The sequence below is a fragment of the Nitrospira sp. Nam80 genome, assembly GCF_965152575.1.
The window spans coordinates 3,342,843-3,398,002 of sequence record NZ_OZ224216.1; the positions used below are offsets into that span (position 1 = coordinate 3,342,843).

At 55.6% G+C, this 55,160-nt stretch carries 67 protein-coding genes, 4 tRNA genes and 1 pseudogene (2 of these 72 cut by a window edge); 6 read left to right on the plus strand and 66 right to left on the minus strand.

Annotated features, from left to right (window positions below; all coding sequences use genetic code 11):
* From ACWGXE_RS15645 to ACWGXE_RS15945, 61 genes and pseudogenes are all read right to left on the minus strand, one after another.
* A protein-coding gene (locus ACWGXE_RS15645; RefSeq protein WP_447598843.1) for a type 4a pilus biogenesis protein PilO crosses the window boundary here: on the minus strand, window positions 1-460 show its 5' portion. It extends 158 nt beyond the left edge of the window; 460 of the gene's 618 nt are visible here — the first part of the coding sequence; its start codon is at window positions 458-460; the stop codon falls past the left edge of the window.
* 3 nt (window positions 461-463) lie between these two features.
* Window positions 464-1,018, minus strand: coding sequence for a PilN domain-containing protein (locus tag ACWGXE_RS15650; RefSeq protein ID WP_447598844.1), 555 nt, complete (start codon window positions 1,016-1,018; stop codon window positions 464-466).
* Window positions 1,015-2,124, minus strand: coding sequence for a type IV pilus assembly protein PilM (gene pilM / locus ACWGXE_RS15655; RefSeq protein ID WP_447598845.1), 1,110 nt, complete (start codon window positions 2,122-2,124; stop codon window positions 1,015-1,017). The genes ACWGXE_RS15650 and pilM overlap by 4 nt, the downstream gene beginning before the upstream one ends.
* A 14-nt stretch (window positions 2,125-2,138) precedes the next feature.
* Entirely contained in the window at window positions 2,139-2,351 is a 213-nt protein-coding gene (locus ACWGXE_RS15660) for a MerR family transcriptional regulator (protein ID WP_447598846.1), read from the minus strand.
* A gap of 129 nt (window positions 2,352-2,480) precedes the next feature.
* The gene (rapZ, locus tag ACWGXE_RS15665; RefSeq protein WP_447598847.1) at window positions 2,481-3,347 is read right to left on the minus strand and encodes an RNase adapter RapZ; all 867 of its coding nucleotides are present in this window, start codon (window positions 3,345-3,347) and stop codon (window positions 2,481-2,483) included.
* On the minus strand, window positions 3,334-3,885 hold the full coding sequence (hpf, locus tag ACWGXE_RS15670) for a ribosome hibernation-promoting factor, HPF/YfiA family (RefSeq protein WP_447598848.1): 552 nt from the start codon (window positions 3,883-3,885) through the stop codon (window positions 3,334-3,336). The genes rapZ and hpf overlap by 14 nt, the downstream gene beginning before the upstream one ends.
* Window positions 3,886-3,975: 90 nt before the next feature.
* Window positions 3,976-5,490 (minus strand): RNA polymerase factor sigma-54, encoded by a 1,515-nt coding sequence (gene rpoN / locus ACWGXE_RS15675; RefSeq protein WP_447598850.1) that lies wholly within the window; start codon window positions 5,488-5,490, stop codon window positions 3,976-3,978.
* Window positions 5,491-5,512: 22 nt separating this feature from the next.
* Window positions 5,513-6,265: an LPS export ABC transporter ATP-binding protein gene (lptB, locus tag ACWGXE_RS15680; protein WP_447598852.1), complete on the minus strand. Its 753-nt coding sequence runs from the start codon at window positions 6,263-6,265 to the stop codon at window positions 5,513-5,515.
* Window positions 6,266-6,294: 29 nt separating this feature from the next.
* Window positions 6,295-6,891, minus strand: a complete 597-nt coding sequence (locus tag ACWGXE_RS15685) for an LptA/OstA family protein (RefSeq protein WP_447598854.1) — start codon at window positions 6,889-6,891, stop codon at window positions 6,295-6,297.
* A complete protein-coding gene (lptC, locus tag ACWGXE_RS15690; RefSeq protein WP_447598856.1) occupies window positions 6,866-7,438 on the minus strand; it encodes an LPS export ABC transporter periplasmic protein LptC in 573 nt (190 codons plus the stop codon). Before lptC ends, ACWGXE_RS15685 begins: the two co-directional genes overlap by 26 nt.
* Window positions 7,439-7,652: 214 nt before the next feature.
* Complete coding sequence (gene rplQ, locus ACWGXE_RS15695; protein ID WP_447598858.1) at window positions 7,653-8,099, minus strand: 50S ribosomal protein L17; 447 nt, start codon at window positions 8,097-8,099, stop codon at window positions 7,653-7,655.
* A 17-nt stretch (window positions 8,100-8,116) separates the two neighbouring features.
* Window positions 8,117-9,118, minus strand: a complete 1,002-nt coding sequence (locus ACWGXE_RS15700) for a DNA-directed RNA polymerase subunit alpha (protein ID WP_447598860.1) — start codon at window positions 9,116-9,118, stop codon at window positions 8,117-8,119.
* 66 nt (window positions 9,119-9,184) lie between these two features.
* Window positions 9,185-9,811 (minus strand): 30S ribosomal protein S4, encoded by a 627-nt coding sequence (rpsD, locus tag ACWGXE_RS15705; RefSeq protein WP_447598862.1) that lies wholly within the window; start codon window positions 9,809-9,811, stop codon window positions 9,185-9,187.
* Between the two features lie 83 nt (window positions 9,812-9,894).
* Window positions 9,895-10,278: a 30S ribosomal protein S11 gene (gene rpsK, locus ACWGXE_RS15710; protein WP_447598864.1), complete on the minus strand. Its 384-nt coding sequence runs from the start codon at window positions 10,276-10,278 to the stop codon at window positions 9,895-9,897.
* A 39-nt stretch (window positions 10,279-10,317) separates the two neighbouring features.
* Entirely contained in the window at window positions 10,318-10,704 is a 387-nt protein-coding gene (rpsM, locus tag ACWGXE_RS15715) for a 30S ribosomal protein S13 (protein ID WP_447598866.1), read from the minus strand.
* A 60-nt stretch (window positions 10,705-10,764) separates the two neighbouring features.
* Window positions 10,765-10,878 (minus strand): 50S ribosomal protein L36, encoded by a 114-nt coding sequence (gene rpmJ / locus ACWGXE_RS15720; protein WP_080878354.1) that lies wholly within the window; start codon window positions 10,876-10,878, stop codon window positions 10,765-10,767.
* Window positions 10,879-10,894: 16 nt separating this feature from the next.
* Window positions 10,895-11,113: a translation initiation factor IF-1 gene (infA, locus tag ACWGXE_RS15725; RefSeq protein ID WP_447598869.1), complete on the minus strand. Its 219-nt coding sequence runs from the start codon at window positions 11,111-11,113 to the stop codon at window positions 10,895-10,897.
* A gap of 23 nt (window positions 11,114-11,136) precedes the next feature.
* A complete protein-coding gene (map, locus tag ACWGXE_RS15730) occupies window positions 11,137-11,886 on the minus strand; it encodes a type I methionyl aminopeptidase (protein WP_447598871.1) in 750 nt (249 codons plus the stop codon).
* Window positions 11,883-12,539, minus strand: a complete 657-nt coding sequence (locus ACWGXE_RS15735; RefSeq protein ID WP_447598873.1) for an adenylate kinase — start codon at window positions 12,537-12,539, stop codon at window positions 11,883-11,885. The genes map and ACWGXE_RS15735 overlap by 4 nt, the downstream gene beginning before the upstream one ends.
* A 5-nt stretch (window positions 12,540-12,544) precedes the next feature.
* Window positions 12,545-13,858 (minus strand): preprotein translocase subunit SecY, encoded by a 1,314-nt coding sequence (secY, locus tag ACWGXE_RS15740; RefSeq protein WP_447598875.1) that lies wholly within the window; start codon window positions 13,856-13,858, stop codon window positions 12,545-12,547.
* The gene (rplO, locus tag ACWGXE_RS15745) at window positions 13,851-14,300 is read right to left on the minus strand and encodes a 50S ribosomal protein L15 (RefSeq protein ID WP_447598876.1); all 450 of its coding nucleotides are present in this window, start codon (window positions 14,298-14,300) and stop codon (window positions 13,851-13,853) included. Before rplO ends, secY begins: the two co-directional genes overlap by 8 nt.
* Window positions 14,297-14,503, minus strand: a complete 207-nt coding sequence (rpmD, locus tag ACWGXE_RS15750; protein ID WP_447598878.1) for a 50S ribosomal protein L30 — start codon at window positions 14,501-14,503, stop codon at window positions 14,297-14,299. Before rpmD ends, rplO begins: the two co-directional genes overlap by 4 nt.
* Window positions 14,500-15,015, minus strand: a complete 516-nt coding sequence (gene rpsE / locus ACWGXE_RS15755; protein ID WP_447598880.1) for a 30S ribosomal protein S5 — start codon at window positions 15,013-15,015, stop codon at window positions 14,500-14,502. The genes rpmD and rpsE overlap by 4 nt, the downstream gene beginning before the upstream one ends.
* Before the next feature lie 95 nt (window positions 15,016-15,110).
* Window positions 15,111-15,476 carry a 50S ribosomal protein L18 gene (rplR, locus tag ACWGXE_RS15760; protein ID WP_447598882.1) on the minus strand — a complete coding sequence of 122 codons (366 nt, stop codon included), beginning with the start codon at window positions 15,474-15,476 and terminating at the stop codon, window positions 15,111-15,113.
* Between the two features lie 9 nt (window positions 15,477-15,485).
* Window positions 15,486-16,022 carry a 50S ribosomal protein L6 gene (gene rplF / locus ACWGXE_RS15765; protein WP_447598884.1) on the minus strand — a complete coding sequence of 179 codons (537 nt, stop codon included), beginning with the start codon at window positions 16,020-16,022 and terminating at the stop codon, window positions 15,486-15,488.
* Window positions 16,023-16,087: 65 nt separating this feature from the next.
* Window positions 16,088-16,483: a 30S ribosomal protein S8 gene (gene rpsH, locus ACWGXE_RS15770; RefSeq protein ID WP_447598886.1), complete on the minus strand. Its 396-nt coding sequence runs from the start codon at window positions 16,481-16,483 to the stop codon at window positions 16,088-16,090.
* A 45-nt stretch (window positions 16,484-16,528) separates the two neighbouring features.
* Entirely contained in the window at window positions 16,529-16,714 is a 186-nt protein-coding gene (locus ACWGXE_RS15775; protein WP_447598888.1) for a type Z 30S ribosomal protein S14, read from the minus strand.
* A gap of 70 nt (window positions 16,715-16,784) precedes the next feature.
* Complete coding sequence (rplE, locus tag ACWGXE_RS15780; protein WP_447603759.1) at window positions 16,785-17,324, minus strand: 50S ribosomal protein L5; 540 nt, start codon at window positions 17,322-17,324, stop codon at window positions 16,785-16,787.
* Between the two features lie 137 nt (window positions 17,325-17,461).
* Window positions 17,462-17,797: a 50S ribosomal protein L24 gene (gene rplX, locus ACWGXE_RS15785; RefSeq protein WP_447598890.1), complete on the minus strand. Its 336-nt coding sequence runs from the start codon at window positions 17,795-17,797 to the stop codon at window positions 17,462-17,464.
* Window positions 17,798-17,813: 16 nt separating this feature from the next.
* Complete coding sequence (rplN, locus tag ACWGXE_RS15790) at window positions 17,814-18,182, minus strand: 50S ribosomal protein L14 (protein ID WP_447598892.1); 369 nt, start codon at window positions 18,180-18,182, stop codon at window positions 17,814-17,816.
* 54 nt (window positions 18,183-18,236) lie between these two features.
* On the minus strand, window positions 18,237-18,506 hold the full coding sequence (gene rpsQ / locus ACWGXE_RS15795; protein ID WP_447598894.1) for a 30S ribosomal protein S17: 270 nt from the start codon (window positions 18,504-18,506) through the stop codon (window positions 18,237-18,239).
* 14 nt (window positions 18,507-18,520) lie between these two features.
* Window positions 18,521-18,742 (minus strand): 50S ribosomal protein L29, encoded by a 222-nt coding sequence (rpmC, locus tag ACWGXE_RS15800; RefSeq protein WP_447598895.1) that lies wholly within the window; start codon window positions 18,740-18,742, stop codon window positions 18,521-18,523.
* 27 nt (window positions 18,743-18,769) lie between these two features.
* Window positions 18,770-19,183, minus strand: coding sequence for a 50S ribosomal protein L16 (rplP, locus tag ACWGXE_RS15805; protein ID WP_447598897.1), 414 nt, complete (start codon window positions 19,181-19,183; stop codon window positions 18,770-18,772).
* Between the two features lie 11 nt (window positions 19,184-19,194).
* A complete protein-coding gene (gene rpsC / locus ACWGXE_RS15810; RefSeq protein WP_447598899.1) occupies window positions 19,195-19,866 on the minus strand; it encodes a 30S ribosomal protein S3 in 672 nt (223 codons plus the stop codon).
* 31 nt (window positions 19,867-19,897) lie between these two features.
* Window positions 19,898-20,251: a 50S ribosomal protein L22 gene (gene rplV, locus ACWGXE_RS15815; protein WP_447598901.1), complete on the minus strand. Its 354-nt coding sequence runs from the start codon at window positions 20,249-20,251 to the stop codon at window positions 19,898-19,900.
* A 65-nt stretch (window positions 20,252-20,316) separates the two neighbouring features.
* Window positions 20,317-20,604, minus strand: a complete 288-nt coding sequence (gene rpsS / locus ACWGXE_RS15820; RefSeq protein WP_447598903.1) for a 30S ribosomal protein S19 — start codon at window positions 20,602-20,604, stop codon at window positions 20,317-20,319.
* Between the two features lie 9 nt (window positions 20,605-20,613).
* The gene (gene rplB / locus ACWGXE_RS15825) at window positions 20,614-21,438 is read right to left on the minus strand and encodes a 50S ribosomal protein L2 (RefSeq protein ID WP_447598905.1); all 825 of its coding nucleotides are present in this window, start codon (window positions 21,436-21,438) and stop codon (window positions 20,614-20,616) included.
* Between the two features lie 30 nt (window positions 21,439-21,468).
* A complete protein-coding gene (locus tag ACWGXE_RS15830) occupies window positions 21,469-21,762 on the minus strand; it encodes a 50S ribosomal protein L23 (protein WP_447598907.1) in 294 nt (97 codons plus the stop codon).
* Window positions 21,759-22,382 (minus strand): 50S ribosomal protein L4, encoded by a 624-nt coding sequence (gene rplD, locus ACWGXE_RS15835; protein WP_447598909.1) that lies wholly within the window; start codon window positions 22,380-22,382, stop codon window positions 21,759-21,761. Before rplD ends, ACWGXE_RS15830 begins: the two co-directional genes overlap by 4 nt.
* A 2-nt stretch (window positions 22,383-22,384) precedes the next feature.
* Window positions 22,385-23,005, minus strand: a complete 621-nt coding sequence (gene rplC, locus ACWGXE_RS15840) for a 50S ribosomal protein L3 (protein ID WP_447598911.1) — start codon at window positions 23,003-23,005, stop codon at window positions 22,385-22,387.
* A gap of 60 nt (window positions 23,006-23,065) precedes the next feature.
* Window positions 23,066-23,377, minus strand: coding sequence for a 30S ribosomal protein S10 (gene rpsJ / locus ACWGXE_RS15845; RefSeq protein WP_447598913.1), 312 nt, complete (start codon window positions 23,375-23,377; stop codon window positions 23,066-23,068).
* A 65-nt stretch (window positions 23,378-23,442) separates the two neighbouring features.
* A complete protein-coding gene (tuf, locus tag ACWGXE_RS15850) occupies window positions 23,443-24,648 on the minus strand; it encodes an elongation factor Tu (protein WP_447598915.1) in 1,206 nt (401 codons plus the stop codon).
* Window positions 24,649-24,684: 36 nt separating this feature from the next.
* The gene (gene fusA / locus ACWGXE_RS15855; RefSeq protein WP_447598917.1) at window positions 24,685-26,766 is read right to left on the minus strand and encodes an elongation factor G; all 2,082 of its coding nucleotides are present in this window, start codon (window positions 26,764-26,766) and stop codon (window positions 24,685-24,687) included.
* Window positions 26,767-26,876: 110 nt separating this feature from the next.
* On the minus strand, window positions 26,877-27,350 hold the full coding sequence (gene rpsG, locus ACWGXE_RS15860) for a 30S ribosomal protein S7 (RefSeq protein WP_447598919.1): 474 nt from the start codon (window positions 27,348-27,350) through the stop codon (window positions 26,877-26,879).
* A 77-nt stretch (window positions 27,351-27,427) separates the two neighbouring features.
* Window positions 27,428-27,799 (minus strand): 30S ribosomal protein S12, encoded by a 372-nt coding sequence (rpsL, locus tag ACWGXE_RS15865; protein WP_447598921.1) that lies wholly within the window; start codon window positions 27,797-27,799, stop codon window positions 27,428-27,430.
* Between the two features lie 110 nt (window positions 27,800-27,909).
* Window positions 27,910-32,094, minus strand: a complete 4,185-nt coding sequence (gene rpoC, locus ACWGXE_RS15870) for a DNA-directed RNA polymerase subunit beta' (RefSeq protein ID WP_447598923.1) — start codon at window positions 32,092-32,094, stop codon at window positions 27,910-27,912.
* A gap of 55 nt (window positions 32,095-32,149) precedes the next feature.
* The gene (gene rpoB / locus ACWGXE_RS15875; protein ID WP_447598925.1) at window positions 32,150-36,112 is read right to left on the minus strand and encodes a DNA-directed RNA polymerase subunit beta; all 3,963 of its coding nucleotides are present in this window, start codon (window positions 36,110-36,112) and stop codon (window positions 32,150-32,152) included.
* An 83-nt stretch (window positions 36,113-36,195) separates the two neighbouring features.
* Entirely contained in the window at window positions 36,196-36,528 is a 333-nt protein-coding gene (rplL, locus tag ACWGXE_RS15880; protein ID WP_447603761.1) for a 50S ribosomal protein L7/L12, read from the minus strand.
* A 96-nt stretch (window positions 36,529-36,624) separates the two neighbouring features.
* Window positions 36,625-37,083 (minus strand): annotated as a pseudogene (rplJ, locus tag ACWGXE_RS15885) (50S ribosomal protein L10); the annotation flags it as partial.
* Window positions 37,084-37,108: 25 nt separating this feature from the next.
* Window positions 37,109-37,801, minus strand: coding sequence for a 50S ribosomal protein L1 (rplA, locus tag ACWGXE_RS15890; protein ID WP_447598927.1), 693 nt, complete (start codon window positions 37,799-37,801; stop codon window positions 37,109-37,111).
* Window positions 37,802-37,841: 40 nt separating this feature from the next.
* A complete protein-coding gene (gene rplK, locus ACWGXE_RS15895; RefSeq protein ID WP_447598929.1) occupies window positions 37,842-38,264 on the minus strand; it encodes a 50S ribosomal protein L11 in 423 nt (140 codons plus the stop codon).
* 95 nt (window positions 38,265-38,359) lie between these two features.
* Window positions 38,360-38,899: a transcription termination/antitermination protein NusG gene (gene nusG / locus ACWGXE_RS15900; RefSeq protein WP_447598931.1), complete on the minus strand. Its 540-nt coding sequence runs from the start codon at window positions 38,897-38,899 to the stop codon at window positions 38,360-38,362.
* Between the two features lie 33 nt (window positions 38,900-38,932).
* Entirely contained in the window at window positions 38,933-39,265 is a 333-nt protein-coding gene (gene secE, locus ACWGXE_RS15905; protein WP_447598933.1) for a preprotein translocase subunit SecE, read from the minus strand.
* Between the two features lie 8 nt (window positions 39,266-39,273).
* Window positions 39,274-39,350: transfer RNA gene (locus ACWGXE_RS15910), tRNA-Trp, on the minus strand.
* 86 nt (window positions 39,351-39,436) lie between these two features.
* Window positions 39,437-39,586: a 50S ribosomal protein L33 gene (gene rpmG / locus ACWGXE_RS15915; RefSeq protein ID WP_447598935.1), complete on the minus strand. Its 150-nt coding sequence runs from the start codon at window positions 39,584-39,586 to the stop codon at window positions 39,437-39,439.
* Window positions 39,587-39,684: 98 nt separating this feature from the next.
* Window positions 39,685-40,890, minus strand: a complete 1,206-nt coding sequence (tuf, locus tag ACWGXE_RS15920; protein WP_447598915.1) for an elongation factor Tu — start codon at window positions 40,888-40,890, stop codon at window positions 39,685-39,687.
* Window positions 40,891-41,168: 278 nt separating this feature from the next.
* Window positions 41,169-41,244: transfer RNA gene (locus ACWGXE_RS15925), tRNA-Thr, on the minus strand.
* A gap of 175 nt (window positions 41,245-41,419) precedes the next feature.
* Window positions 41,420-41,494: transfer RNA gene (locus ACWGXE_RS15930), tRNA-Gly, on the minus strand.
* Between the two features lie 241 nt (window positions 41,495-41,735).
* Window positions 41,736-41,821, minus strand: a tRNA-Tyr gene (locus tag ACWGXE_RS15935).
* Between the two features lie 240 nt (window positions 41,822-42,061).
* Window positions 42,062-43,042 carry a hypothetical protein gene (locus tag ACWGXE_RS15940; protein WP_447598937.1) on the minus strand — a complete coding sequence of 327 codons (981 nt, stop codon included), beginning with the start codon at window positions 43,040-43,042 and terminating at the stop codon, window positions 42,062-42,064.
* Window positions 43,042-45,108, minus strand: a complete 2,067-nt coding sequence (locus ACWGXE_RS15945) for an ATP-dependent helicase (protein WP_447598939.1) — start codon at window positions 45,106-45,108, stop codon at window positions 43,042-43,044. Before ACWGXE_RS15945 ends, ACWGXE_RS15940 begins: the two co-directional genes overlap by 1 nt.
* Window positions 45,109-45,204: 96 nt before the next feature.
* On the opposite strand from ACWGXE_RS15945, the gene ACWGXE_RS15950 reads away from it, so the two are divergent.
* The 4 genes from ACWGXE_RS15950 to ACWGXE_RS15965 all read left to right on the plus strand — a co-directional run bounded on the left by ACWGXE_RS15950 (window position 45,205) and on the right by ACWGXE_RS15965 (window position 50,130).
* Window positions 45,205-46,047, plus strand: a complete 843-nt coding sequence (locus ACWGXE_RS15950; RefSeq protein WP_447598941.1) for a hypothetical protein — start codon at window positions 45,205-45,207, stop codon at window positions 46,045-46,047.
* 75 nt (window positions 46,048-46,122) lie between these two features.
* Window positions 46,123-48,282, plus strand: coding sequence for an alpha-glucan family phosphorylase (gene glgP, locus ACWGXE_RS15955; RefSeq protein WP_447598942.1), 2,160 nt, complete (start codon window positions 46,123-46,125; stop codon window positions 48,280-48,282).
* A gap of 51 nt (window positions 48,283-48,333) precedes the next feature.
* Complete coding sequence (locus ACWGXE_RS15960; RefSeq protein WP_447598944.1) at window positions 48,334-49,686, plus strand: HEAT repeat domain-containing protein; 1,353 nt, start codon at window positions 48,334-48,336, stop codon at window positions 49,684-49,686.
* A 9-nt stretch (window positions 49,687-49,695) separates the two neighbouring features.
* Window positions 49,696-50,130, plus strand: coding sequence for a hypothetical protein (locus ACWGXE_RS15965; RefSeq protein ID WP_447598946.1), 435 nt, complete (start codon window positions 49,696-49,698; stop codon window positions 50,128-50,130).
* A gap of 8 nt (window positions 50,131-50,138) precedes the next feature.
* Here ACWGXE_RS15965 and ACWGXE_RS15970 read toward each other — a convergent pair whose 3' ends face one another.
* From ACWGXE_RS15970 to ACWGXE_RS15990, 5 genes are all read right to left on the minus strand, one after another.
* On the minus strand, window positions 50,139-50,954 hold the full coding sequence (locus tag ACWGXE_RS15970) for a HEAT repeat domain-containing protein (protein WP_447598948.1): 816 nt from the start codon (window positions 50,952-50,954) through the stop codon (window positions 50,139-50,141).
* Window positions 50,955-51,009: 55 nt separating this feature from the next.
* On the minus strand, window positions 51,010-51,222 hold the full coding sequence (locus ACWGXE_RS15975; RefSeq protein ID WP_447598950.1) for a hypothetical protein: 213 nt from the start codon (window positions 51,220-51,222) through the stop codon (window positions 51,010-51,012).
* A gap of 90 nt (window positions 51,223-51,312) precedes the next feature.
* The gene (locus tag ACWGXE_RS15980; protein WP_447598952.1) at window positions 51,313-51,978 is read right to left on the minus strand and encodes a septal ring lytic transglycosylase RlpA family protein; all 666 of its coding nucleotides are present in this window, start codon (window positions 51,976-51,978) and stop codon (window positions 51,313-51,315) included.
* 329 nt (window positions 51,979-52,307) lie between these two features.
* Window positions 52,308-52,967, minus strand: a complete 660-nt coding sequence (locus ACWGXE_RS15985) for a hypothetical protein (RefSeq protein ID WP_447598954.1) — start codon at window positions 52,965-52,967, stop codon at window positions 52,308-52,310.
* 44 nt (window positions 52,968-53,011) lie between these two features.
* A complete protein-coding gene (locus ACWGXE_RS15990) occupies window positions 53,012-53,374 on the minus strand; it encodes a hypothetical protein (RefSeq protein ID WP_447598956.1) in 363 nt (120 codons plus the stop codon).
* Between the two features lie 231 nt (window positions 53,375-53,605).
* Between ACWGXE_RS15990 and ACWGXE_RS15995 the strand changes: the two genes are divergently transcribed.
* Both ACWGXE_RS15995 and ACWGXE_RS16000 read left to right on the plus strand, forming a co-directional pair.
* The gene (locus ACWGXE_RS15995; protein ID WP_447598958.1) at window positions 53,606-54,616 is read left to right on the plus strand and encodes an ABC transporter ATP-binding protein; all 1,011 of its coding nucleotides are present in this window, start codon (window positions 53,606-53,608) and stop codon (window positions 54,614-54,616) included.
* A 7-nt stretch (window positions 54,617-54,623) separates the two neighbouring features.
* Window positions 54,624-55,160: the 5' portion of an ABC transporter permease gene (locus ACWGXE_RS16000; RefSeq protein WP_447598961.1), read on the plus strand. The gene runs 234 nt beyond the window's last position; 537 of the gene's 771 nt are visible here — the first part of the coding sequence; it begins with the start codon at window positions 54,624-54,626; its stop codon lies beyond the right edge, outside the window.

The window sequence follows — 55,160 nt, forward strand, 5'->3', positions numbered from 1 at the left end:
TCCGATCGAAAAACAACGCGGCCGTGTGATATCCGCCTGTCACTTCCACGTTCACCGGCATACGGACGAACAGCTTGGAGGCATCTTCGCTCTGCGCGCCCGGTTTCCATAGTCTGATATCCAAGCCCAGCCGAATCCCCAGATCGGAGACCTGTTTCAGCAACATGACCGCTTCTTCCTCCGGCGGCAACCGTTCCTTCTTTTTCGCCAATTCAATCTCCAATTGCTTGCTGGCGGCCACGAGTTCGTCGAGATGCTTGACCTTGATCGTCAAAGTCTGGATCTCGGTATCGAGTTGGGCGACCTGTCCCTGAACGGCCTCGATCTCCAGCGTCTTCGGGTCAGCAATATAGTAATAGAACGCCACCAGGATGCCGGCCATGAAGAGTCCCAGCAACGCCACCTTCTGAATCGTGGGGATGCCGCGCAAGGAGTCCAGGTTGAGATCGATCAGACTCATGCTCTAACCTTTCATCGACAGGTCCAGCTTGAACTGATAGAGATTCACTTTATTGTCAACGGCGGCGCGGCTTTCTTGCAGACGAATGATCGTGAAGTAATCCGTGCGCCGAAGATTATTCACGAATTCGACGATATCATCATTCGTAATCGCGCGGCCCTCGAGTTCGATACTGTTCCCCTTCACATTCATTTTGAGAAGCCATACCTTCAAAGGCTCCAGACTCTGGCTGACATTATCCAAAGCCCGGACAGGACCGGTCCGCGCTTTTTCTAATTGCTCGATAATGCGATTCTTGTCCTCGAGCTGTTTTTTCTTCGCCTCGAAATCTTGAACCTGCTTGACCTGCTCTTTCAGCACCGCCACTTGTTTTTCTTTGTCTTGTTTTTCAGCCTGTCGGGTCGCCAGTTCCTCATCCAACATGGCGGAATACCACCAGCAGCCGCCCAACGTAACGAGCAATACTCCCACGCCGAGGAATGCTTCGGCTCGGACATCCCATTGCGGCTTCGCTTTCCTCGCCTTGGGGCCGGCGGCTAGAAGATTGATTCTGATCATCGATCCCCCACTGTCCTCAATGCGAGGCCGACTCCAACGGCGGCCAATGGACCCAGCTCGCTCAATTTCTCCGGATCTTGATCGCACATCGATGTGTCGATTTCGGCGAGCGGGTCGGCAATCTCAACATCCAAATGCATGCGATCATGCAGCTGTTGCGGCAGGCCCTTGATTCTCGCTCCGCCGCCGCAGAGCAGCACCCGTGCGATCTCGCCGTCGTCGGACGTCGTCTTGAAATAATCGATCGTTCGCGCGATCTCCGAAGCGACCTCCGAATTGACGCTGTCGATGACCGAACTCACGCCCGCCGGATCGGACTTCGAGGACGGGTCGTTCTTTTTGAGCTGTTCCGCCTCTTCATACGAGACTCCCATCTCCCGCTGCACGGCTTCGGTGTAGCGATTGCCGCCGATCGGTATATCGCGGGTAAACAGCGACACACCTCCCCGTACAATGTTCACGTTCATCACGCTGGCCCCGATGTTCACGAGGGTCGTCGTATCATCCGCCACGTCCGGATAATTGACCCCGTACATATTCTCGATGGCAAAGGCATCGACATCCATGACCATAGGTGCAAGTCCCGCCGCTTTGACCAACTCGGTCAGCTCATTGATCTTGTCCTTCTTGGCCGCAACCAGAATGACGGACATTTCGTTCTGATCATCGACCGGCGATTGCGACGGAGGCAGGACATGGAAATCAAGGTTCACTTCGTTGATATCGAACGGGATGTACTGCTCAGCGGCCAATTTGACTTGGCCTTCCAGTTCGTCATCCGGCATGGGAGGCAAACCGATCTTTTTGATAATGACCGCATGACCAGAGATTGAAATGGCTACCTGTTTGATCTTCGTGCCCGTCTCTTCCACCAATTCTTTGATCGCCGACACCACTCGACCTTCATCCATGACCGTGCCGTCCACGATGACTTCCGGTTCCAATTCCTTTACCCCGAATTTCTGAAGCAGGTAGCGCCCGCGGTTCTCTTTCATCTGGACCAATTTAATAGCGCTTGAGCCGATATCGAGGCCGAGCAGTTGCCGTTTCGCGGAAAACATGGAAAAGACGCTGGTGTCAAGCAAACCTTTCAGGGATCCGAGCATGTTCCTGTTCTCCTCTAGGCGACCTCTTTCCGTCCCTGCATCACCTGCCTGATCTGCTCGACATTGTCCGCCGTGTAGAGCCTCCAGTTTCTCCAGTCCCTGGGAGGCCCCGAAATGAGACCTTGCCGCTCCCACCGGAATAACGTCGCTCGTGAAATATCGAACAAGTCACAGATTTCATTCGTCTTATACAGTTTCTTTCTTGCTGCGGCCTTCACCGTCTTCACGCATAGCCTCAACGGACATTAATTGATTCTTGCCCGCACACAAACTAAGTATAGTTGGTATAGTCTACCTGTCAAGAAACCCGCCAACCGAGGCGAGCCGCAACGGACCGAGACAATACTATGAAAACTTTACGATTTAAGAAGGTCGCGGTGGGTGATCGACACGTCGTGGCCGAGCGAGGCGAAGGTGTCCTGCAATCGCTTGGCGATCGTCACGGAGCGGTGTCGTCCGCCCGTGCATCCGATGCCGATGCTGACGTAACTGCGTTGTTCACGTTCGAAAAGCGGAATCAGAAACTTGAAAAGGCCTTCCAGTTGTTCAAGAAAAGGTGCTGCGAAGGGATCGCGCAACACGTACTCTTGTACCTTGGCATCCTCGCCGGTCAGCGGCTTTAACTCGGGCACAAAAAACGGATTGCGGAGAAATCTCACATCAAACAGCAGGTCGATATCGTACGGAACACCGAATTTATATCCGAACGTGACCAGGGAAATTGTCAGCCTCTTGGCGCGGCTGTCTTGCCGAAATTCCCGGGTGAGAAGATCCCGAAGTTCATGAACGGTAATATCCGACGTATCGATGATCCTGTCGGCATGTTTTCGCAATTCGGCCAGTTGCTCCTTTTCAAACCGGACGCCTTCAAGAACCGGCATGTGCGGCAACAAGGGGTGAGGGCGACGGCTCTCGGAAAATCTTCGAACCAGAATTTCTTCCCGCGCCTCCAAAAACACCAAATGCACGGCATGGCCGGAGGTTTTCAGCTGATCCAGATTTTCCACTAGGTCGGCAAAAAATACCCGCTCGCGGATGTCGATGCCGAGAGCGACATTCTTAATCTCACCGCTTTGCTGGGTGCAGAGTTCCACGAACGTGGGAAGCAATGCCGGTGGGAGGTTGTCGACACAGAAGTACCCGGTGTCCTCAAAACACTTCAAGGCATGGCTCTTTCCCGAACCGGAAAGACCGCTGACAATGACGAGATTAAGTCCTGGCATGCGAGGTGCGGATGCGCTGCTCTTCCGGATCGATCAACGACACTCGGCCGTCCGGGTGGCGCTGAACAACCTGCAGTTTTCCGGAACCCGAGTCCTGATACACGAGCACACCGGTCGATTCACCGTCCAATTCAGCCAACGCCTCGTCCAAGCTCAATTGGCGCAAGACCGGTCTGCTGACATCCAACGCCATGGGGCTGGAGGACCGAGCGACGGGCAGATCCGGTGCTCGACGCTCGTTCCATCGCACCTTATGATTCACGATTCTGTCCTTGACCTTTCGGATCTGGGTTTCCAATCTATCGACTGCCTGGTCGATGGAGGCATACATCTCTTGCGTCGTGGCTTTGGCCTGAAGGCGCCTGCCGTGAAACACGCCGATGGCTTCAGCCGCATGGTGTAACTTTTCCACGCCCAGCAAGACCTGGAGAGTGGTCAACCTGACGCCGTATCGATCCAAGCGCCGCATTTTCGTTTCGATGTATTGTCTCAGGGCGGAGGTAATGACGACGTGCCTACCGGTAATCATCAATCGCATCCCGACCTCGCTGATTTCGGATGGAGAATGGTATTCGTAGATGGGAACCTCGCACTCATCGTCGCCGCGCCCACTGGGTGCATGGTCCCCTTAAAAGAACCGCTTGCGTTGGTTGGCGGACGGTATGTTGTCTTCCGCGCGGTATTTTGCTACGGTCCGGCGCGCAATCATCACCTGTTGTGTGCGCAGCCGAGCGGCGATTTCCTCGTCTTTGAGCGGCTTCTTCGCATCTTCCTCCGCAACCATTTTTCGAATCATTTCACGTACCGTGACCGACGACAGCATATCGGACGGTTGGTCTGCCCGCTGAAGCCCGGCGCTGAAGAAGAATTTCAGCTCCAGCATCCCCTGTGGGCAATACATGTACTTGTTCGCGGTGACCCGGCTGATCGTGGATTCGTGCATGCCGATGTCTTCGGCCACCTGCTTGAGCACCAGCGGCTTGAGATATTGAATGCCCTGTTCAAAAAATGCTTCTTGAAATTTCACGATGCTGGAAACCACCTTCACGATTGTTTTGTTGCGCTGCTCGATACTGCGGATCACCCATTGCGCCGCCCGAAGCTTGTCGTCCAGATAGGCTTTGGTTTCCGCGGAACCTGATTGTCCCGCCCCCATCATCTGCTTGTAATACGGGGTGATACGCATCCGAGGAAGCCCGTCATCGTTGAGCAGGACCTGCCACTCTCCTTCATTTTTGACGACGAACACGTCCGGCACAATCACGTAGTTTTGAGTGTTTGAAAAGGGCCGGCCCGGTTTCGGCTCGAGCGCTTCAATCAATTTGGTTGCTTGAAACACGTCTTCCAATCCGACGTTCAACGCTTTGGCGATCCGCGCATACTGCCTCTTTTCAAGATCCTTCAGATGATGCAAGATAATACCTTCCACAACGGCGCCCTTGACGCCGCCGGGCCTGGCCCCCAGCGAGCCGATGGGACTTCGGTGGAGAAACCCTAATTGCAAGAGAAGGCATTCCGACAAGTCACGCGCGGCGACGCCCGTCGGATCGAATCCTTGGATATCCTTGAGCACCGCCTCGGTCTCCTGGACGGAATAGGGAGTGCCGGATACGAGTTCTTCCAATGAAATCCGAAGATAACCATCATCATCGAGGTTCCCGATGATCAGGCGACCGATTTCCTTGTCCCGCTCGGACAACCCCGAGAGAGATAACTGCCAAAGCAGATGATCCTCAAGGGATGCCGTCTTGGCGACCGTTTGCTCATACGAGGGAAATTCGTCCTGCGAGGAAGAGGAATATTCCGAATCTCCCCGGCGGATATCACTATCGAAATAGTCCTCCCAACTCCCGGCGGATAGCTCTTCGAGATTTTCCGAGCTGTCGCTCGGTCGCTCGTCCTCGGCCGGTGACTCACTGGTCGGGGACGCAAGCGGCAGTTCCTCCTGGTTCTGTTCCTGGGCAGCCTCCTCGGCCTCTTCAACTTCGGCGGCAAGCTCTTCAAGCAGCGGATTCTCCATCAAGTGTTGCTGGAGGCTTTGCTGCAATTCCAGCCGCGAGAGCTGCAGCAGCTTGATCGCCTGCTGTAACTGCGGCGTCATGATAAGCCGTTGGCTGAGCTTGAGATCGAGCCGTAATTTCATATTGCTACGCCTCTGCCTTCCATCACAACCGGAAGCCTTCACCCAAATACACGGCTCGCGCCGTTTCGCTTTTCTCGATTACATCAGGCGGGCCGGCTTCCAAGATCGATCCTTCGTTGATGATGTACGCGCGGTCGGTAATTACCAGGGTTTCGCGGACATTATGATCCGTGATGAGCACGCCGATCTGCCGCTGCTTGAGCCGCGTAATAATCTGCTGAATATCGGCGACGGCAATGGGATCAATTCCGGCAAACGGCTCATCCAACAGCATGAACGAGGGACTTGTGGCCAACGCCCGCGTGATCTCCAGCCGCCGACGCTCCCCTCCGGACAAGGCGTACGCTTTACTCTTTCGGATGTGGACGAGGTCCAATTCTTTCAGCAGCACTTCGATCCGCTCGCTCCGCTCCGCTCCTGAATAGCCGAGCATTTCCAAAATCGCCAAAATATTGTTCTCAACGGAAAGCCGCCGGAATACCGACGACTCCTGGGGAAGATAGCCGATACCCTTTCTGGCCCGCTTGTACATCGGCAGGTCGGTGATCCGTCCCCCATTGAGCGTGATATCCCCTTCATCCGGTTGGCACAGGCCAACCATCATGTCAAAGATCGTGGTCTTTCCAGCTCCATTCGGCCCCAGCAGGCCGACCACTTCGCCCGCCCGTACATCCAATGAGACGCCTTTTACGACTTTGCGCCCGCGAAAACTTTTGGCCAAGCCAGCGGCGGAAAGGCGCTCTTGAATGCAAATCGGCTCGCGCTTCGATTCCATGCGGAAGGCCGTCTCTGTCGACGCCTCAATCACCGCCCGAGCCCCCCTTCGCCTTCGATCGTCACATGAGATCCGCCTTCCACCAGGCTCCGATCTTCTTCGAGGAACATCGTGATTTGTTTTCCTGTGACGCGGGTGCCTTTCTGCCAGGCGACCGGATCACCCGTCAAAACGATTTTTTTATCGTCCTCATAATACACGGCCCGCCGGCATGTGGCCCTGCCGTCCTGCTTCTCGATCTTCACTCGTCCGGTTGCTTCAATCTTGCTGATCGTCCGGTCGGATACGGTCGGGGCCTCTTTACCCGACTTCTGCTTTTTCTCCACCTGTCTTCTCGATTGAACGCCGGTGTCGGCGGCTGATTTGTCCTGCGCATTTCCATTTCCGCCGGGGCGAAACGATACCACCATATGATCGGAGTACACGATCAATTCCCCTTGGGTCAACACGACAGACCCCTCGAATATAGCCTGGTTTTCCAGATTGTTCACGGTCATTGTCTTGGCCGTGATACTGGTCGTGGGATTCGGCATCGTCCCGTCTTTCGGAAGGCTGGCCTCGGCCGAATGAGTGACGGATGCCGTGATGCAAACGGCCAGATTAAGAAGTAGAAGCCACATCCACATGGACATCTTCCAGCACTTGAAATATCTCCGAATCAAGCTTCCCCAGCAAACCGCGACCGGTGATCTGTAATCCATGACCGTCGATCGCAACAGGGTCGGCGGTTTGAATTTCTCTGCGTTTATCAATCCAGTTCAGGTGATTGGTACGAATGACATACCCGCTTTCGGTTTCGATCACAATAGGATTGTCCCGGTTGGCGAGCATGAAGTTCTTCGTTTCGGTATCCAGCGTCCCTTCTTCGCCGGCCAACATCAATTCCTTTCCCTGAACGCCGTAGAGAGTAATGTGCACATCGCTCAAAACGGCCCGCTTTTCGTCTTCATACAGATGCGCCTGCTGGGCCTCCACCCTCCACTGGACGATATCCCCTTTGGTTTGCGTAAACGTAAAGCCTTGAATTCTGGCATCGGACTGCTCGGCATTGCCCGGGTGAATTGACCGGGGGCCGATGGCCGGCTCTGATCTTGTATACAGGAGGTAGCCCAGAAAGCCTGCGAGGATCACGCTGAGCATAAGGAGCGCCCGCCTGAGCCAACGTTCCCACATGGTAAAAAGCTCCTGTTCTTAAGAACTTGCCCATCACGATCCTGTTGGCATGATAGTAGCATGCCAACAGGTCCAAGTAAACTTGCAACCATGATGCAAGCCTATGAACACAGAGATTAGGAGATGTTGATAGGGTTGGAGGACCGCTTGAGAAGCAGAGAACAGAGCGCCTGGCAGCAGCCTCCAGCAGCCTGTCCAGGCTGCTGCCATGGTTCTACGTAGTGGACTCTTTTTCCTGAGAAGCTTTGTCACCGGGCGTGGAGAGCTGACTCCCAGTCTTTTGCTTCCCCTGAGCCGGCTCGGCCGCCTTCGCAACCAACTCAATGGCCACCATTTCCGCTGCGTCCCCGACTCGCCGCCTTGTTCTTACTATTCTGGTGTAGCCCCCGGGCCGATTCCTGAAACGGCCGGCGACATCGGCAAACAATTTGGCCACGACTGTCTTGCTTCTGAGGAAGCTCAAAGCGCGGCGCCGTGCGGGCAATGAGCCGTCCTTCCCGAGGCTGATCATGCGGTCGGTGAAGCCGCGAATCTCTTTGGCTTTCGCCTCGGTGGTCTCGATGCGTTCTCGTTCCAACAGCGAGGTAACCAGGCTTCTGAACAAGGCCCACCGGTGCTTCGTCTGACGGCCGAGTTGTCTTCCCTTTTTCTTGTGGCGCACGGTCGTTCCTTTCGCTCTTACTCGGGTTTGACCCCGCCGTCGCCGGACGGCAACGCTTCCACCTTCATTCCGAGGCTCAATCCCATTTCAGTAAGGATCTCTTTGATCTCATTGAGAGACTTCTTGCCGAAGTTCTTGGTCTTTAACATTTCCGTCTCTGTTTTCTGAACCAGATCCGCGATGGTCTTGATGTTGGCATTCTTCAGACAATTGGCCGCCCGAACGGACAATTCCAGTTCATTCACACTGCGATAAAGATTCTTGTTGACTTCATACGGCGTTTCTTCCACGCCGGATGCGGGCTTGGCATCGGCTCGCTCTTCAGGATTGATGAAGATATCGAGATGCTCACGCAGAATACTGGCCGCATTCGAAAGGGCGTCTCTCGGCGAAATCGTGCCGTCGGTCCAGATCTCCATCGTCAGCTTGTCATAATCCGTCATCCGGCCGACACGAGCATTTTCAACGTTGAAGTTCACGCGCTTGATCGGAGAAAACACCGAATCGATTGCGATAACGCCGATCGGAAGCCCCTCCTCTTTGTTTCGTTCGGCAGGGACATATCCGCGGCCATGCTTGACCATCATCTCCAAGTCCAGCGTCGCATCCTTGTCCAACGTCGCCAGATGGAGATCGGGAGTCAGAATGGTCACATCGCCATCATGCACAATGTCCGCCCCTTTCGCTTCTCCCGGTCCCTTCTTCTTCAGGCGGATCGTTTTCGGTTTGTCGCCCTGCAAAGCCAACCGAAGGCTTTTCACGTTTAGGATGATCGACGTGACGTCTTCCGTCACGCCGGGAATCGTGGAAAATTCGTGCAACACGCCTTCGATTTTTACGGTCGCCACCGCGGCGCCGGTTAGTGAGGATAGCAGCACACGGCGCAAGGAATTGCCGATGGTCGTGCCGAAACCACGCTCAAACGCCTCCGCAGTAAACCGGCCGAATGTTGGGGAAAGAGTGTCCTTATCGACTTCCACCCTCATCGGGGTCTGAAAGTCTTTCATCGCTTTGATCATGATTCCCCCTTCATTGTCACGTTGAACAAGTATGCCAGAGATATCGTTCGGATCTACTCATGTTAGTTATCTGGAATACAGTTCAACCACCATCTGTTCATTGACGGGCAACACAATCTGGTCCTTCGTGGGCAAGGACCGAACCGTGCCTTTGAACGCCCCTTTATCCAATTCAAGCCATTCGGGAATGCCGCGGCCGTCCACCGCCGCCAGTGCGGCCTGAACAGGGACCAATTCGCGGCTGCCGGAACGAACCTCTATGATGTCTCCGGCCTTGACCAAGGCTCCTGGTATACTCAGCTTTCTTCCATTGACCAGCAGATGCCCGTGATTGATGAGTTGGCGGGCCTCCTTGCGCGAGGCGCCGAATCCCAGACGATAGACCACGTTGTCCAAACGGGTCTCCAACAACCGCAGCAACGCTTCACCCGTCACCCCGGCTTGTCGTTCGGCCCTCTCAAAGATGCCTCGAAACTGTCGCTCCTGCACGCCATAGATCCGCCGCAGCTTTTGCTTTTCCCGCAACTGAAGGCTGTAATCCGATATTCTGGGACGAGCCTGCCCGTGTTGCCCCGGGGGATAGCTCCGGCGCTCGATCGCGCATTTCTCGGTCATGCACCGCGAGCCTTTCAAGAATAACTTCTCTCCTTCTCGTCGGCAGAGCCGACAGACAGGACCACGATATTTAGCCACTCTCGATTCCTCCCTTATGCGAAAAAGCGGGACCGAACCAGCGAAGTCTCGGCCTACTTCGGCCAACTGCAAGCCGTCTCTCTTTACACTCTCCTCCGTTTTGGAGGACGACAACCATTATGCGGAATGGGCGTGACGTCGCGAATCAGGTTGATGCGCAGACCGGCTCCCTGTAGCGAGCGGATGGCGGATTCACGACCTGCGCCGGGACCGTTAACATAGACGTCCACCTGCCGCATGCCATTCTCCATGGCTTTTCTTGCGGCGGCTTCTCCGGCCCGCTGTGCGGCAAACGGGGTGCTCTTCCGCGAGCCTTTGAATCCCTGATTGCCGGCGCTGGCCCATACCACGGTATTGCCGCTCATATCCGTGATTGTCACAATCGTGTTATTGAACGATGCCTGGATATGCGCGACACCGCTTTGGATGAGCTTGCGCTCCTTTTTTTTGCCCTTCTTGACGCTCATACGAAATTCTCCCTGATCCGCCGAATCTTGATGTCGATGCTATGCCGCGCCGGCAGGTCTTTTTGGCTTGCTTCCGACCCCGGACCGCCGTCCCTTTCTGGTCCTGGCGTTCGTTCTGGTCCGTTGACCTCGAACAGGCAAACCTTTGCGATGCCGTAAACCCCTGAACGTGCCGGTGTCCATCAAGCGCTTGATGTTCATCGAAACTTCTTTGCGCAGATCGCCTTCGACTTGACAATCATGCTCGATGACTTCCCGCAGCTTCACGATTTTGTCTTCGCTCAAGTCCTTGACCCGGATCGCCCCGTCCACGCCGGCTTTCTTTAGAATTTGCAGCGCAGAGGCCCGCCCGATGCCGTAAATGTACGTTAAACCGACATCGGTTCGCTTGTCTCGCGGCAGATCGACTCCAGCTATACGCGCCATATCAATTCCTCTTTCTTGGCCGCCCTTGCAAAACAGGCAATGCCGCTTTTTCGCACGCCCTTACCCCTGCCGCTGCTTATGGCGTGGGTTCGCACAAAGGACCCGCACCACGCCTCGCCGGCGCACGACTTTACATTTTGCACAAATGGGCTTCACCGATGATTTGACTTTCATGGGTATCTGTCCTCGATCATTTGAACCTATACGTGATTCGCCCTCGAGTCAGATCGTAGGGCGACAATTCCACGGTCACCTTGTCTCCGGGAAGAATCCGAATAAAATGCATGCGCATTTTTCCGGAAATGTGCGCCAATATCTTATGGCCGTTCTCCAATTCCACCCGGAACATGGCATTCGGCAGTGTTTCCGCCACCGTGCCGGTGACTTCTATGACATCTTCTTTTGGCACAAACCGGTCCACTCCTCTGAAATTTACAGGCCGGACAAGACCCTCGCCGGGCCTTTAGCCTGAATGGCAATCGTATGCTCGAAATGCGCGGAGAGGCTCCCGTCCTGCGTGACGGCGGTCCATCGGTCTTCCAAAATACGAACCGCGCTCTTTCCCGCATTGACCATGGGCTCAATTGCGAGCACCATCCCCGGCTGGAGCCGAGGGCCTTGCCCCGCCTTCCCATAATTCGGCACCTGCGGTTCTTCATGCAGTTGCCGCCCAATCCCGTGACCGACGAAATCAGTCACGACCGAAAAACCGGCGCCTTCGACATAGGCTTGCACAGCATGGGATATATCCGAGAGCCGGTTACCGACGACCGCCTGCTCAATTCCCAGCATCAGTGCGCGTTCCGTGGCCTCAATTAAACGCCTGGCCTCCGGGCTGACGGAGCCGACAGGGACGGTGATCGCCGAATCGCCGTAAAACCCGCCTACAATGGCTCCCAGATCCAGCCCGATAATATCTCCGTCCTTCAAACGCCGGGCGGAGGGAATCCCATGCACCACCTGGTCGTTGATCGACGCACAGAGCGTCTTTGGATAGTTTCGATATCCCTTGAAAGCCGGAATCGCACCGCGCGACCGAATCGATTCATCCGCCAGTTTATCCAAGTCGTCCGTCGAGACCCCCGCCTTCACTTCGTTCTTCAAAATCTCCAGCACTTCCGCCACAACCCTCGACGCCTTTGCCATGACTTCCACTTCCTCCGGCGTCTTGAACACAATCATGTCGCTCCATGCTCCGCCAACAGCCGCGTCAACCGTTCGTACACCACGTCCACGGAACCGGACCCATCGAGCGTGGACAGCAACCCCTGCTCGCGGTAATAGGCGATGAGCGGCGCCGTCTGATCTTCATAGACTTTCAGCCGGGCTTCAACAGTTTCCCGCTTGTCGTCGCTTCGTTGAACCAGCGCCTCTCCGCAGCGATCGCAAACCCCTGGTTTCGCGGGCGGAGCAAACTCTACATGAAATACGGCTTGGCACTTCGAACAACTCCGCCTGCCGCTTAAGCGACGTACGATATCCTCCCGCGGCACGTCAAAATTGACGACACGATCAAGCCCCAACCCGCACGTCGACAGTATTTTTCCAAGTTCTTCGGCCTGGACGACGGTTCTCGGAAAGCCGTCCAAAATGAAGCCCTTGGCGCAAACCGGTTGACCGATTTTATCCCGGACAATCCCGATAACGACCGTATCGGGCACCAATTGCCCTTTATCCATGCATTGCTTGGCTTCTAATCCCAGCGGTGTTTTATCTCGAACGGCTTCACGCAGAAGATCCCCGGTTGAAATCTTGGGACGGCGGAAATCCGTGGCCAGCCGGTCTGCCTGCGTCCCCTTACCAACGCCAGGGGCGCCTAAGAACACCACGCGCATGGCTATCACGAACTCCTTCCGCGCAACCGGCCCTTCGCCAGGAAACCCTCATAGTTTCGCATCAACATGTGCGATTCAATCTGCTGCGCCGTATCGAGTCCCACACCGATAACGATCAAGAGCGATGTGCCCCCGAAATAGAACGGCATATTCAGTTTATAGATCATGAATTCCGGGATGACACAGACGATGGCCAGATAAATGGCTCCGGCGAATGTAATGCGCGTCAGAACCGTATAGATATAATCGGAGGTCCGCTGGCCTGGCCTAATCCCAGGAATGAAGCCGCCATACTTCTTCATATTATCCGCCATATCCACCGGGTTCAGCACCACCGCGGTATAGAAAAAGCAGAAAAAAATGATCAGGCCGACGTACAAGAGCGTATACAGAATCGAGCCAGGCGCCAATTGATCTCCGATTGCCTTGACCCACGGCGTTTCAAAAAACCCCGTAATCGTCGCGGGAAACGCAATAATAGAAGAGGCGAAAATCGGCGGAATCACTCCCGCCGTGTTGATCTTCAAAGGGATATGGGTACTCTGCCCGCCGTAGACCCGCCTTCCGATTACGCGTTTTGCATACTGAACCGGCACCTTCCGCCTGCCGCTTTCTAAAAACACGATGGCCGCAACGACGGCCAGCATCACGATGGTCAGAACGGCCAAAAGCAGGAAGCTGATTTGGCCGAGTTTATACAGGTCAAACGTCTGGACCACGGCGCTCGGCAACCGCGCCACGATACCAGCAAAGATGATCAAAGAAATGCCGTTGCCGATGCCTCGCTCGGTAATCTGCTCGCCGAGCCACATCAAAAATCCCGTGCCGGCGCAAAGCGTGATTACCGTCATGAATCGGAACCCCCAGCCGGATGCCAGAACGAATGCGCCGTTATTCATCTGCTCCAGTCCAACGGCGATACCGAAGCCCTGGACGAGCGCAATACCGATGGTGCCGATTCTCGTATATTTGATGATGGTCTTACGCCCGCGCTCACCCTCCTTCGCCAGCTTCGACAAATGGGGTATCACAACCGTCAGTAGCTGCAAGATGATCGACGCGCTGATGTACGGCATAATGCCCAGCGCAAAGATGGTCAATCGGGAAAGCGATCCTCCTGAAAAAATATCCAAAAACCCAAGAAGCGCCCCTCCTTGCTTCTGAAGAAAGTCCGCCAGCGCTTCTCCGTTGATTCCGGGGGTCGGAATATGAGCGCCGACGCGATAGACGACCAGCATCCCGAGGGTAAAGAGAATGCGAGTCCGCAACTCGGGGATTTTGAAGATGTTCTGAAAACTGGTCAGGAGTCGCTCAAACACCGCGAATGACCTCGGCTCTCCCCCCAGCTGCTTGGATTTTCGACTCAGCCGATTTACTGAACTTATGGGCGTGAACAACCATCGGTCGCGCGAGGTCGCCGAGTCCAAGGACTTTTATTAATTGCCCTTTTCGTTTGACGAGGCCTTCCTTAGCCAGAAACTCAGGCGTGATCGCGTCGGTCGTTTCCAACTCCGCCAACGTCTTGATATTTACAATGGCATATTCGGTCCGGAACGGATTCCTGAATCCATACTTCGGCAGGCGGCGGATCAGTGGCATTTGACCACCCTCGAAGCCGGGACGTTTTCCTCCCCCGGACCTCGCGAGCAAGCCTTTATGCCCCTTCGTCGCGGTCTTGCCGTGACCGGACCCGGGACCGCGCCCGATTCGTTTTGGACGACGCTTGGCCCCGCGAGAGGGCGCTAACTCATGCAGCTTCATTGCACGTTCACCTCAAGAAGATATCCCACCTTGCGAATCATCCCTTTCACCTGATCGGTATCGGGCCGCACGACGGTCTGGTGCATGCGACGCAATCCCAACCCCCGAAGAACCAATCGATGCCGAACGGGCGTCCCGATCGGACTCCGCTTCAGTGTGATCCGCAATCCTTTAGTTGTTTCAGTTCTTGTCTGCGCGCTCATCCGACTTGCACCTGTGCATGAAGTGGGTTGTCACGAACCGTCCGACGCAAGTGCATTACTTCGCTCGGGTCTCGCAGCTGGCCGAGACCGTCCAGCGTGGCCCGAACCGTATTAAAGGGATTTCCACGTCCAAGCGTCTTGGCGATGATATTGCGGGCGCCGACTAACTCCACCACGGCGCGGACCGCTCCACCCGCGATGATCCCCGTTCCTTCGGCCGCCGGTTTGAGCAACACATGTTCCGCCCCGAATAATCCATGAACTTCATGGGGAATGGTGCCTTCCTTGAGCGGAACGTGGACCAGATGTTTCTTTGCTTGTTCGACGGCTTTCGAAATGGCGACGGGCACCTCTGCAGCCTTGCCCTTTCCAACGCCGACCCAGCCCTGCCCGTCTCCCACGACGACAAGCGCACAAAAATTAAACCGCTTGCCGCCTTTGACGACTTTGGCAACCCGGTTAATGAATACGACCTTATCCTTGAGGCTGAGTTCGTCAGGATTTACTCGCACGCGATCCGTCTCCTTCTTGCGATAATTTCGAACGACCGTTCGACATCGTGTCGTACAGCATGCGATGTCCGGTGGTCATTTCGCATACCGCTGAGCTAGAATTGCAGTCCACCCTCTCGGGATGCATCGGCCAACGCTTTAATACGGCCGTGATAGAGACGTCCCCCTCGATCAAAGACGACGGCCGCAATCTTCGCAGTCTTGGCTCGCTCGGCAAGCAGCTTACCCACCGCCTTGGCCGCCGCCACGCTGCCGGTCGATTTCAGTGTCGACCGCACGTCGGCATCAAGCGTAGAGGCCGCGGCCAGCGTGTGCCCACGAAGGTCGTCGATGATCTGCGCATAAATATGCGACCGACTGCGGAACACATTGAGTCGGGGTCGATCGCCGGTCCCGAAGATATTTTTTCGAACTCGCCGCTTCCGGCGCTCTAAATGCCGATTTTTTTCTTGAATATTCATGGGCAGTTTCTACTTCCCGGTCTTTCCTTCTTTTTTCCGGAGGACTTCCCCGACGTACCGAATGCCCTTTTGCTTGTAAACATCTGGCGGCTTGATCCCTCTGATATTGGCGGCAACCTGTCCGACCAGACGCTTATCGGTGCCACGTACGGTGAGCATCGTCTGCTTATCGACCTTGACTTCTATGCCGGTCGGAACCGCGTAGGTAACCGGATTGATATACCCGACGTTAAAGCTCAAGACCTTGCCCTGGAGCGCCGCCTTGTAGCCGACGCCGGTAATCTCAAGGGCCTTCTCGTACCCTTTCGTCACACCGACGATCATGTTGCTGAGCTCGGCTCGAGCCAACCCGTGCAGGGCTCTGATTTTCCTATCATCTGTGGCCCGATTGACCTGGACCTGACCATTGTTGACCGCCACTGCGAGCCCATCAGCGACCGGCCAGTCTAATTGACCCATAGGCCCCTTCACGGAGACCTTTTTTCCCGTAACTTTGACTTCTACTCCGCCTGGCACCGCGATTGGTTTACGTCCTATTCTTGACATGACATACCCATAAGCGCTTCACCGACATCGTTGAGAATAACAACCATCACAGAAAGACGATTTTCTTACCACACGGAGCAAAGCACTTCCCCCCCCATGCCGGCCCGCCTGGATTCCGAATCCGTCATAAGCCCCTTGGAAGTAGACAAAATGGCGAGTCCAATCCCGTTGCGCACCTTTGGAATATCGCCGGTTCCGACGTAGACTCGCCGGCCGGGCTTGCTGATCCGCCTCGTGCCTGTAATCATCGGCTGATCTTGATTGACATAGCGCAGCTCGATCTTGAAAGCAGGATGACGATCCATGGAGACCTCTTCGATGCCCAGAATGTACCCCTCCCTCTGAAGGATCTCCAACATTTGTCGCTTCAGCTTGGACGCCGGCACATGAACCGTGTCATGGCGCCTTCTTGCTCCGTTTCCCAACCGAACCAATAGATCCGCAATTGGATCAGTAATCATAGTTTCCTCTTCACTCGATGCACCTGCAGTTTGTCGTGACTTCCGCTACCAGCTTGCCTTCCGAACGCCCGGAATCTCTCCGCGCAAGCTCAACAAGCGGAAACAGATTCTGCACATGCGGAACCGCCTCAGGAATCCCCGCACTCGACCGCAGAGCGGGCAACGATGATACGCCTGCGTGGGGAATTTCGTTTTGGCCGCTGCCTTGTTTCTAAGAGCCAATCGTGACACTAGTTCATCTCCTTGCGCATGGACCTGGCCGTCTTCCTAACCTTCCGGGCTTTTTAGTCGGGAAAGCGTTCTACGCCCTGAACGGCATCCCAAGGTGCTTGAGCAATGCCTTACCCTCATCATTCGTTCGCGCCGTCGTAACGATCGTAATATCCATTCCATGTATGGAAGCCACGCTGTCATACTGAATTTCCGGAAAAATCAGTTGTTCCTTCAAGCCCAGCGTATAGTTCCCTCTCCCGTCGAAGGCTTTCGGCGAGACTCCTCGAAAATCTCTGATCCTGGGCAGAGCGATCGTCACCAAACGGTCAAAAAACTCATACATGCGTCGGTTGCGCAGGGTCACTTTGGCCCCGATCGGCATCCCCTGCCTCAGCTTGAATCCCGCGATCGCTTTCTTCGCCTTCGTCACGATCGGCTTTTGACCGGTGATGACACCGAGCTCCGTGGCTGCGCTTTCAAGCAGCTTGACGTTTTGAATCGCCTCTCCCATGCCGACGTTCAGTACGATACGATCGAGTCGAGGTACCTGCATCGGATTTTGCAGGCTGAATTCCTTCATCAAGGCAGGCACCACGCGGTCTCGATAGAGATCCCGCAACCGCGGCACAAACTTCGATTCGCTGACCGACTCCTCAGTCACGGGAGCCGGAGCCGGGGCTTCTTTTCTTCCGCCTCCACTTCGTTCAGGGGCCTTGCCGCCTTTTCCCTTCTCAACCTTAGCCATCAACCTGCTCCTTACCTTGCCTACTCAACGCCTTCTTTGGATTTCTTGCTGATCCTGGTGCGCCGGCCGTCATCATGTCGCTGGAGGCCGAGCCTCGTGGGCTTTCTGGTGACGGGACAGAGAAACATCACGTTGGAAATGGCGATCGGCGCTTCCCGTTCCAGAATCCCCCCCTGGCGGACCTTCTGATTCGGCTTCGTATGCCGCTTGATCATATTGAGCTTCTCAACCGTAATTTTTCCGTCAGCCAGATCAACGGAGAGCACCTTTCCCGACTTCCCCCGTTCCTTCCCTGCAATAACCACTACGGTATCGCCTTTCCGGATCTTGCTTTTCTTCAATGCCTGTGCCGACACAGTGTCCCCCTCGTACCTACAGAACTTCAGGAGCAAGTGAGATAATCTTCATGAATTTTTTCCAGCGGAGTTCCCGTGCAACCGGGCCGAAAATACGCGTTCCGATCGGCTCTCCCTGCGCATTGATTAAAACGCAGGCATTCCGATCAAACTTGATGTATGACCCGTCGTCCCGGCGGACTTCCTTCGTCGTACGGACGATCACGGCCCGGCTCACATCACCCTTCTTGACGCTCGCCTGAGGAATGGCTTCCTTGACAGTCACCACGACAATATCCCCGAGTGACCCATACCGACGCCTAGACCCCCCGAGCACGTGGAAGCACATCACCTGCTTCGCGCCCGAGTTGTCGGCTACATCCATGTACGAATAATTCTGAATCATGTCTCTTCGCTATCCAAAATGGTGAACCCAACTCCGGTGAGGCCGGCCGGAACCTTACGCCTCCGACTGTCCCTTTTGCATGATCTGAACGACGCGCCAATTCTTGCTTTTGCTGATAGGGCGGGTTTCAATCAATTTCACCCGATCCCCGACCTTGCAGACATTGCCCTCATCGTGGGCCTTGAGCTTCGTTACCCGTCGCAAGACCTTCTTATAGATCGGATGGATCATCGACCGCTCGACCACCACCACGACGGTTTTATTCATTTTGTTGCTGATGACATTTCCGAACCACTCCCGGCGTCTGATCGTCCCTTGTGCCATGCGTCCTCTTTGCGTTAAGCCTTCGGCGTTGAACCTTCGCGCGTCTTTGCCAGCTGCCGCATGACGGTCTTGACTCGCGCAATATCGCGTTTCGTTTTCCTGATATGCATGGGGTTCTCCAGACGGCCGGTGCCCATCTGAAACCGAAAATTAAAGAGCTCCTGTTGGAGTTGCTTTTGTTTTTCAGCCAACTCCTCCGCCGTGAGATGTGAAAGTTCTTTCAAGTCGATTTCCATCGCACTTCGCCGTAACGGCGCCTCCGCTTAAAATTGTCCCCGCGTGACAAACTTGGTCGCGATAGGAAGCTTGTGCGCCGCCAACCGTAACGCCTCTTCCGCCGTCTGCGGCGTCACACCATCCATCTCATACAGAATACGTCCCGGCTTGACCACCGCCACCCAGTATTCGGGATTTCCCTTCCCTTTTCCCATTCGCGTTTCGGCTGGCTTTTTGGTGATCGGCTTATCGGGGAATATCCTGGTCCAGACCTGGCCACCCCGCTTGACGAAGCGGGTGATGGCGATCCGCGCCGCTTCAATCTGCCGGCTGGTCACCCAGCCCGGCTCCAACGCCTTCAGCCCGAATTCACCCAGAGTGATCGCCCCGCCGCGATAGGCCTTGCCTCGCATCCGGCCCTTTTGCATTTTCCTGAACTTGACCTTTTTAGGCGCTAACACGTTTCACCTTCCTACACAATCCGGCGATCGAGCGCGGCATCCGGCCGCAATTGCTGAACAGGCAACAGCTCGCCCTTATAAATCCATGTCTTGACGCCGATCTGGCCCATTGTCGTATGCGCCTCGGCAAACCCAAAGTCGACTTCGGCTCGTAATGTATGCAGAGGCACCCGGCCTTCGCGATACCATTCGGTCCGCGCAATTTCCGCGCCCCCAAGCCTTCCCGCCACCATAATTTTGATGCCTTGTGCGCCGAGGCGAAGAGCCGACTGGACGCTCCGCTTCATGGCGCGTCGAAACGCGACCCGCTTTTCCAATTGCGTTGCGACATTCTCGCTGACCAGCTGGGCATCGAGTTCCGGCTTCTTGATCTCCTTCACCGTAATGTACACCTGCCCCGAATACTCCTTCTCAAGAGCCGCCTTCAGCTTGTCGACCTCCGCGCCCTTGCGGCCGATAATGATGCCCGGCCTGGCCGTATGGATAATGACCCGAGTTTGATCGCCGGACCGCTCAATTTCGACCTTGGCCACCCCGGCATGATACAGGCGCTGCTTCACCGTTTTTCGGATCTTGATATCCTGATGAAGGAGCTTGGCGTACTCCTTATCCGCATACCAGCGTGAACTCCACGTGTAGTTATAGCCGATGCGATACCCAATCGGATGTGTTTTCTGCCCCATAGGCGAATGACCTCAACGAATGAAGAATAAATTACTTCGATTTTCCGGCATCCGGAGAAGCCACCACAATGGTGATATGGCTCGTCCGCTTGTGAATCGAGTTGGCACGTCCCATTGATCGGGCGCGAAAACGCTTGTGGATCGGCCCGCAGTTGACGATAGCCGATGATATCCACATATCTTCACTATCGCCCATCTCTTTCTGTTCCGCATTCGCCACGGCCGATCGCAGAAGTTTTTCGACAACTTTCGCGGCATGCCTTGGAGTATGTTTCAACATAGCGATGGCCTGAGGCACCTGCTGACCACGAATCATATCCACGACGACACGCGCCTTTCGTGGTGCCACCCTGACGAACCGAAGTATGGCCCTAGCCTCTCCCATGCTCATTCCTCATTTCCAATAATGCCGCGAGACGGCTCTCCTCGTCTCAATTCAACAGGTCATCATCACTTCAGCGCGACAGCCTTCTCCGTCTTTGCCTGTCCATGGCCCTTAAAGAACCTGGTGGGCGAAAACTCTCCGAGCTTATGCCCCACCATATTCTCCGTGACAAACACCGGAATGAATTTTTTCCCGTTATGCACCGCGACAGTATGCCCGATCATATCCGGCACCACGGTCGAGCGACGCGACCAGGTCTTGATGATCTTGCGATCCTTCGTTTGATTCATTTGGTCGACTTTTTTCAGCAAATGCGCATCAACGAACGGACCCTTAGATACTGAACGGGGCATGACTCCCTCCTACTTGGGCCGGGAAATAATAAACTTCTCAGTCGATTTGTTTTTGCGCGTCTTGTATCCCTTCGTGGGCAATCCCCACGGGGACACGGGATGAGGATTTCCCTGGCCCGACTTGCCCTCTCCGCCTCCGTGAGGATGGTCGACCGGATTCATGACGACGCCCCGCACATGCGGACGCCACCCTTTCCAGCGGGAGCGGCCGGCTTTCCCTACAACGATATTCTCATGATCCAGATTTCCAACCTGCCCCACCGTCGCCACACAGGAATCCAAAACCTTGCGCATCTCCCCGGACTTCAAGCGAACCTGGACATAGCCGCCGTCTCGCCCCATGACCTGAGCAAAGCCGCCCGCGCTCCGGATCAATTGGCCGCCCTTGCCGGGCTTCAACTCGATATTGTGAATGGTCGTGCCGAGCGGCATGTTCGCCAGTGGGAGAGCATTCCCGGGACGCACCTCGGCGTCCGGTCCGGATTCAACTTGGTCGTTCACCTTCAATCCGACGGGTGCAAGAATATACCGCTTCTCTCCGTCTTTATAATGGAGCAGCGCGATCCTGGCGGACCGATTTGGGTCATACTCTAGTGCGACCACTCTTGCCGGAATAGCGGTCTTGTCCCGCCGAAAGTCAATAACCCGATACAGCCGCTTATGCCCTCCACCACGAAAACGTATGGTTTGACGACCGTCATTGTTCCGCCCACCAGAACGAACATGAAACTCCGTCAGGCCTTTTTCGGGACGCTTCTTCGTCAGGTTTTCGTCGGTTACCGTCGACATCTGCCTTCGTCCCGGGGATGTCGCTTTATAATTCTTCAGTGCCATATTGGTTATTTACCCATCCGGCGCGGAATCCTACGCGCTTTCGTACAGCTCGAGTTTTTCACCCTCTTTCAGCGTGACAAATGCCTTCTTCCAATCGGACCGCTTCCCGGAAAATCGCCCCAATCGTTTGATCTTTCCACGGACGTTCATCACATTGACACGCTCGACCTTTACCTTGAGCAGAAGTTCCACCGCCTGCTTGATCTGTATCTTATTGGCATGCGGATGCACCAGGAACCCCACTGTATTCCCTTGCTCACGAAGCGCCGTGATCTTCTCGGTCAGAAGCGGTTGAATCAGAATTTGATGTAAATCGCCCTTCATGACCAGACCTCTTTGACCCGCTCCAACTCACGCTCCGTAATCACAAGCTGTTGCACGCGAACGATATCGTAGACAGTCAACTGTTCAGGATGCACCACTTTGACCCTCGGCAGATTTCTAGCGGCCTGGACGAGGTCCGTCCGGCTCGCCCCCACAACCAGAATCGCGCTTCCCGTAACGCCCAACTGCCCCAGAATCTTCGCCAACGACTTGGTCTTGGGCTGATCAAGAACAAGATCCGAGAGCACGACGACCGACCCCTCGGCCACTTTCGCGGACAAGGCGCTTTGGAGAGCCGTGCGATATTTCCTCCTGGGAAGATCAATGGCATAACTCCTTGGCTTCGGCCCGAATACAGAGCCGCCGTGGCGCCATACCGGAGATCGCAAGGACCCGGCTCGCGCTCGCCCTGTGTGCTTCTGCTTCCATGGCTTCTTCCCTGAGCCGCTAACTTCTCCTCTTCGCAGGGTCGAAGCGGTCCCCTGGCGTTCGCACGCCCGCTGCATCGTGACCGCCTCGTGAATAAGGCCCGGGTGAGGCTTGCACCCAAAGACCTCCTGTGGCAACGTCACCGAACCCACTTTCTGCTTATTTGCGTCTACGACATCGATTGTTGGCATGATCAACTCTTCTTCGACTTCCGAACGACGACCAACCCGTTCTCTCCCCCTGGGACTGCCCCCCGCACAAATAGAAGATTTTCGTCAGGTCTGGCATCGATAATCTTTAACCGCTGCACCGTCAGCCGCTCGGATCCCATATGCCCCGGCAAGGCCTTATTCTTCCAGACGCGCGAAGGATAGGAGCTGCTTCCAATGGAACCAGGCGCCCGATGAAACATGGAACCGTGCGACTCGGGCCCGCCGGAATAGTTATGGCGGCGCATGACGCCTTGATAGCCCTTACCCTTCGACACCCCAATCACATCGACCCAATCGCCTTTCTTGAACAGATCAGCCTTGATGATCTGGCCCACGGCGATATCGCCCAACTTCTTAAATTCATGCAGATGGCGACTTGCCGGTGCCTGGTGTTTCTTCAAATGACCCAATTCCGCGCGTGAAAGCTTTCGATCTTTCACCTCACCGAACGACAATTGAACCGCCTCATATCCGTCATGCTCGCGTGTCTTGATGGCGACGACTCGGCAAGGACCGGCCTCAATCACCGTTACAGGTTCGAGCACGCTCTCATCGTAAATCTGAGTCATTCCAAGTTTTTTTCCGAGCAATCCATTTGTCATGATGTGCACTCACAAAGCAAAGCGTGAAGCCCTTAGAATGGCGAGCCACTCCGGCTTTAACTACAACTTGATCTCCACATCAACGCCGGCGGCGAGATTCAACTTCATCAACGAATCCATCGTTTCCGGAGTGGGCTCCATGATATCCAGCAGACGCTTATGCGTCCGCACCTCGAACTGCTCGCGGGACTTCTTATCCACGTGGGTGGACCGCAAGACGGTGAATCGCTCGATCTTGGTCGGCAAGGGGATAGGCCCGACGACCTTCGCCCCGCTCCGCTTGACGGTTTCAACAATTTCAGCGACTGATTGATCGAGGACTCGGTAATCAAAACCCCTGAGCCTGATCCTGATTCTTTGATCAACTTTCACGCGATTCTCCAGTCACGCCACCCGCTGCCTTTAACAGAAACAACCGGCGGCGCTTTAACCTTTTCCTACGCCAAGATTTCCGTGACGACGCCGGAGCCGACGGTCTTGCCGCCCTCGCGCACCGCGAAACGCAAGCCCTGATCCATGGCGATCGGGCTGATCAACTCCGCCGTCACCGTCACATTGTCCCCCGGCATCACCATCTCCACCCCCGGATTCAACTGCACCACCCCCGTCACGTCCGTCGTCCGGAAATAGAACTGCGGCCGATACCCGTTGAAAAATGGCGTATGCCGCCCGCCCTCTTCCTTCGTCAACACATAAATCTCCGCCTTGAACTTCGTATGCGGCGTGATGCTCTTCGGCTTCGCCAGCACCATCCCCCGCTCCACGTCCTCTTTCTTCGTCCCCCGCAACAGCACCCCGATGTTGTCCCCCGCCTGCCCCTCATCGAGCACCTTGCGGAACATCTCCACCCCCGTCACCACCGTGCTCTGCGTCGGCTTCAACCCCACGATCTCGATCTCATCGCCCACTTTCACAACACCCCGCTCGCAGCGTCCCGTTACCACCGTCCCCCGGCCGCTGATCGTAAAGACATCCTCGATCGGCATGATAAACGGCTTGTCGATCGCCCGCGCCGGCGTCGGAATGTAACTGTCGATCGCCTCCAACAACTTCAAGATCGACGGGACCCCCAACGGCCCCTGATCCCCTTCCATCGCCTTGAGCGCCGACCCCTGGATGATCGGGATCTTGTCGCCCGGAAACTCATATTTGGTGAGCAATTCCCGCACTTCCAACTCCACCAAATCCAAGAGCTCCTTGTCATCCACCTTATCCGCCTTGTTCAAAAACACCACGATATAGGGCACCCCCACCTGGCGCGCCAACAAAATATGCTCCCGCGTCTGCGGCATCGGCCCGTCCGCCGCACTCACCACCAGAATCGCCCCGTCCATCTGCGCCGCCCCGGTGATCATGTTCTTCACATAGTCCGCGTGCCCCGGGCAGTCCACGTGCGCATAGTGCCGCTGGTCCGTCTCATACTCCACGTGGCTGATTGCAATCGTCATGATTTTCGTCGCGTCCCGGCGGCCCTGGCTCTCAGAGGCCTTCGCCACTTCGTCATAGCTCACAAACTTCGCCATCCCCCGCTCCGCGCAAATCTTCGTCAACGCGCTCGTCAGCGTCGTCTTCCCATGGTCCACATGCCCAATCGTCCCAATGTTCACATGGGGCTTCCGCCGCTCAAATTTCGCCTTCGCCATACGTCACTCCCTCCGTGTTCAGTAGACCGCGGTAGGTCACTCTCCCCGATATTTCGCGACAATCGCTTCGGCAATCTGCTTCGGAACCTGATCGTAGCGATCAAATTCCATACTGTAGGTGGCGCGACCCTGAGTCCGTGATCGGAGATCCGTCGCGTACCCGAACATTTCCATCAGAGGAACCGTCGCCTCAATCGCTTGAGACCCCGCGCGCACCTTCATACCCTGGATCTTCCCGCGCCGGCCGTTCAAATTGCCGATCACATCACCCATGAATTCCTGCGGCACCAAGACTTCCACTTTCATAATAGGCTCGAGCAGCACGGGGTCGGCTTTCTTACAAGCATCAGAGAAACCCATCGACCCGGCGATCTTGAAGGCCATTTCATTGGAATCCACGTCATGGTACGATCCATCAATCAGCGTCACCCGCACATCACGCAAAGGGTATCCGGCGACAACCCCGCTTTCCATCCGTTCCTTCACGCCCTTTTCCACCGCAGGAATGTATTCCTTCGGGATCGCGCCGCCGACGATCTTATTGACAAACTCAAGCCCCTTGCCCGACTCCGAAGGCTCGACGGTCAGCACCACATGACCATATTGACCGCGCCCACCGGTCTGCTTGATGTACTTCGCCTCCGACTCGGCCTTTCTCCTGATCGTTTCCCGAAACGCGACCTCCGGCTTGCCGACATTGGCCTCCACCTTGAACTCTCGCAGGAGACGATCCACGATGATCTCCAAATGCAGCTCACCCATGCCTCGAATAATGGTCTGCAGCGTTTCCTCATCGGTCTGCACACGGAAAGAAGGATCTTCTTGTGCCAACTTTTGCAGCGCGAATCCCATCTTTTCCTGGTCCTGCTTCGTCTTCGGCTCAATCGCCATCGCGATAACCGGTTCAGGAAATTTCATGACCTCGAGCAGCACCGGCTGCTTTTCTTCAGAAAGGGTGTCTCCAGTCGTGGCGCCCTTCAAGCCCACTGCAGCCACGATATCTCCCGCATAGGCTGCGTCGATTTCTTCGCGCTTATTCGCGTGCATCTTCAACAGACGCCCGATCCGATCCTTCGTGCCCTTGGTGACATTCAAGACCGACGTACCGGTCTTGAGGACCCCGGAATAAACCCGAAAATAGGTCAACTGCCCCGCGAACGGGTCCGACATGATCTTAAAGGCCAGCGCTGAAAACGGCTCATCATCAGCCGGACGTCGCAACACTTCCTTGCCTGTATTGGAATCGATTGCTTGCACCGGCGGAATATCGACGGGCGACGGCAAGTAATCCACAACCGCATCCAGAAGTTGCTGCACACCCTTATTCTTAAATGATGAGCCGCACAGGACCGGGGTCACCTTCATAGCGATCGTCGCGGCTCGAACCGCGCGCCTGACTTCTTCCTCGGTCAACTCCTGACCATTCAGATACTTCTCCATTACCTGGTCATCGAATTCAGCGACGGACTCCAACATCTTTTCCCGGTATTCCCTGGCCTGATCGAGCATGTTCGCGGGAATCTCATCGATCTTATATTTCGCCCCGAGCGTCTCGTCGTCGTAAAAGAAACCCTTCATTTTGATCAAATCGACAGATCCGCGGAATTCCGCCTCGCGCCCGATGGGAATCTGAATCGGGACAGGATGCGCACCCAATCGATCGATGAGCGATTGAACACTGGCGAAGAAATCCGCGCCGACGCGGTCCATTTTATTCATAAACGCGATCCGAGGGACCCGATACTTGTCGGCCTGCCGCCACACGGTCTCAGATTGAGGCTCGACACCTTGCACCGAGTCAAACACTGCCACCGCGCCATCCAGCACACGCAACGATCGCTCGACCTCAATGGTAAAGTCCACGTGGCCCGGCGTGTCGATAATATTGATGCGGTGATCCCGCCAGAAACAGGTCGTAGCCGCGGCGGTAATTGTGATGCCCCGCTCGCGCTCCTGCTCCATCCAGTCCATGGTCGCGGCACCCTCGTGCACCTCGCCCATCTTGTGCGTCAGACCCGTGTAGTAGAGAATGCGCTCGGTCGTCGTCGTCTTACCGGCGTCGATATGCGCCATGATGCCGATATTCCGAGTACGCTCTAATGGTGCTTGCCTTGCCACTATGACCTCATAAAAACAATCGTGCCGCAGTCCAAGCCGTCACCAACCGCTGCGATACAGGGGCTTACGCGACAATATCGCAGCACGGCCCAACTGCAGCACGAACAACACTACCAGCGATAATGCGCAAAGGCCTTGTTCGCCTCTGCCATCCGATGCACGTCTTCCCGCTTTTTGACGGAAGCGCCCGTATTGTTCGAGGCGTCCAAGAGCTCGGCAGCCAATTTATCCTGCATGCTCCTCCCGCCGCGCGAACGCGAATATTCAGAGATCCATCTGAGCGCCAGTGAAATCCGGCGGCTGGGGCGTATCTCCACCGGCACCTGATATGAAGCCCCGCCGACTCGCCTGGACTTCACCTCGACCACGGGCTTGACGTTATCGATCGCGGCCCGGAAAATTTTCATCGGATCACCGCCGCCCGTCTTTTCCTGAATCAAATCAAACGCGCCATAACAGATCCGCTCGGCCGTACTCCGCTTCCCGTCCTCCATCAGGATGTTCAGGAACTTACCGATCAGCTTATCGCGGTACTTGGTATCCGGCAGCGCTTCACGATGTCCAAAAAATCTGCCCCGAGGCATGGTGCTCCAATATGCTGGTTGCTATGTTGAGTAATGTCTTGCCGCTTAACGATTCGATCGAACCGCCCGAAACGAATCTACTTGGGTCGCTTGGCGCCATACTTGGATCGGCCCTGCTTCCGATCCGCCACGCCCACCGCATCAAGCGATCCCCGCACGATGTGATACCGAACGCCAGGCAGGTCCTTCACTCTTCCCCCGCGGACCAATACAATGGAATGCTCTTGAAGGTTATGGCCAACACCGGGGATGTACGTAGTAACCTCGATCCCGTTCGTCAAGCGAACCCGCGCCACTTTTCTCAGCGCCGAGTTAGGCTTCTTAGGAGTGGTCGTATAGACACGAAGACAGACACCGCGTTTTTGCGGGCATCGCTTTAGCGCAGGGCTTTTCGTTTTCGATTTGACGAGCGTGCGCCCCTTACGCACCAGTTGATTAATAGTCGGCATGAACAGTTCTCTTTCTGAAAAACGACGGCATCGTCGTGAATTCCTGAGCGAAGCCGTCGGATTATAGAGATGTCGCAGTGTCCTGTCAAGTCTCTATTGACAAGACGCCGCTAATTTCCTGCTTCGTCGCCGGAAGAAGTTTGCTCTCCAGCTTCCCCAACCGCGACCGGTTGCTGAGAAGCGTGCTCGACGGCGGCTTCGGGCTTGGAACTGACAACAAACGTATCTCGATACTCTTCAAATCCCGTCCCCGCCGGAATCAACCGCCCCACAATCACGTTCTCCTTGAGCCCCAGAAGATCGTCTTCACGCCCATTGATCGCCGCTTCGGTCAGAACTCGAGTCGTCTCCTGGAACGACGCGGCCGAAATGAAACTGTCCGTCGTCAACGCGGCTTTGGTGATCCCAAGTAGAACAGGCTTTCCGAGTGCGGGCTTCCCGTCCTTCGCGAGCACCCGCCCGTTCTCTTCTTCAAAGGCCCACTTGCTGACCTGGCTGCCGGGCAAGAACTCGGTGTCGCCCGGATCTTCGATGCGCACTTTTCTCAACATTTGCCTAACGATAATTTCGATGTGCTTGTCGTTGATCGACACGCCCTGCAGGCGATACACGTCCTGCACCTCGTCCACGAGATATTTTTGCAACTCCTTTGGTCCGAGGACATCGAGAATATCATGCGGATTGGCCGAGCCGTCCATGAGGGGCTCTCCCGCGCGGACCCAGTCTCCCTCGTGGACGTTCACGTGCTTACCTTTAGGGATAAAATATTCCTTGACATCACCCATCTTGTTATCGACCATGACTTTTCGCATGCCTTTGACAAATCCCCCGTACGCCACCTCTCCATCGATTTCGCTGATCACGGCCTGTTCTTTCGGCTTCCGAGCCTCAAAGAGCTCGGCCACTCGAGGCAGACCACCGGTGATGTCTTTGGTCTTGGTCGTTTCACGAGGAATCTTCGCCAGCACGTCGCCGGGATGGACCATCGCGCCCTTTTCGACAAGGATGTGCGCACCGACCGGCAACAGATACCGGGCAACCGTCGCAGTGCTGCCTGTAATTTTTGCCGTCTTTCCGCTCTCATCCTTGATGGAGACCCGCGGCCGGAGAGTCGCGCCGGACTGCTCAATGACCACCTTGCGCGAGAGTCCGGTGACTTCATCGAACTCTTCCTTCATCGTGACGCCCTCAAGAATATCGCCATAGGCGACCTTTCCACCAACTTCCGTCAAGATCGTCAAGGAGTACGGATCCCACTCGACCAATTTCTGCCCCACCTCCACGCGGTCGCCGTCTTTCACCTTGATTTTCCCTCCGTATACGACGGGATACTTTTCGCGCTCGCGCCCCGTATCGTCGACGATGGCGATCTTGGCGTTGCGGTTCATGACGACCCATTCGCCTTCCTTGTTGCGAACGGCTATCCCGGCGTTGTGGAGGTCGGCATTCTTCTTCGCGTCGAAACTCATGAATTTCATGTGTCCCGCGTGCTTGGCTTCCAAGACGGTCTGCTCGACCACTTTGCTCGCCGTTCCTCCGATGTGGAACGTCCGCATCGTCAGCTGAGTGCCAGGCTCGCCGATCGATTGAGCCGCAATGACGCCTACAGGTTCACCCCTTTCCACCAGCCGCCCGCGCGCCAGGTCACGACCGTAGCACAGGCGGCAGACACCGCGACGCGATTGGCACGTCAAGACCGAGCGGATCTTCACCCGATCGACGCCGGCCTCAACCACCGCCCGCGCCTGCTCTTCGTCAATCTCCTCATTGAACGACACGATCACTTCCCCGGTGACCGGATCGCGAATATCTTCGGCCGCCAGACGTCCCAACACGCGCTCTTCAAGCGGCTGAATAATTTCTCCGCCTTCGACCAACGCGCTCACGACGATGCCGTCGGTCGTGCCGCAATCCTCTTCGCTCACAATGACATCCTGAGCAATGTCCACGAGCCGGCGTGTCAGATAACCCGAGTTCGCCGTCTTTAATGCCGTATCCGCCAGACCTTTTCGCGCCCCGTGCGTCGAGATGAAATACTGCAACACGGTCAGGCCTTCGCGGAAGTTCGCGGTAATCGGTGTCTCGATAATCTCCCCCGACGGCTTCGCCATGAGACCGCGCATGCCGCCCAGCTGCCGAATCTGCTGTGAGCTTCCTCGTGCGCCGCTATCGGCCATCATGAAAATCGGGTTGAAGGATTCCAGCTTCGCCGGATCGCCCCCGGCGCCCAACTCTTTCATCATTTCATTCGCCACTTGTTCAGTGACATGGGCCCAGATGTCGATGACCTTGTTGTAGCGCTCGCCGTTCGTGATGAGGCCTTCGGCATACTGCTTTTCGATTTCGTTCACTTCTCGCTGCGCCTTCCCGATCAGATCTTCCTTTCGCGTGGGGATATGCATGTTATCGATGCAGATCGACATGCCGGCCCTGGTCGCATACTGGAAGCCGAGATTCTTGATCTTATCCAGGAAGGTCACCGTTTCGCGGTGGCCCGCTTGCCGATACACGGCGTCGATCAACTTCGTCATTTCCTTTTTGGTCATCAACTTGTTGGCGTCGGCAAACGGAATGCTGGGCGGCAGAATTTCCGCCAGCAAGACCCGTCCCGTCGTCGTCTGCAAGAGAGACCCGTTGATGCGGACCTTGATGCGCGCATGTTCGGCGATTTCGCCGGCATCATAGGCGATCCGCACTTCCTCCGGCGACCCGAACACTTTTCCCTCGCCCTTGACGCCCACCCGCTCCTTGGTCAGCCAATAGCATCCCAGCACCATGTCCTGAGAGGGGACGGAAATCGGCTTCCCGTTGGCGGGAGAGAGAATGTTATTGATGGACATCATGAGCACCCGGGCCTCGATCTGCGCTTCCACCGACAGCGGCACGTGAACCGCCATCTGGTCGCCGTCGAAATCCGCGTTGAACGCCGCGCAGACCAGCGGATGCAGCCTGATGGCCTTCCCTTCAACCAGCACGGGATCAAAGGCCTGAATGCCGAGCCGGTGCAGCGTGGGCGCGCGATTCAACAACACCGGATGCTCACGAATGACTTCGTCGAGCACGTCCCAGACTTCGGGACGCTCCTTTTCCACGAGTCGCTTGGCGCTCTTGATCGTCGTCGCGGCGCCGCGCTCTTCCAGCTTGTGAAAGATAAAGGGTTTGAACAATTCCAGCGCCATCTTCTTTGGCAGCCCGCACTGGTGCAGCCGCAATTCCGGACCGACCACGATGACGGTTCGACCCGAATAGTCCACGCGCTTGCCTAGAAGATTCTGCCGGAATCGGCCTTGCTTGCCTTTCAACATATCGCTCAGTGATTTGAGCGGACGCTTGTTGGGCCCACGAATCGCGCGGCCTCGCCGTCCGTTGTCGAACAACGCGTCCACCGCCTCCTGGAGCATCCTCATCTCGTTGCGAATAATGACGCCGGGGGCTTTGAGCTCGATCAAACGTTTGAGACGGTTGTTCCGGTTGATGACCCGCCTATAGAGATCGTTCAGGTCCGAGGTGGCGAATCGGCCGCCGTCCAACGGTACAAGCGGCCGAAGCTCCGGCGGCAGCACGGGGATGACATCCATGATCATCCATTCCGGCTTGTTGCCGGACCGGCGAAACGCCTCGATGACCTTGAGCCGCTTGGCATATTTCTTTTTCTGCGCGGCCGAGGTGGAGGCTTTCGCCTTGACGTGCAGCTCTTCCCAGAGCACGTTGATGTCCTTTTTCCGGAGCAACTCTCGAATCGCCTCGGCCCCGATACCGACTTTGAACGAACCGGAGCCGTACTCCGATTGCAGGGACCGGAGTTTTTCTTCGGACACCAACTCCTGCTCGCTCATATTGGTCGAACCGGGATCGACCATGACATAGCTTTCGAAATACAGAATTTTTTCCAACTGCTTCAGGCTCATGTCGAGCAAGGTTCCGATCCGGCTCGGCACGCCTTTGAGAAACCAGATATGCGCTACCGGAGCAGCCAACTCGATATGCCCCATCCGCTCGCGGCGGACCTTCGATTGGATGACTTCGACGCCGCACTTGTCGCACACGATGCCGCGATGCTTCATGCGCTTATACTTGCCGCAATTGCACTCCCAGTCCTTGATGGGACCGAAGATTTTGGCGCAGAATAAGCCGTCTTTCTCCGGCTTGAACGAGCGGTAGTTGATCGTTTCCGGCTTTTTGACTTCGCCGTAGGACCACGAACGAATTTTTTCCGGTGATGCGATTCGAATCCGCATCGAGTCAAATGACACCGAATCACGCGGCTTCTCGAACAATGTGTATACGCCTTCCAAGGTTTACTCCTCCCGTGATGCTGGAATCATCATACCGGTCGATCCCAGCCTGCGGTTAGTCTTTCGACTTGACCAATTCGACGTCGAGACCCAAACTTTGCAATTCCTTCACGAGCACGTTGAACGATTCGGGCAAGCCCGGTTCTAGGTAGGGCTCCCCTTTCACGATCGCCTCGTACATTCGCGAGCGCCCGGGCACATCGTCGGATTTCACTGTGAGAAACTCCTGCAGCGTGGACGCGGCTCCGTATGCTTGCAAAGCCCAGACTTCCATTTCCCCCAGGCGTTGCCCGCCGAACTGAGCCTTGCCGCCCAGCGGCTGCTGAGTTACGAGCGAATAGGGACCGATTGAGCGCGCATGAATCTTATCGTCCACCAGATGATGCAACTTCAACACATACATGTAGCCCACCGTGACCGGGCTTCCGAACGATTCTCCGGTTCGGCCGTCTACAAGATCCGTCTGTCCGCTGGCGGAGATCTTCGCCTTCTTTAAGAGTTCTTTGATCTCTTTTTCCGAGGCTCCGTCAAAGACAGGACTGGCCACTTTGATGCCGAGAGCTCTGGCAGCCCATCCGAGATGGGTCTCCAGAATCTGCCCCACGTTCATACGGGACGGCACGCCGAGCGGATTCAGCACGATTTCGACCGGTGTTCCATCCGGCAAATACGGCATATCCTCTTCGGGCAATACACGCGACACAACACCTTTATTTCCGTGCCGTCCGGCCATTTTATCGCCGACCTGGATCTTCCGCTTCATGGCGATATAGACCTTAACCAGCTTGATGACCCCGGGCGGCAGTTCATCGCCCCGTTTCAGACGGCCGACTTTTTCATCATATAGGGTCTGAAGAATCTCGATTTGCTCTTTGGCCCGCCGCTCAACATCTTCGAGCTCTTTCTGTTCGTCGGGATCGCTCAAGATGATGTGCCGCACCATGTCGTCTGGCAGCCGCTTGAGAATCTCGGCGGTGAGCTTACCCTTCTTCTTCAAGATCACATCGCCCGTTTCCGGGTCCATGAGATCGCGGCCGACTACCTTGCCCAGAAGCAGCTTCCGCACTTTCTTGGTCTTCTCGTCTTCGATGATCCGCAGCTCTTCCTGGTGATCCCGCTGCAGCTTCATATGATCTTCGCTCTCGATGCTCTTGGACCGCTCATCCTTGTCCATTCCCTTGCGCGAGAAGATTTTCACATCGACCACGATGCCTTCCACGCCGGGCGGAACTGTAAGCGAGGTATCCTTCACATCGCCCGCCTTCTCTCCGAAAATGGCGCGCAACAGCTTTTCTTCGGGCGTGAGCTGAGTCTCTCCCTTCGGCGTCACCTTCCCGACCAAAATATCGCCGGGTTTGACTTCGGCGCCGATACGGATGATGCCGCTCTCGTCAAGATCACGCAGCGCTTCTTCGCCGACATTCGGAATATCCCGCGTAATTTCTTCCTTCCCCAACTTGGTATCACGCGCCTCCACCTCGAACTCTTCGATATGGATGGACGTAAACGCGTCTTCGCGAACCAGCTTTTCGCTCAACAGAATCGCGTCCTCGAAGTTGTATCCGCCCCACGGCATAAACGCGACGAGGACGTTCTTGCCCAACGCCAATTCTCCGTGATCAATGGCCGGGCCGTCCGCGAGCACCTGCCCCTTCTTCACGGGCTCCCCGATTCGAACGACCGGCGTTTGCGTGATACAGGTGTTCTGATTGGAGCGCTGGAATTTGATCAAATCGTAGACGTCCAGACCGGAATCGTTTCGCTTGCGGGTGTCCTTGCTCGAATCCGCACGCACGACGATACGGGTGGCATCGACGCTCTCGACCACGCCGGCGCGCTTGGACTGCACGACATACCCGGAATCCCGAGCCACGACGGCCTCCATCCCCGTTCCCACGAGCGGCGCTTCCGATTTGATCAACGGCACGGCTTGCCGTTGCATGTTTGATCCCATCAGCGCACGGTTCGCATCGTCGTGCTCCAAGAACGGGACCAGGGCAGTCGCGACACTCACGACCTGCTTGGGCGACACGTCCATATACTCGACCTTGTCCGGCGCCGCCGTGATGAAATCCCCGCCGTACCGCGCCGAGACGGTTTCCGACACCAGCTTGCCGGCTCCGTCGACTTTCGAGTTCGCCTGGGCGATGAGATACTTGTCTCCTTCGATGGCCGATAAGTATTCGATCTCGTCCGTGACACGCCCTTTCACGACCTTGCGATACGGCGCCTCAATAAAGCCGAACTCGTTGATACGCGCATAAGTCGCTAGCGACGTAATCAGCCCGATGTTGGGACCTTCCGGCGTTTCAATGGGACAGATACGGCTATAATGAGACGGATGGACGTCGCGAACCTCGAACCCGGCTCTTTCTCTGGTCAACCCGCCCGGCCCCAACGCGGATAGCCGGCGCTTATGCGTAATCTCCGCCAAGGGATTCGTCTGGTCCATGAATTGGGACAATTGGCTGCTGCTGAAAAATTCCTTGACGGCCGCCACCACCGGCTTGGCATTGATGAGGTCGTGAGGCAGCACCGTCTCCATATCCAGCAGATTCATCCGCTCTTTGATGCTGCGCTCCATCCGCACCAATCCCAGACGGAACTGGTTTTCCAGCAACTCGCCTACCGACCGGACTCGGCGATTTCCCAAATGGTCGATATCGTCGATCTCACCTTTGCCGATCTTCAAATTCACCAGATAGCGCACCACTTCGACGATATCCTGAGCGGTCAAGGTCCTCTGTTCGAGGGGATGGTCAATCCCCAATTTTTTGTTGAGCTTCAGACGTCCGACCGGCGACAGATCGTACCGTTTGGCGCTGAGGAAGAGATTGTCGAACAGCGCCTTGGCCGTTTCGACCGAAGGCGTCTCTCCGGGCCTCAAGCGCCGGTAAATCTCTACCATCGCCTCTTCCTTCGATCCCGTCCGTTCCATTTCCAGCGTATCGAGAATGACAGGCGTCGCCGTCCCGGCATCGAGATAAATAACCTTGAACTCCTCGATGTCGCTCTCGAGAATCTTTTCAAGAATGTCGTCAGTGAGCCGTTGATTTCTCTCCGCAAGCATTTGCTTCTTGCCGGAATCCTGCAGTTCGGTCAGGACGGCTCGGCCCACCAACTCCTGCGGGTTGACCGGAATTTCCTTAATTCCCGCCACCTTCAGACGAGCGATAAGCGCCCTGGTCAGCTTGGCGCCTTCCTTGACGATGGCTTCCTTCCCGCCTTTCTCCATGACTTCCGCCGAACTCCGCAAACCGTGGTGGATTTCAGGATCAAGCTTCCTGAACAACTTGCCCTTCGAGACATGGATCTCTTCGACCGGGTAATACATCCGCAACAAGTCGTCGCTGGAGTAGCCGAAAGCCTTGAGCAGAATGGTGGCCGGCATTTTTCTCCGGCGATCGATCCGAACATAGAGAATGTCCCGCGCGTCGAATTCGAAGTCGAGCCAGGAGCCGCGATACGGAATGATTCGCGCCGAATACAGCACTTTTCCGCTCGCATGAGTCCGGCCCTTATCGTGCGTAAACGAGGCGCCGGGAGACCGATGTAACTGGCTGACCACGACCCGCTCGGTCCCGTTGATGATAAACGTGCCGCGCTCGGTCATAAGCGGCAGCTCACCCACGTAGACTTCCTGTTCGCGGACATCGAGCACTTTCTTTTTCGGGCCCTTGTCTTCCTTGTCGAACACAATCAGTCTGACTCGCAGCTTGAGCGGGACGGCGAACGTCATGCCTTGCTCGAGGCATTCCCGCTCGTCGTATTTCGGCGTACCCAAGGAGTAATTCGAGAACTCGAGCGCCGCCGTGTTGTTGTAGTCCGCAATGGGAAACACACTGGCCAAGGCGGCTTGAAGGCCTTGATCCTTGCGCCGCTCCGGGTCCCCTTCCATTTGGAGGAACTCTTCGTATGAACGTTTCTGAATTTCGATGAGATCCGGAATCTCGATACTCGTCCGAATACGAGAAAAATCTTTCCGTTCGACCAACTCACCGATTAATGATTCCGACATCCGCCAGCCCTCCAGGCTCATGGGTTAACGCAAGGCACGACCGCAACAGACCGGCAGAGGCCGGCCGCAACAACCACTGTCGCTTACTTGATCTCTACCTTGGCGCCGCCGTCTTCCAACTTCTTCTTCATGGCGTCCGCTTCTTCCTTGGTCACACCAGTCTTGACCGGCTTCGGCGCGCCTTCCACAAGATCCTTCGCCTCTTTCAAGCCCAAGCTGGTCAATTCACGCACCACCTTGATGACTTGGATCTTCTTGTCGGCGGGCGCGCTGGCCAGCACCACGTCAAACGCCGTCTTCTCCTCGGCAGGCGCCGCCGCGGTCACCCCGAATCGTGTCTCCAGCCCCTTCACCAGCTCGGACAATTCCAATACGCTCATTCCCTCGATCGCCTTGATCAACTCGTCCTGCGAAATCTTTCCTTCTGTTGCCGGCATGTCGCCCTCCCCTTTCTTTTTGTCCTGAATAGCCGCAATGATTCTGACGAACTTACTAAGCACCCCGCTTAACACATACACGAGCCCGCGTGCCGGCCCCTGCATCGCCGACAGGAGCATGGCAATGAGCACTTCCTTTTTGGGCAATTTTGCCACCGCGGCGATTTCAGCCGCCTGCACAACCTTGCCTTCCAATACCCCGACAGTGATCTTGACCTTTTCTTCGCGCTTCTCAACCGCAATGAAGTCGCGCAGCACCTTGGTCGGCAGCACCGGGTCGTCATACCCGATCACCACGCCGAGCGGCCCCTTGAAATGAGCCTTGATACCCGCCAGCGTCGTGCCGTCAACCGCGCGCGCGGCCAGCGTATTTTTCATGACCTTATACTCAGCGTTCGCGGCGCGCAGCTGCTTTCGCAGCTCGGTCACGTGACTCACGGGCAGCCCCGCCGATTCCATCAAAATCGCGAGCCTGGCCCGACTGAATTTCTCGGCAAACTCGGCGACGGCCGTCGCCTTGTCTTCTTTTTTCATACCCGTTCCCTTCTTGACAGAAGCGTCAACTCCACATCTTCGACAAGGCCACCGTATCCAATTTCACGCCGGGCCCCATGGTGCTCGAGATCGTCGCACTCTTTAAATACCGCCCCTTGCATGACGCCGGTTTGGCCTTAATGACGGATTCCAGCACCGCCTGGGCATTGTCATAGAGTTTTTGGGCGTCGAAGGAGACTTTGCCGACCGGCACCTGTACAATCCCGGCTTTCTCAACCTTGAACTCCACGCGCCCCTTGCGTATTTCGCCGACCGCCTTGCCGACCTCGAATGTAACCGTGCCGGTCTTCGGATTCGGCATGAGACCGCGCGGCCCCAGGACCTTGCCCAATTTTCCGACCGATGCCATCAAATCGGGCGTGGAGATCGCGCAATCGAACTCCATCCAGCCGCCCTTGATTTTTTCCATGAGATCGTCGGCTCCGACAAAATCCGCGCCGGCCTGCCGGGCCTCCTGCTCCTTCTCACCCTTCGCAAAGACCAATACCCGAAGCTTCTTTCCGGTGCCGTGCGGCAGCGCCGTCGTGCCACGGACCATCTGATCCGACCTCTTGGGATCAATACCCAGCCGAATCGCCAGATCTACGGATTCATCAAACTTCGCAAAGGCCGCTTTCTTCACCACGTCCACGGCTTCCTGCAGCGGATACAACTTTGGCTCGATCTTCTCCGCCGCGGCTGTCATTTTCTTTCCCATACCGACTCCTTAGGGTTACGGCGCACCATGATGAATGATTCTATTGAACGGTAATCCCCATGCTTCGCGCGGTTCCCGCTATGATCTTGATGGCGCCTTCCAAGTCCGCGGCATTCAAATCCGACATTTTTTTCTGAGCGATCTCTCGAATTTGGGCCTCCGACACCTTTCCGACCTTGTCTTTATGAGGAATTCCCGATCCCTTGATGATACCGGCGGCTTTCTTGAGAAGATCCGACGCCGGCGGCGTCTTGAGAATGAAAGTAAAACTTCGATCCTTGTACACCGTAATGACGACGGGAATAATGCTGTCCCCTTCCTTCTGGGTCTTGGCATTAAATTGTTTGCAAAACTCCATAATATTGACCCCGTGCTGGCCCAAAGACGGCCCAACCGGTGGCGCCGGATTCGCTTTCCCGGCAGGGATCTGGAGTTTAATTTGCGCCGATACTTCCTTGGCCATGACTACTCCTCGCGTAGAATTCTGAGCGCCGAGTTATGAGTTCTGAGCTCCAATCCTGACAACGCACAACTCATAACTCCAAACCCAGAACTTGTTTAGATGCGTTCAACCTGCAAGAATCCTAATTCAACCGGCGTCGATCGCCCGAAAATGCTCACGAAAACTTTGACACGGCTATGGTCACCGTCAACTTCGTCGACCACCCCGTTAAAGCCGAGAAACGGACCGTCCACGATCCGCACGTTGTCCCCCTTGATAAAGCGAATTTGCTCCCGCGGACCGGCAGCGCCTGCATCCACCTGCTTAAGCAAAGAGTCCACCTCGTCGGATGACAATGGAGTCGGCAGCGCGCCGCCCCCGACAAACCCGGTGACTTTCGGCGTCTCCTTAATCATCTGCAATGTCTCATCGGCCAAAGGCGTCTCGAGTTCTACAAGCACATATCCGGGAAAGAACTTTCTTCGAGACGTCCGACGCTTTCCGTCCTTGATTTCAATCACATCCTCGGTCGGCACCAGGACCTGACCCAGCTTTTCAACAAGCCCCATTTGATTGGCGCGCTCCAGAAGACTCGTTTTGACCCGCCCTTCGAAGCCGGCATAGGTATGAATGACATACCAGTTCTTATTCCCCATTATCTCCTCTTCGCTGAATGTCCGGCCTCATGCTTAGATTACCTTTCGCATCAGCCAACCAAGGAATGAGTCCACAACGGATAGGTAGAGGGACATGAGCACACAAAACACAATGACCACGGTGGTCGCCCCAATCGTTTCGCTTTTCGAGGGAAAAGAGACCTTCCGAAGCTCGCTTCGGACACCGTCAATAAATTCCCGCACCGACGCAACAAACTGCTGGAACATTTCTCCCTCTCTAATTGAACCAGCCCTGATGATTCCGGCCGCCCCACGCCGCAGGCGGTTCGCCCCTAAGAACCCACACTCCGCACGCTCGGCTTTAAGGCCTGGATCTCCCAGCCACGAAGCCGGCGACACGAGCATGCTATGCTTGGCAGGGGCACCAGGAATCGAACCCGGACCTTCGGTTTTGGAGACCGACATGCTAGCCGTTGAACACCATGCCCCTGCACGGCTCGTGAGGGGTGAGGCGCGAAACGTGAGAGAAAATTTCCTCACGCCTGACGCTTCACGCCTGACGCTTCACGCCTGACGTCACTTTACTTCTTTATGTGGCGTGTGCTTGCGACAAAATCGGCAGAACTTATTCCGCTCCAGTCGATCCGGATCATTTTTCTTATTTTTCCGTGTCGAGTAGTTCCGCTGCTTGCAAGCCGTACAGGCCAAATCAATGATGTCACGCATTTCCTATTCGCAAGACGTGGATCGTAAGACATGAAACGATGGCGTGACTGTTTCCGCCACGCCTCATGTCTCACTCCTTACCCCTCACGCTCCCATAATTACGCCAAGATTTCCGTGACGACGCCGGAGCCGACGGTCTTGCCGCCCTCGCGCACCGCGAAACGCAAGCCCTGATCCATGGCGATCGGGCTGATCAACTCCGCCGTCACCGTCACATTGTCCCCCGGCATCACCATCTCCACCCCCGGATTCAACTGCACCACCCCCGTCACGTCCGTCGTCCGGAAATAGAACTGCGGCCGATACCCGTTGAAAAATGGCGTATGCCGCCCGCCCTCTTCCTTCGTCAACACATAAATCTCCGCCTTGAACTTCGTATGCGGCGTGATGCTCTTCGGCTTCGCCAGCACCATCCCCCGCTCCACGTCCTCTTTCTTCGTCCCCCGCAACAGCACCCCGATGTTGTCCCCCGCCTGCCCCTCATCGAGCACCTTGCGGAACATCTCCACCCCCGTCACCACCGTGCTCTGCGTCGGCTTCAACCCCACGATCTCGATCTCATCGCCCACTTTCACAACACCCCGCTCGCAGCGTCCCGTTACCACCGTCCCCCGGCCGCTGATCGTAAAGACATCCTCGATCGGCATGATAAACGGCTTGTCGATCGCCCGCGCCGGCGTCGGAATGTAACTGTCGATCGCCTCCAACAACTTCAAGATCGACGGGACCCCCAACGGCCCCTGATCCCCTTCCATCGCCTTGAGCGCCGACCCCTGGATGATCGGGATCTTGTCGCCCGGAAACTCATATTTGGTGAGCAATTCCCGCACTTCCAACTCCACCAAATCCAAGAGCTCCTTGTCATCCACCTTATCCGCCTTGTTCAAAAACACCACGATATAGGGCACCCCCACCTGGCGCGCCAACAAAATATGCTCCCGCGTCTGCGGCATCGGCCCGTCCGCCGCACTCACCACCAGAATCGCCCCGTCCATCTGCGCCGCCCCGGTGATCATGTTCTTCACATAGTCCGCGTGCCCCGGGCAGTCCACGTGCGCATAGTGCCGCTGGTCCGTCTCATACTCCACGTGGCTGATTGCAATCGTCATGATTTTCGTCGCGTCCCGGCGGCCCTGGCTCTCAGAGGCCTTCGCCACTTCGTCATAGCTCACAAACTTCGCCATCCCCCGCTCCGCGCAAATCTTCGTCAACGCGCTCGTCAGCGTCGTCTTCCCATGGTCCACATGCCCAATCGTCCCAATGTTCACATGGGGCTTCCGCCGCTCAAATTTCGCCTTCGCCATACGTCACTCCTTCGATTGGTCGACCATTCTACTCAGAACGGATAAGACTTGAGCCCCGTGCCGAAGCAAGTGGTGTCAGCGACACAGGCATTTTTCGTGTTCCCCTAGAACCATCTCCCGCTTTCTCCGTCGTTAAACTGCCCCAAAACCGAATCCCGATCGCCGGAGGCTGCATCCCGTCGTGCAAATTAAAGTACGCCGGGTCGAGCCATAAAACCCTGCAACGGAGCTACCCAGGAACAACCATAAGGGCGCTCCCGGTCGGGTCAAGCATGGCATGGAGCCCACGACGCGGATCGAACGCGTGGCCTCGTCCTTACCAAGGACGTGCTCTACCAACTGAGCTACGTGGGCCTCAAAAATTGCTCATTTGGCGAATCACCTATTCTCCCGGATGAAACTCAACAAAATTGTGGTGTGCACCCGGTCGCCAGAGCCACCATATTGACTCCCGCTGGATTCCTCCAACCATTTGAGCCCTTATCACGTCGCGCATATTATAAGCGCTCCAGGTCAAGCAACCTCGGTTTGGAGCGGGCGATGGGATTTGAACCCACGACAGCCAGCTTGGAAGGCTGGAACTCTACCACTGAGCTACGCCCGCCCATTCCTCTCTGCCGATTCTGACCCCTCCCAATCTCTATTTATCAAACGGTAAAGTGATGACGGCTCGCGGTCGAGCAAAGCGGCGCCATCAAGTCAATCGCCGGAAGCACTTATCCCGTCGCCAAGAACAATCCAATTGGCTCCGCGTCGAACAGATTTTATAAGCCGACATCTGAACTTAAGATATCTATCCGGTCGCCGGGAACCGAATGAGTGCTCCAGGTCGAACAAGCTCGGCTTGGTGGGCAGGCAAGGGTTCGAACCTTGGAAGCCATCAGGCAGCAGATTTACAGTCTGCCCCCTTTGTCCACTTGGGTACCTGCCCGTCCGCCCTTCATTTCAGACCACAATGGAATTTCAACCCTGCAGGCAAATCGGAAACACAAGCAGCCTCCATTCTCGTCCTCGAGAATGAAAAGGTCGCCCCATGCACAGCACCCCAGCAGGTAATTGATGGCTGGCTTGCTGAAGATGATGAAGATTGGCCCGGAATCGAAAGCATCCGATTCTATTAGCGAAGTTTCTCGATGTCAAGGGGATAAATCGCGAAAGAAACCCGGGCGCCTCAATGAGCATCCGAAGTTGCGCACAGGCGAAGCGGCATTTCGCCGGCCCCCTTCTCTAACAGGCGGACCGAGCGATCAATACGGTCCGGAGTACCTCCAAGCACCCTTTCCATCAACATTCGCACTTCCGGAGGCGAGATACGAAAGGCCGGGGCCATGAAGCGCTTCTGAGAGATCGCCTTTTCTGCAATATCTTGCGGCTCATAGTAGCCACGTAAATCAGCCTGATTGTCCGCCTTGCGGAGCCTCTCAATCCAATCGCGCGTGCCGATGGGTGAATCAATCGACTGTCTCTGTTTAGAATGGGTAACTTCCAATTGGGTCCAGATGGCCCATCCGACAAAAACCGCCCATGTTTCATTGAGGAGCTCCCACGACTCTTCTTCGCTCAAAAAACGTTCCTCGGTTTGATTTTTTCTTTGGGGAATCGGCGTGATGAGCACATGCTCGTACCGGCACCGTTGCTGATCGCGGGCAAATCCCACGAGAGAATCGGACGAAGCCCCACCGCTGTTCAATCGACGGGATTCCACGGTGAGGTAGTCCATAAAGGCGTGAAATAGTTCATGGTACAGAGTTTGGAGATCCTTATGCGTCAATTGCTGGAGAGGACGCAGCGTGCCGCCTGCGTGATTGAACGAGAGCGCCCGATTCAGAATCATCCGGTGATCTTCAGGATGGTACTCGGCGGCAAACGCTCGTAAATCATCGAATTCAAAGCGCACAAAGCCTGCTGGGATTTCTTCTAGGAATTGAATGGGAAGCTTGAGCCCAGCGGCATCCGCCAGCAAATTCCGCCACAGCAGCACCGGATTCGCGACCACCTGACTTTGGGCTGGTGACACAAGAAAACACGCGACCACAAAAAGAGGCCAGATCAACCAACCAGTCGTCCCCCGAAGAACTAATGCAGCCTGCAGGCCGGCTGTTCCACCTGGCGAATCCGCCCTGTTTTGGTTTCTTGCGATGCGAGAATGCATCAGCCATATCCATCGTGATCGACGCCCCATTCATAACCCCGCCCCTCTTCGATCAACGCTAATACCTCCATATACTGGGAAGGAATGTGATCGAGAAAGCGGGTCGGCTTCGCCAGCAGCATCCCGGAACTCTTATCGAACACATTGATCGGATACGTGACATACAAATGCCGTTTGGCCCGGGTGACGGCGACATAGAAGAGCCGCCGTTCTTCTTCCAGCCCCTCATCAGTGCCGAACGAATACATAGACGGGAATTTCCCGTCGAGGGCCCAAATGACAAAGACGCACCGCCACTCCAGACCTTTGGCCGAGTGAATCGTCGAGAGAATCAATTGCTCATCGTCCCGATCGGAACCTTCCACATCGGCCACGCTGCCGTCCGGCGGTTCCAGCGCCAGGTCACTGAGAAATTCAGCGAGGTCGGTATAGTTCGCCGCCATCGTATGGAGATGTTCGAGGTCGCGGATGCGCCGGGGATGGTCGTCATGCTGATCCTTGAGAATCGGCAAATAGTACTCATACGCCAGATCAACCAAAGCGGCGGGATTTCCCTCGCGATCCTGCGAGAGCCGGTCCAGCGCCGCGCCTAACATTTTGAGCCCCATACCCGACCGGCCGCCGGCGGCGCAGAGAATCTGTCCCGGCCGGTCGGTCTTCAACAATGCGGCGAGGAGATCCTGGGCTTTCTTCGGACCTACTCCTTCAACTAACATTAGAACACGGTGCCAGCTGACGGCATCCTGCGGATTATGAACCACCCGCAGATAGGCGAGCAGATCCTTGACGTGCGCGGCCTCGATGAATTTGATCCCTCCGCGCTTCACAAAAGGCAGCCCTCGCCGAGACAACTCAATTTCAAGATCGAAGGAATGAAAACTCGACCGAAACAGAACCGCAATTTCGCCGAGCGGCACGCCTTCCTCTCGAAGTTCAAGGATTTTTTGCGCGACGAACCTCGATTGCGCGTTTTCTCCGGCCGCTTCCACCAACGAAGGCAGCGGGCCGTCAAGTTTTCTTGTAAAGAGCTGTTTGGTGTATTTTTCCGAGGCGGCCGCAATGATTTCATTCGCGAGATTTAAAATTGGCTGAGTGCTGCGATAATTCTCCTCCAGTTTATACACGGTGGCGCCGGGAAATAACGCGGGAAACTCCATGATGTTCCGGAAGGTGGCGCCGCGAAACGCGTAAATCGATTGCGAGTCGTCGCCCACCACCATGACATTATCGTGCGTCGCTGCTAGCCGCCTGATCAATTCGGCCTGCAACCGATTCGTATCCTGATATTCATCGACCAGAATGTATCGATATTGGCTGGAGATAGTGCGGCGGATCTCTTCATTCTGGGTCAGCAATTCCCATAATCTTGCCAGAAGATCGTCGTAATCCAGCAGTTGACGCTGTCGCTTAGCCTGTTCATAGGCGCGCCGAAGTTTGTCCAGGTCTTCCAAATGATCTGCGAAATGTGGAAACTCCTCCAAGACAATCTCTTCCAGGCTGCGCAGGGTATTGACACATTTGCTATAGATTTCCGCAATGGTACCTTTGCGCGGGAATCGTTTCTCCTTAGCGTTCAAACCGAGTTGGGAGCGGGTCAATGCGATCAAATCTTCGGCATCACCGCGATCCAGAATCGTGAACCCGGCATCAATTCCGGCCGAACGGCCGTATCTCCGCAGAAGAATATTCCCCGTGGAATGAAAGGTGCCCCCTGCGACTCGCTCACTTTGAGAGCCGATCAGCAGCCCTGCGCGCTCAACCATTTCCTGCGCGGCCTTTCGCGTAAAGGTCAACAACAGGATCCGGCCAGAGTCGATGCCGGAATCAATGAGATAGGCGACCCGATAGATCAGCGTTCTGGTTTTTCCGCTGCCCGCTCCTGCGATCACTAACGCGGGGCCATCGCCTGCTTGAACGGCGGCCGCCTGCTGAGCATTGAGCGCCGCCGCATAGTCTAGGGAGAGCCGCCGCGGCGCCTCATGGACCGACTGCTTCAAAATGTAGGGCTTGACGTCTCTATTCATATCTTGACCGTACGCTGAAAAAACGGCCGCGCTGTATACCATACCAATGCTCTTCACGCAATGAAAGCCGAACGGAGCCGCGAACCCTTGGAGGAGCGCAATCGAGTCGTATATAATGCCGGGAACGAGAGGCAATGTATGACAACCGCAGAAGAGATTTATGCTCAGCCGCTTCAAAGCTTGGCCGAGCTGATCCTTTCCGTAGCAGGAGAGTCGGTAAGCTTGGTCAAACGAACTGCGCCCGAGCGCGCGATGAGATTTAAACGCAAAGAGGAATGGACAATTTACTTGGAATTCATGAAAATTCTCTTTAACCTGGCCGACCGCGTGTCGGTCCTGCATGTGCCGATAAAGGACCAGCCGGAATTCATGGATAGCCTGGAAGACCGTGTGACCGCGCAGCTCAAACAGGTCTTACGGCCTGCCCTCGAGGCCGGATCCGATCCAACGGAAATCGTGCTGACCATCGGCACGGCGGTTGTCGAAAGCCGGCAGATCTATGAACAATACCGATTCCTGGTGAGCGAAGACAGTCCATCAAAGGACGAGATGTTCCGTGATTTCGGAGAACGAATTGCCGAATTGGCTGGCGTCCCGGGCAATCCGCAGCTCACGTCTGCTGCGATGCTTTGCGTGAGTGCAGCCATTCCGGCCATCCAAGCGATTCTTGAAGGACCTTCGGCCTCTGAGACCTCCGATAAGAGACCGGCAGTCCCAAACGCCGACGGACAAGGACAAACTCCGGATCCGGCCGCAACCGGAAGCGAAATCAAACTCGTGAGCGTCATGTCGAGCGTCCACGGAGAGGAAGTGGAAACCCGGTGGGGTCTCCATCCCCGCTTCCGTCAGGACCTGAAGCAGGATGAAATCCAGCAATTGACCAAACTGATGAACCGAGTAGCGAAAATCCTCGGAGGGCGCTATGCTGCAGTAGCCTTTTCCAAGGAGTGGACCACCTGGCATCGGGCCGGCCATGCATGATGCTCGAGCTTGCCTTAGAATTTAGGCTGCATCCATTCCGCCGGAATCAACCAACGTGCCGAGGAGGTGTAGTTAGTGGAACAACAGGGGCAGTCTTATCCCGGATCCGAACAACTTCCTCGCAGTCTGCATCGACTTGCCGAAGTCGCTCATAATCTTTGGTGGAGTTGGACCCCTGCGGCACGGAAGCTCTTTGAGACGATTGATCCGACACTCTGGTTTTTAACTCATCATAACCCGGTCAAGCTGCTGACCGACGTCAAGCCCGAGCGGTTAAGCATTCTCGCTCAAGATCCCAATTTCGTGCGCCAGTATTCGGCGGTATTGCGAGCCTTCGATGAATATATGACGGATACCAAGACCTGGTTTGCTACACAGTTCCCAGCCTTGACGAAATCGCAGATCGCTTATTTCTCCGCGGAGTTCGGCTTCCATATTTCAATTCCGATTTATAGCGGAGGGTTGGGCATTCTGGCGGGAGACCACTGCAAAGAGGCCAGCGATCTTGGGATTCCTCTTGTCGGCTTGGGCTTCATGTATCCTCAAGGATACTTCAAACAACGAGTGACAGCAGAAGGATGGCAAGAAGCAGCCTATGCGCCGTTCAGCCGCGACGAATCTCCGATCCATCAAGCGATTACGCCCGCAGGCACATCCTGTTCGATTCAAGTCGAAATCGGGAACCGCCAAGTCACCGTCCTCGTGTGGCAGGTGCGCGCAGGCCGCATGTCGCTGTATCTCATTGACACCGACCTGCCGGAGAATTCGCCCGAGGACCGAGCGCTCTCCGCTCGATTGTACGGGGGAGATCAAGAGACACGCCTTTGTCAGGAAATTCTTCTCGGTATCGGAGGAGTCCGCGTGTTACGTGCGATGGGGATTGATCCGTCCGTATGGCATTCCAACGAAGGCCATTCCGCGTTTCTTACCCTCGAACGGTTGCGCGAATACGTCCAGGCCGGCCATACCCATGCGGAAGCCAATGAACTTGTCCGACAGAGCAGCGTGTTTACCACTCATACGCCGGTCCCCGCGGGACATGATATTTTTCCGTATCATTTGATGGATCGCTATTTCCATCGTTACTGGGACCAGTTGGGGCTCTCGCGCGAGGAATTTCTCCAATTGGGCGAGACTCCTGAATCAAAAGGTCATGGATTTAATATGACGGCGTTAGCTATGCGCTTATCCGCGCATCTAAACGGCGTGAGCCGAGAGCATGGCCGCGTGTCCCGACGCATGTGGCAACATTTATGGCCGGGGCTTCCGGAAGATATGGTGCCCATTCGGAGCCTCACGAACGGAATTCATACGCCGACATGGATCGCACCGGAGTTCAATGCGCTGTTCGGCCGATATCTGAGCCCTGAATGGGCGGAGCGCGTGGATGATTCCGCGATATGGCAACGTGTGACGGATATTCCTGACGCCGAGTTGTGGGCTACTCGCCAGACCGTGAAAAGAAAATTGATGAGTTTTATTCGCGAACGTGCGCGAGGAGGTTGGATCCATGGCCAGCTGCAGAGTTCGCAAGTCCTCGCTCGAGGCACGCTGCTCGATCCTGAAGCTTTGACCATCGGCTTCGCGCGCCGCTTTGCGACTTACAAACGCGCCACGCTTTTGTTCCGCGATTTGGAACGGCTCAAGCGGTTGTTGCACAATCACTGGCGTCCCGTCCAAATCATATTCGCCGGCAAGGCCCATCCGGCAGACGAGCCGGGACGTTATTTCATCCATGAGGTATTGAGGGTCTGCAACGACCACGCGTTAGGAGGGCGGATCGCCTTCCTTGAAGACTACGACATGCACATGGCGAAATATCTCGTGCAAGGTGTCGACGTCTGGCTGAACACGCCCCGTGCTCCGCTAGAAGCAAGCGGGACAAGCGGTCAGAAAGCGGCCCTCAATGGAGTCCTCAATCTGAGTGTCCTGGACGGATGGTGGCAAGAAGGCTACAACGGGGCAAACGGATGGGCAATCCAGCCTTCCGCCGACGGCACGGATCCGCAAGTGCAGGACGCGTATGACGCTGAGCAGTTGTATCGATTATTGGAACAAGAAGTGGTTCCTCTGTTCTATCAGCGTGACTTGGATGGTGTCCCACGTGGATGGTTACAGATCGTCAAGGAAAGCATCAAGACTATTGCTCCGAAATTCTGCACGAAACGTATGGTTAAACAGTATATGGATCTGATGTATGCCCCGGCCACTACGAGAATGCCCAGCGCTTGGTAACTGGTCTTGTTTTATAAACCTGCACTCACTGGTTTTCGCCTTTCCCGATGCTTGCCGGTTCTAGTTTTCTTTGCCTTCTTGCTCGTTCCCCGCGCTGTGACAGCGGCGTCTGCTTACCCTGTTGCGGTCGAATCGTCCGCCGCCAAAGCCTTTAAGGCAGGGCGCTTTGAAGAGGTTCTTCACCAGCTCGAGCAGGAGACCGCGAACCGAAAAGAGCCTGGGAAGGAACTGCTGCGCCTGGCCTGCTTAAGCCAGATTAGACTGGGGCGACCGGAGGAAGCGGTGGCTCTTTACATGCGGCTGTATCCCGTCGGACACACGGACGATCCCAGGTTATTGCGCGAGTTGGCGCTGAGTACGATTATCGGTCGTGTGCGGGATCCTCAGGAGCATATCCGTATAGCGGCCTACACAGCGCTCGCGGAAATCGGCGGCGCTGGCCGTCTTCCGGTTTTGGAAGATGGCCTATTGGATTCATCGGCATTGGTCCGGGCCAGAGCGGCGGAAGGAATAGGAAAAGCGGGAGCGGCAGGCCGGTCTGAGGCGCTCAAGCGCGCATTGAGGGATGAAGCCCCGGGCGTGCGCATAGCCGCCATCAATGCATTAGGTGACGCGAATGCCTCGGGCATCTCGACACAGCTCGCCGACATTGCCCGTGTCGATCACGGGCCGGAATCCATTTTTGCATTGGCGGGTCTTTATAAATTGGGTCAGGCGGACGTCCTGTCGGATATTACGAGTGCGGTGACACTGCCTAATCCAGAGGTCCGCATGGCCGCTATAGGAGTATTAGGTCGCCTCCGGCGGCCTTCAAGCCTGGGCACACTCAGCCAAGCGGTGTATGATCCCGCCCCGTCGGTTCGTGCTTTTGCCGCGGGCGCGCTCGGGGATTTTGGTAGTCCCGACGGCGTTGCACCTCTCATCCATGCGCTCGGTGACGAGCACGCCCGGGTGCGGGGGATAGCCGCTACGAGCCTTGGGCGACTAGGCGTTTCCGAGACACGCTCGGTCTTGCAACCTCTCCTCAGGGATCCGGTTGAACAGGTTCGAGCCGGCGCAGTGGAAGGGCTCTTGAGACTGGGCGACACCAGCGCGCTTTTGCTCGCCGCCGATCTTGCCCGGCATCCGGATCCGTCCGTGAGGGGGGCGATTGCTCAAGCTCTGTCCGCCACGTCGAGCCCCAAGGTGCTGCCGCTGCTTGATTCATTGCTTCGCGATCAACAACCCTTGCCGCGATTGATGGCGGCTCGGGCGTTAGGCAAAACCGGTCTACCAAACGCCGTTTCTCCCCTAAAAACCGGGCTTCGCGATACGGACGTAGCGGTAAGGATCACGGCGGCGGCGAGTGTGTTTGCACTCTTGGAAAGTAAGAGTGGTAAGACTCCTGGTAAGGGCAAGGGTTAGGACAACGGTATGTTAAGGTTCTTAGGAATGATCGTGCTTCTTCTCGGCGCATTCGCCTTAGGATATGCATGGGGAAAGCGTCCGCTTGCCGACCTAGAACACACCGTCAAAGAACTTTCCCGAAACGTCGTCGATACGACATTGGGAATCGAGCGAGACCTTCGGAGAAGGCAAGGACTGATTGACGCCAAAGCCAGAATCGTTCAAGCAAAATCCGATCTGTTCAATAGAAATCCCGCCACCGCGGCAAAAGAACTGGCGGAAGCTATTGATTCGCTCGAAAACACGACCCAAGGAGTCAAATCGGTCGATCCGACCGCTCAGACGAGAGAATTAGCAGCCAAGCTTCGGCAAGTCAGACTCGAAGTCTCGCAAGGAAAGAAAGGGACGACAGGAAGGCTGGATGAAATTCAGAAGGAACTCGACGCACTGCTCAACAGATAGAACACACTTCACGCATGGGCCGGCTGTTTTTTCCATTTGGCCAGAATGCGTTCGATCCGCATTCGAACTACCATATCATTATCTTTCAGAAGAGGTTTGATGGCGTCTCGACCCCGCTCATCGCCGATCGCTTCTAATGCCGCGGCTGCAGTAAGTCTTGTAAACCAATCTTGATCTTTCAGCATTTCGATAAGCGGCGAAATCGCCTCTACAGACTTAATGCGCCCAAGAGCGAGCACCGCCTGCTTGCGGATCAATTCATCTTTGTCCGTCAGCGCTTTAACAAGGTGGGCTACCGCCGGTTCCCCTAATGAAACCAATGCATCGGTCGCATCATCTTTAAATTCATCATTGCGCAGCTGCGCCATTAATGGATCAAGTACCCGTTCATCGTGGATTTTTCCAAGAGCCGCGATTGCATACTTCCTCACGTCCCAATCACGCAATAGCTTCAGCAACGTTTCGACCGCGGGTGACCCAATTTGACCGAGCCCATCGATTGCGACCTCTCGGACTTGCCAATCTCCGTCTCGGAGAGCGCGAGCCAATGGCTCTACACAACGTTCATCACCCATCTCGCCCAAAGTAATCGCGGCCTCGCGGCGAACGACCCAGTCCGGATCCTTCAACAGGTCGATTTGAATATCGATCTCGTCTTTAACTTGTTCTTCTTCTAACGCGACATCCTGATGCGCGTCCGCCTGCTGAAGAGACGCGTCTTCTGCGGTCACAGTGAATTCATCGGATAATTGGTCGGTCAATTTTTCGTCCGCCACTGAATCAGATGACGCTTGTCTGGCTGCCTGATCGGATTCGTGTGTCATTGAGGAACCTTCAATACATTAAATTCCATTAATCAGCAATTTTCAGCAAATAACTTCAGCCGGCAACAGCCTCACTTTTTCCCTCGGCCCCTTTTCCGGCAGCCCGACCTTTTCTCGCGACCATAGCCCGTCGCTTTCGCTGTATACGCTTCAGCCGCTTCTTGAGTGCTCGGAAGGACTGATCTCCCGAGACATGCTCCTTCCGCCCCATTGAAATTTTTTTCTTGAGGCGTGCCTCATCTGACTCGGTCTTCGTCTTCTTTGCCATTCGAACCACTCCTTTATAGCCCCGGCTATCAGTTCAGTCTAGTCAACGGAGTTCTGCACTGTCAACTGAATCAACCGGCGGAAAACGAAGTTACGCCCAAATGCGCGTGGGGACGGGGTTATGCGCGGTATAATCACCGGCCCATATAGCCGCATGACGGCGTTCCCGTCTCTCATACAAAACCTCGCGCGGGAAAAGTCGTTCTATAGGAATAGGGTTTTGGATTCTTGACGGGAATCCTCTGGTTCTTGTCGCTTCAATTTCTCCTTCGAACGCTTCTCCGAAGCTGATTTGATTGACAGCTGAAACAGGAGGTTGACCTTGCAGGACAGGCATTACGGGGCTGTGTTGGCCTACTACTTCCAAATGGACGACTGAAGTCCCGGCGTTCACCATGCCCAATTCCACCGCCGCCGCATGCGAAACATCCAGCATCCGACCCGCGACATATGGGCCTCGATCATTGATGCGAAGGTGTACCTGCTTTCCATTCACGAGATTAACAACGCGTACCAGGCTGCCAAGAGGCAGTTTCCGATGTGCGGCTGTCAAAGCCGTCATATCAAATACTTCCCCATTGGCCGCAACGCGACCATGGAATTCCTTCCCATACCAGGAAGCCACTCCACGATCCTTAATTCCCAAATCCAATGCGATGTCGCCTTTGGCGAGAGAGGAACATCCGGTGAAAATGAGGCATCCGACCAAACCCAGAACGCCGGAGATCGATTGATGGAGCACCATCGCTCGTTCCATCCGCCACCTCATCCTTTGATTGTTCAGAAGCCATCACAACGGCATGTCAACCAAACGCCTTCAGCAGAAGAAACGCTATAAAGCACCAGGAATTTCAACAATACCGTGACCGTAGCGGGCCCGCCCTACTTCTGTATCCAGTAAATCAAACGATAGGCAGAGCGGTCAAAATGGAGGACCTTCTATCTATCTATTTCCATTTGATCGTATATAAAGGATGGCCGGGCTCATCGTCAATCGCTAATCACCGTCCTTCCGGAAGCACTGCCTTTACGTCTGCGGGATGAAAGTCCCGGATCTCAGTTTTCACGATGAACGACCGGCAAATCTCAACGAAACCGCAATGCGCGGTCCTCAAATTTGGTATTGAGTACGAATCGCTCGAAATTCTTCTCCAGCACTTCCGATAAGATTTCTTCCCCGTCGTGAGGTTGAAACCAGAAAATATTTTTATGTTCGCCGGAGTGAGCGACGGTATCCGTGATGGAACTATCATCCGCGCGATTCTTGGCCTGGATGGCCAATTTGCTCCTCGCGTTAACGTCGGTAAATCCGAATCCGCCCTTGGCATCGACATGTAGATCGAGAATTTTTCCCGAAAGAACGATATCCGGTCCGTCACCGTTGGACAACGGTGCGGTTTTCGAGTATTGGACTTGCCATCCCTTCTTCTTCAAATAGTCTGTAAAAGCTTGAGCGGCTTCTTCTCCTGCATTCCCGCTCGGCACATTGAAATAACTTTCGCCGCCCCACATTGAGCTGCGACTTCCCATTTTTGTAGGATCGGTGCGCCCGTCTTCAAAAGGCACCACGCTAACCCGCGGCCCCGCCATGCTCTTCACGGCCGTATTGTTGCTTGTCCCATTTTTGGGTTTCGCAGTCAAATTGACCGGAATGATATCGCCGCGTCCCGCACAGCCTCCAAACAGCATGATTACCGCTCCAAGAAAAGCGGCGCACTGTCCTACGACCATCTGATCTCGCCTCATGGGTTCAACGAGCCTCCTTCTTGAGAATTCTCACGATCAGTCGATTACTTTGAATGGACAACGATGGAACGAACCGTCAGCCCCTCGCGATTCTTGACGTAAGTCAGCGTCACTCTTTCACCGGCTCGTATGCGGTTCAGTGCAATCCGTTGTTCTCCACGTACGATGCTCGCCCCTTTTATCACAACAGCCCCTATGACGATCTCATCCTTCATTCCCGGCCGGCTTTTGACCATGATAACCGGAGGCGTCTCGTCCGCATGAACCTCGTCAACTATTCCACTGATTACCCGGACATCATCGTCCGACGCATAAGCCCGTAAGACCGCGTATACCTGGAGAATACCAATCAGGCAGCACAGCATCGCCCAGGATGAAGTACGATATTCCAGTCGATTTCTATTCATACATTACCTTCATCATTCACTGGGGGTCGGCGCAGCGGCGAGACTTTAGCAGGTTGAATTTCACGTGTAAAGTTTATGCGAGCGGAGTTCATCTCATAATAGAAGGTCGCCCGGGAGATTGCGCGCCCGCTTGACTGGCTTCAGCGGTGTCGGTAATATCCGGCACACGTCTGCAGTTCAACGCTGTTGACCTGCTACCGATAGATCCAGCCTGGGCATTGCCGCCATCGCATGATCGAGGTCCAACAGATCACCAAACGTTACGGCACTCTGACCGCGATCGAACGCGTCACCTTCCGCGTCGAAAAGGGTGAAGTGCTTGCTTTCTTGGGTCCCAACGGGGCCGGCAAGACGACCACCATGCGCATTTTGACGTGTTTTATGCCGCCGACGGAAGGAACGGCCCGGATCGCCGGATTCGACTGTATAGATCAACCGATGGAAGTGAAGCGGCAGATCGGATATTTGCCGGAAACCCCACCCGTCTATCAGGAGTTGACGGTCGAGGAATATTTAACGTTCGTGGGACGGCTCCGCGGCATGAGCGGCAAGGACCTGACGAACGGTATCGACCGTGTTGTCGAACGGGTTTCGATAGGGTCCGTGAGAAGGCGATTGATCGCCAATCTGTCGCGCGGCTACCGCCAACGAGTCGGGCTTGCTCAAGCGCTGCTCCATGATCCGCCCGTATTGATTTTGGATGAACCGACCGTCGGGCTGGATCCTAAACAAATCATCGAGATCCGGGAACTAATTAAAAGCCTCGCCGGCTCACATTCAGTCATTCTCAGCACCCACATCCTTCCTGAGGCTACGGCCGTCTGCCAGCGAGCGGTCATTATCAACAACGGTCGCATCGTCGCTGAAGACACGCCGGCTCAACTCTCCGCGCGTCTGCGGCAATCGGAAAAGGTCAGCATCCTGCTGAAGACACCGCCTGCGAACGCCGTTGAACGGCTCCAGTCCTTGCCCGGAGTCCTTCACGTTCTCCCCGGGGTTGTTCCCCATATGTTTATCGTCGAATGCGAGCTCGGCCTGGACATTCGAGAAGATCTAGCTCGATTTGTCGTCGAACAGGGATGGGGACTCTTAGAGCTTAAACTAGTATCAATGACACTGGAAGACGTCTTCCTGCGCCTCACGCAACATGAGGACGGAATGTTGAAGCAGAATGAAAATACCGGAAGAGACAGACGTCTAACCGAACCATCCGAACCGATCACGCCGCCACAGTCGAATTGAAATTTTTATGACACCCGTCCAAGCCATCATCGCCAAAGAACTCAGGTCTTATTTTGTGTCGCCGGTGGTGTATGTCGTTGCGGGGGTGTTTCTGCTCACATTCGGGTTCCTGGCCTATCTCTATATCGTCTTCACCGGGGCTCAGGCTATACAGTTGATGCAAATGCAAGGCGGCATGGCTCAGATCAACCTCAATGATCTAGTGTTTCGCAATCTCTTCGCCAGTATGCGTTTCGTGTTGCTGCTAATTCTTCCGATTTTAACGATGCGGTTGTTCGCGGAGGAACGAAAACTGCGCACATTCGAGTTCCTTATGACCGCGCCGATCCGCATCAACGAGATCGTCGCGGGGAAATTTCTCGGCGTCTGCATCATCTATTTCGGCATGTTGATCGTGACGATGTTCGTACCTGTGGTATTGGGACTCTTTAGCGATTTCGATTGGTTGCCGGTCCTGACGGGGTATTTGGGCCTGGCTCTCCTCGGAGCGCTGTTTCTTTCCGTAGGAGTATTTGCATCCACTCTGACGGAGAACCAGATCGTC

Bases quoted from the DNA above. Each gene is read 5' to 3' on its own strand.
- ACWGXE_RS15985 (WP_447598954.1), bottom strand. From the start codon at position 52,967: ATGAGGCGAGATCAGATGGTCGTAGGACAGTGCGCCGCTTTTCTTGGA.
- rpmG (WP_447598935.1), bottom strand. From the start codon at position 39,586: ATGCGTGACATCATTGATTTGGCCTGTACGGCTTGCAAGCAGCGGAAC.
- nusG (WP_447598931.1), bottom strand. From the start codon at position 38,899: ATGGGGAATAAGAACTGGTATGTCATTCATACCTATGCCGGCTTCGAA.
- rpmD (WP_447598878.1), bottom strand. From the start codon at position 14,503: ATGAGCGCGCAGACAAGAACTGAAACAACTAAAGGATTGCGGATCACA.
- rplB (WP_447598905.1), bottom strand. From the start codon at position 21,438: ATGGCACTGAAGAATTATAAAGCGACATCCCCGGGACGAAGGCAGATG.
- rplA (WP_447598927.1), bottom strand. From the start codon at position 37,801: ATGGGAAAGAAAATGACAGCCGCGGCGGAGAAGATCGAGCCAAAGTTG.
- rpsG (WP_447598919.1), bottom strand. From the start codon at position 27,350: ATGCCTCGGGGCAGATTTTTTGGACATCGTGAAGCGCTGCCGGATACC.
- rplF (WP_447598884.1), bottom strand. From the start codon at position 16,022: ATGTCAAGAATAGGACGTAAACCAATCGCGGTGCCAGGCGGAGTAGAA.
- rpoN (WP_447598850.1), bottom strand. From the start codon at position 5,490: ATGAAATTACGGCTCGATCTCAAGCTCAGCCAACGGCTTATCATGACG.
- rpsS (WP_447598903.1), bottom strand. From the start codon at position 20,604: ATGCCCCGTTCAGTATCTAAGGGTCCGTTCGTTGATGCGCATTTGCTG.
- ACWGXE_RS15975 (WP_447598950.1), bottom strand. From the start codon at position 51,222: ATGGCAAAGAAGACGAAGACCGAGTCAGATGAGGCACGCCTCAAGAAA.
- rpmC (WP_447598895.1), bottom strand. From the start codon at position 18,742: ATGGAAATCGACTTGAAAGAACTTTCACATCTCACGGCGGAGGAGTTG.
- ACWGXE_RS15830 (WP_447598907.1), bottom strand. From the start codon at position 21,762: ATGAAGGGCGATTTACATCAAATTCTGATTCAACCGCTTCTGACCGAG.
- rapZ (WP_447598847.1), bottom strand. From the start codon at position 3,347: ATGCCAGGACTTAATCTCGTCATTGTCAGCGGTCTTTCCGGTTCGGGA.
- tuf (WP_447598915.1), bottom strand. From the start codon at position 40,890: ATGGCGAAGGCGAAATTTGAGCGGCGGAAGCCCCATGTGAACATTGGG.
- ACWGXE_RS15735 (WP_447598873.1), bottom strand. From the start codon at position 12,539: ATGCGCGTGGTGTTCTTAGGCGCCCCTGGCGTTGGTAAGGGGACGCAG.
- rpsK (WP_447598864.1), bottom strand. From the start codon at position 10,278: ATGAGCGTCAAGAAGGGCAAAAAAAAGGAGCGCAAGCTCATCCAAAGC.
- rpmJ (WP_080878354.1), bottom strand. From the start codon at position 10,878: ATGAAAGTCAAATCATCGGTGAAGCCCATTTGTGCAAAATGTAAAGTC.
- ACWGXE_RS15650 (WP_447598844.1), bottom strand. From the start codon at position 1,018: ATGATCAGAATCAATCTTCTAGCCGCCGGCCCCAAGGCGAGGAAAGCG.
- rpsC (WP_447598899.1), bottom strand. From the start codon at position 19,866: ATGGGGCAGAAAACACATCCGATTGGGTATCGCATCGGCTATAACTAC.
- ACWGXE_RS15995 (WP_447598958.1), top strand. From the start codon at position 53,606: ATGATCGAGGTCCAACAGATCACCAAACGTTACGGCACTCTGACCGCG.
- rplO (WP_447598876.1), bottom strand. From the start codon at position 14,300: ATGAAGCTGCATGAGTTAGCGCCCTCTCGCGGGGCCAAGCGTCGTCCA.
- hpf (WP_447598848.1), bottom strand. From the start codon at position 3,885: ATGCGATTGATGATTACCGGTAGGCACGTCGTCATTACCTCCGCCCTG.
- rplC (WP_447598911.1), bottom strand. From the start codon at position 23,005: ATGACAAATGGATTGCTCGGAAAAAAACTTGGAATGACTCAGATTTAC.
- ACWGXE_RS15940 (WP_447598937.1), bottom strand. From the start codon at position 43,042: ATGCATTCTCGCATCGCAAGAAACCAAAACAGGGCGGATTCGCCAGGT.
- ACWGXE_RS15950 (WP_447598941.1), top strand. From the start codon at position 45,205: ATGACAACCGCAGAAGAGATTTATGCTCAGCCGCTTCAAAGCTTGGCC.
- map (WP_447598871.1), bottom strand. From the start codon at position 11,886: ATGATTGTGTTCAAGACGCCGGAGGAAGTGGAAGTCATGGCAAAGGCG.
- rpsH (WP_447598886.1), bottom strand. From the start codon at position 16,483: ATGATTACTGATCCAATTGCGGATCTATTGGTTCGGTTGGGAAACGGA.
- rplN (WP_447598892.1), bottom strand. From the start codon at position 18,182: ATGATTCAGAATTATTCGTACATGGATGTAGCCGACAACTCGGGCGCG.
- lptC (WP_447598856.1), bottom strand. From the start codon at position 7,438: ATGTGGGAACGTTGGCTCAGGCGGGCGCTCCTTATGCTCAGCGTGATC.
- ACWGXE_RS15970 (WP_447598948.1), bottom strand. From the start codon at position 50,954: ATGACACACGAATCCGATCAGGCAGCCAGACAAGCGTCATCTGATTCA.
- ACWGXE_RS15990 (WP_447598956.1), bottom strand. From the start codon at position 53,374: ATGAATAGAAATCGACTGGAATATCGTACTTCATCCTGGGCGATGCTG.
- rplD (WP_447598909.1), bottom strand. From the start codon at position 22,382: ATGCCAACAATCGATGTCGTAGACGCAAATAAGCAGAAAGTGGGTTCG.
- pilM (WP_447598845.1), bottom strand. From the start codon at position 2,124: ATGCTCGGATCCCTGAAAGGTTTGCTTGACACCAGCGTCTTTTCCATG.
- ACWGXE_RS15700 (WP_447598860.1), bottom strand. From the start codon at position 9,118: ATGATCAAAGCGATGAAAGACTTTCAGACCCCGATGAGGGTGGAAGTC.
- ACWGXE_RS15945 (WP_447598939.1), bottom strand. From the start codon at position 45,108: ATGGTATACAGCGCGGCCGTTTTTTCAGCGTACGGTCAAGATATGAAT.
- lptB (WP_447598852.1), bottom strand. From the start codon at position 6,265: ATGGAATCGAAGCGCGAGCCGATTTGCATTCAAGAGCGCCTTTCCGCC.
- rpoB (WP_447598925.1), bottom strand. From the start codon at position 36,112: ATGTCGGAATCATTAATCGGTGAGTTGGTCGAACGGAAAGATTTTTCT.
- secE (WP_447598933.1), bottom strand. From the start codon at position 39,265: ATGCTCGTGTCGCCGGCTTCGTGGCTGGGAGATCCAGGCCTTAAAGCC.
- tuf (WP_447598915.1), bottom strand. From the start codon at position 24,648: ATGGCGAAGGCGAAATTTGAGCGGCGGAAGCCCCATGTGAACATTGGG.
- rplV (WP_447598901.1), bottom strand. From the start codon at position 20,251: ATGGGAGAGGCTAGGGCCATACTTCGGTTCGTCAGGGTGGCACCACGA.
- rpsM (WP_447598866.1), bottom strand. From the start codon at position 10,704: ATGGCGCGTATAGCTGGAGTCGATCTGCCGCGAGACAAGCGAACCGAT.
- ACWGXE_RS15965 (WP_447598946.1), top strand. From the start codon at position 49,696: ATGTTAAGGTTCTTAGGAATGATCGTGCTTCTTCTCGGCGCATTCGCC.
- rpsL (WP_447598921.1), bottom strand. From the start codon at position 27,799: ATGCCGACTATTAATCAACTGGTGCGTAAGGGGCGCACGCTCGTCAAA.
- rplR (WP_447598882.1), bottom strand. From the start codon at position 15,476: ATGAATATTCAAGAAAAAAATCGGCATTTAGAGCGCCGGAAGCGGCGA.
- rplK (WP_447598929.1), bottom strand. From the start codon at position 38,264: ATGGCCAAGGAAGTATCGGCGCAAATTAAACTCCAGATCCCTGCCGGG.
- ACWGXE_RS15685 (WP_447598854.1), bottom strand. From the start codon at position 6,891: ATGTGGATGTGGCTTCTACTTCTTAATCTGGCCGTTTGCATCACGGCA.
- ACWGXE_RS15980 (WP_447598952.1), bottom strand. From the start codon at position 51,978: ATGGAACGAGCGATGGTGCTCCATCAATCGATCTCCGGCGTTCTGGGT.
- rpsQ (WP_447598894.1), bottom strand. From the start codon at position 18,506: ATGGCACAAGGGACGATCAGACGCCGGGAGTGGTTCGGAAATGTCATC.